Origin of the sequence: Pauljensenia sp. UMB0895 (assembly GCF_030218905.1) — a bacterium.
Lineage (GTDB): Bacteria > Actinomycetota > Actinomycetes > Actinomycetales > Actinomycetaceae > Pauljensenia > Pauljensenia turicensis_A.
Genome location: NZ_JASOQR010000014.1, coordinates 1 through 57,671 on the forward strand (window position 1 = coordinate 1; position 57,671 = coordinate 57,671).

Below are 57,671 nucleotides of genomic sequence, written 5' to 3' on the forward strand. Positions count from 1 at the left end.
CGCGTCATTAGCTCAATTGGCAGAGCAGCTGACTCTTAATCAGCGGGTTGAGGGTTCAAGTCCCCCATGACGCACAACTCTAAAACAGAATACTCTGTGGCAGAGTCCCGCGTCATTAGCTCAATTGGCAGAGCAGCTGACTCTTAATCAGCGGGTTGAGGGTTCAAGTCCCCCATGACGCACAAACGAAAACGGAGCAACCAATCGGTTGCTCCGTTTTGTCGTTGCCTGCCCTGTATGAGTGTTTCTGTCCCTGCGTCGAGAAGCGATGATGAGACACGGCGATCAAGGAAAGACGTATAGGGCGACAATTCCAGCACTAAAAACCGATTCATCGCCTCAGACGACAAGGCTAGCCACACGCACGTATCAGTCGTCCAGACCGAGGTCGCGACGCAGGCGCGCCACATGACCCGTTGCCTTCACGTTGTACTGAGCAAGCGCAACCGTTCCATCCTTGCCAACAACAACGGTCGAACGAATGATGCCCGTGAAGATACGGCCGTAGTTCTTCTTTTCACCCCACGCGCCCCACGGTTCAAGGATTGCATGCTCAGGATCGGAGATCAGCGGGAAGTTAAGTCCCTGCTTCTGAGTGAACTTCTCCAAGGCGGGCATTGTGTCAGCGCTTACGCCCACAACCGTGTACCCAGCTGCCTTCATTGTGTTCAGGTTGTCACGGAAATCGCAGGCCTGCGTCGTGCACCCAGGGGTCGAGGCCTTCGGATAAAAGTAGACGATAACGCCCTTTTCACTGCCCGCAAGCAACTCGGTCAGTGAGATCAGTCCCTGCGTAGATTCAGCGGTAAATTCTGGAGCCTTCGCTCCAATTTCAAGTTGAGTCATGTTGAAAGCATATCGACGCCGATAGCGCTGTGCTCGCCGAATCCTGCACTACCCGCGCAATTAAAATGTCCAGAGTAAGAACACCGAGGGCGCGGCCTCGTGCGCCTTGCCTAGCCTGAATTCATCCCAACTGTATTGAGGAGACCCCCGTGACCGAGGCATACCCCGTTCTCACACTCATCCCACCGATTCTTGCGATTGCTCTTGTCATCACGACCAAGAAGGTCATCATGTCGCTCGCAGCCGGCGCTATCTCCGCTGCATTCCTTATCGAAAACGGCGGGATCGTCGCAACAGTCGTCAAAATCTGGGGTGCTTTCTCTCAGATTTTCTGGACCGAAGGCGCAATCAACGCCTATTATGTGCTGATTCTCTTGTTCCTTATCACGTTGGGCATCATCACCTCGCTTGTCCTGATGGCTGGTGGCACCGCAGCGTTTGCAGAATGGACGATGACGAAGATCAAAGGTCGGCGAGGCGCGCAGATTCTCGCCGCCGCACTCGGTACCGCGATTTTCATTGATGACTATTTCAACGCGCTTGCCGTCGGCCAGGTGGCGCGCCCCGTTAGCGACCGCCACAAGGTGTCTCGCGCGAAGCTCGCCTACCTCATCGACTCATCGTCGGCACCGGTTGCTGTTCTTGCACCGTTTTCTTCGTGGGGCGCCTCGATCATCGGCATCATGGCACCGATCGTTGCAGCAACCTCAATTCAGGTGACCGACGCGGGCGCATTCCTGCGTAGCGCGGGCATGAACTATTACGCCATCGGCGCAGTCGTCCTGTTGTGGCTGACCGTCATCTTCGAAGTCGACTTCGGCTCGATGCGACGTGAAGAACGTCGCGCGGTCGAGCGCGGTCACGTCTACGATCCGGGAGAGCAGATTCCCGGCCAGTTGACCGACAACCTACCACGTCACGAACCTGGCGCCATGCGCGCACTGATTGTCCCCTTCGTCATCCTGATCCTGGGTGTTCTTGCTGGCATTGCGTGGACCGGCCACTCTGCTTCTGAGTCGTGGAATGCCCTGGATATCTTGGCAAACACCGACGTCGCCGTATCGTTGAATGTCGGTGGTGTTCTTGGCCTGATCTCCGCGGCGTACTACTACTTCCACTACACGCACAAGGATCCTGCTTTCGAGCTGAAGACTGCCGGCAAGGGTGTCGTCGAGGGCGCTCGTTCAATGCTTCCGGCTATCGAGATCCTGCTGTTCGCATGGATGCTGGGCTCGCTCATTTCTGAGCTCGGTACCGGCGCCTACCTTGGCGCGCTGGTTGAATCCTCAAGCCTGCCTGCCCAGTGGCTGGTGCCACTGATGTTTGTCATCGCAGGCGCTATGGCGTTCGCGACGGGCACATCGTGGGGTTCCTTCGGAATCCTGCTCCCGATTGCCGGCGAAGTCATGGCAGCTGTTCCCAACGGTTCCGACCTGCTGATTCCCGCGTTCGGCGCTGTTCTTGCTGGAGCCGTCTGGGGCGACCACTGCTCCCCGATCTCCGATACGACGATTCTGTCGTCGACCGGCGCTGGCTGTAACCACATCACGCATGTCAACACTCAGCTTCCCTATGCGCTTGCCGGTGCGGGAGCTGCGTTGCTTGGCTACATCACGTTCTCCATCACCGGTTCAGGCCTCATCGGCCTGGGGATTGTGCTCGCAGTGCTCATTGGGCTGACCGTGTTCGTGCGTACTCGCCTGCCACTCATCGCCTGATCCCTACGATTCATGGTTTTGCCTCCGAGACTTTCCTCTTGGAGGCAAAACTGTATTCGGCCTATTCGACGAAAGAAAGGACACCAGCATTCAACTGGTGTCCTTCCGTTGTGCGCGAGATGGGACTCGAACCCACACGTCAAAGACACTGGAACCTAAATCCAGCGCGTCTGCCAATTCCGCCACTCGCGCGCGAACCTGTTTCCGAAGGCGACGAGGTTCCGCATGGAACCTATGCCCACACACAGTGCTCGTTTAGTGTACAAGGTCAGTGACAATCCCGGCGAACTGAGCTTATCCGTGGACCTCGTAAGAAAACATCAGGCTACGAACGACGAGGCTCGGCTTGCCCGCATGATCGTTGCTTCCCCCAAGACACGGGTGTCACGGTACATGACCAGCGACTGGCCGGCAGCAACGCCACGGATCGATTCGGAAAGGGACACGACCAACCGGCGTTCTGCTCCTTCACGCGCCTCGTCTTCGGAGTCGTGCTCGACTAGGGAAACGGGGACGGGCGTACCGTGGGCGCGAACCTGAACGAACAGGTCATCCGTTGAGGCCCCCAGATCATCGGGAGCTAACCAGACGACGTCCTCGCATTCAATTCGATCCACACTGAGCAGAGTCGATGCTCCAACGACGACCTGGTTCGATTCCGGACGAGTTTCCAGAACATAGCGAGGCTTGCCATCTTCGGCGGGACGATCAATATGCAGACCTCGTCGCTGACCAACCGTGAAGTTCCAGTAGCCCTGGTGGGTGCCGAGGACCTCGCCGTCGGGGCTCACGATCTCACCTTCATCGCTACCCAATCGAGTGCGCAAGAAGCCCTGCGTATCTCCGTCGGGAATGAAGCAAATGTCGTAGGAATCCGGCTTGTTGGACACACCCAGGCCAAGACGCTGCGCTTCGGAACGCACCCACGCCTTGGTGGGGGCATCACCAAGGGGCAGTAGAACGCGTGACAGTTCATCACGCCCCATGATTGCCAGAACATACGACTGGTCTTTCAGAGAATCTGCGCCACGGTGCAATTCCGGGCCGGATGGACCATCAACGATTGCAGCGTAGTGGCCGGTGCAGACAGCATCGAAACCCAGTGCCTTCGCGCGCGTTGCAAGTTCACGGAATTTCACGAACTCGTTGCAACGCACACACGGGTTCGGCGTATGCCCCAGCTTGTACTGTTCAACGAAGTCTTCGATGACGGTTTCTTCAAATTCTTGGGCGAGGTCCCACACGTAGAACGGGATCCCCATGATTTCGGCTGCTCGCGCAGCATCGCCAGCGTCTTCAACGGAGCAACACCCTCGCGAGCCGATACGGCATTCCTGCGGTTGACTTGACAAAGCCATGTGGACGCCGACAACATCATGGCCGGCCTCGACCGCTTTCGCTGCAGCGACAGCCGAATCCACGCCTCCGGAAAGTGCGGCAAGAACACGCATTCAATTGTCCTTTCAGTGGGTTCGACCGTGCATGCGGTCTCGATCGTGAGAGTCTAACGCCTGCCCTGCAAGGACGGCGCGTTCAAGAGCATCCACGAACGCATCAATATCCGCTTCGGTCGTGTCATGTCCGGTGGAAATGCGCAGGACTCCCAGCGCTTCAGCTTCGGTGGCTCCCAGGGCCAGGACGACGTCGGACGGGCGCGTCACCCCCGCGTGGCACGCAGAACCAGCAGAGACGTGGACATCTGCCATGTCCATCGCCATCAGTACCGCTTCAGGGTGCGACGTCGGAATCGACAGATGAATGATCGAGGCCAACGCGTCATCCGGAGAGACAGTGAGTCGCGCATAGTCCGGCAGAGCGCGGGCCAAACGATCACGCAGAAGCGCCGCGCGGACCTGCCACTCTTGGCGCTGAGCAACCGTTTCTTCAAGCGCTAGCGCGAACGCACACGCGCCGGCAACGTCGGGGGTTCCTGAACGAATGCCACGCTCGTGTCCTCCACCGGGACGATCGGTGGGGATCTTCAGTCCACGGCGAGCAACCAGCACGCCAGTCCCTGCCGGTGCACCAATCTTGTGGCCACCCACGGTCATCAAGTCAACGCCGAGTTCCGCATAGGACACGTCCATCAGAGACATTGCCTGCGCGGCATCGGTGTGGGTCAGTGGACGCTGAGCGATCGGCATGGAGCGACCATCAAGTGCCTCGACCATCTGCGATACCGGCTGAATTGTCCCGATTTCTGAGCTGACCAGGGTGAGCGAAGCAAGAGAACACTGGTCTTTCACCTGCGCCAACGCGTCAGTATTGATGACGCACACGCCGTTGGACGCCACAGGGAAAAGCTCAACAGCAAACCCGCGCGATTCTAAATACTCGCGCTGATTTCCTACAGCATCGTGCTCCACCGGGGACAGAAGAACCGTGTTCCGATCAGCGTTCAATGCCCGCCCAGCGAGCGCTCCCCCGTGTACGCCGATGGCATCTGATTCGGTGGCACCCGACGTAAAGATCACTTCGGGCTTCTCGCAGCCCAAGGCAATAGCGACACGTTCGCGGGCGTCCTCCAACATCCTCTTTGCGCGTCTACCGCCACCGTGCAACGAGGCCGGGTTCCCGGGATGGGCGCTGAGCTCACGCTGAGCCTCGACCCATGCCTCCAACGCTGAAGGACGGATCGGGGTTGTTGCAGCGTGATCCAGGTAGTGCGTCACTCGGCGTCGCGCGCCTTCTTGATTTCTTCCAGTGCAGCAGGAATAACCTCGAACATGTCGCCAACAACGCCGAAATCTGCGATCTCAAAGATCGGAGCATCAGGGTCATCGCAGACAGCGACGATGTGGGCGCTGGACTGCATACCAACCGTGTGATGGATAGCTCCGGAAACACCTAGACCAATGTAGAGATTCGGTGACACTGACAGACCGGTCTGGCCGATCTGCATGGTACGCGGTGCCCAGCCTTCATCGCAGACAACGCGAGTAGCGCCGACTGCCGCGCCGAGTTCATCTGCCAATTCATTGACAATGTTCATATCGCCGTTTGTTCCGCGACCGGCGACAACAACGGTGGAAGCATCGGTCAGCGAAACGCCCGTTGACTCCAGTGCAGACGAGCAGACGACCGTCACCGCACGGGCCTCATCGCTGAGCTCAACGTCGATGGATTCGGCGACCGGAGTGACCGGCGCGAACTCGAGGACATCAAAGGATCCGGGTCGAAGCGCCACAACCGGAAGCGAACCCGAGACCTTCAGGCGATTCGACCACGAGCCCGCGAGCGCGGTGGTCGTGACAACCAGGGAGTCGTCGTCGACCTCAACGCCGATGGCGTCGCAGACAACTCCGGAGTTGGTCAGGGTGGCGATACGGGAGGCGACTTCACGGCCTCGGTAGGTCGAGACAACGAAGAGGGCTCCGAAATCCTGTGTCGTGACTGCGGATGCGACGGCGTCTGCGACGACTGCGCTGACGCGTGCGCCGGAGTGGTCAATACCGGGGACGAGGACTTTTTCCACGCCGAGGGTGCCCAGCGTGGTCATATCCGGGTTCGTGGTCAGGGAAAGTGCGACAACTCCAGCGTCACTCAACGTGGACGCGAGAGAAATGATCTGCGCCGATGCTGGGGTGAGGTGCCAGCCGTCGGTGTCACTGCCCTGGTGGTCAGCAAGGACGAGTATTGGTTGAGAAAGAGTTGCCATGTCACTTCACCACTTCGAGGAGGTACTGGGCCAGTCGGAGGCCTGCATCACCGGAGTCAGGGATGATCGTTCCGGCGTTGTCGCGGGTGATCTCGTTGGATTCGAGGACCTCGGTAACCTGGCCACGCTGGGCGATAGCTGAGCCTGCAACGCTTTCTTCGATGTCGGCCAGTTCCCAGGTGTCCATTGGCTTCTTGCGCGCGGCCTTCATGGCCGCGAATGCCGGATAGCGGGGTTCGTTGATCTGGTCGGTGACCGAGACAACTGCCGGCATGGGTGCGGAAAGGACGTCCTCGTACCCGTCGGCGTTGCGCTTGATTTCAATGCTCGAGGCGCCGGTATCGACGGAGATTTCGTGGGCCAGACCGAGCAACGGGAAGTGTAAGCGGGTCGCAAGCGCCGCGGGAAGCATTGAGGTCATCGAGTCGAGCGATGCCATACCCGTAATAACAAGGTCAATGGGTTTTTCGTCGGCGAGCGTCTGAATGGCTCCAGCCAATGCGAGCGCGGTCAGACCGGCATCAGCTCCAGCCAGTGCCTCGTCGCTGATAAGAACACCGCGGTCGGCCCCCATCTGGAGGGCGCGCATCAGGGCGTCTTCAGCGTCCTCGGGCCCCATGGTCAGGGCGATGACTTCACCGCCGTTATCTTCGACCAGTTGAACGGCTGCTTCAATGGCGTTTTCATCCAGTTCGTTGAGGATGTCATCTTCGCCACGAACAATGCGACCATCTTCGAATCGGCGTTCCGACTGCATGTCTGGAACGTGTTTCACGCATACGACAATTCTCATAGCTTCTAGCGTGCCACAAAGGGCGAGTAAGCCCGAAGAGCAAGGGGTGTGAGATGGGTTTTCCCACACGCTTTGACTACGTTGCGTCAGAAACCTTGCCGGCTTGCAATAATAGTGCGGGTGGTCGCGCACACTTTTTGAGTATGTGCGCGATACGTTGACAAGAAGACGCAGTTCCCATCAACAGTTTCTTGAACCGTTAGCGTTCAAGCACGTTCTGGCTAGAGAGAGGACATCATGGGCCACGACCATTCGCACGATCACTCGGTGGCGCTCGTGAATGTTACTCAGCCGAACCCTGTTCCTCCTCGCTTCGGTGTCCACGTTGCAAACGGTGGTCTTGACGTTTCCGTCGTGGCACGCCTGGCGACGCACGTTGATTTCTGTGTTCTGGACTTAGACGACTCTGAAACGCGGTATGCGCTGATTCCTAGCAACGAGGGCATTTGGCACGGTCATATCAATGGCTTGGGTGTGGGCACGCGTTATGGTTTCCGCGCTGATGGCCCGTGGGATCCCGATCGTGGCTTCTTCTATAATCCGGCGAAGTTCCTGTTGGATCCCTACGGACGAGGTCTCGAGGGAAGCGTTGACATGAGTGCCGCAGTCTACGGGCATATCGTTGACGAGAACCTATATCCGACTTCTTATCCGTTTGCGCGTTCGCCTCTTGATTCGCGTGGGCATGTCCCCTGCTCCGTTGTCGTTGATTCCCGCTTCCCCGTGGCACCAAAGCCACGCGTCCCGTGGGAAAAGACGATTGTGTACGAGGTCCATGTCAAGGGCTTTACGAAGAACATGCCGGGTATTCCTGGCGAATTACAGGGAACATACGCGGGCTTGGCACATCCTGTGTCAGTGGATTACCTGAAGAACCTGGGAATTACTTCCATTGAACTTCTCCCCGTTCACGCGAAGTGTGAGGAACCGTTCCTATCGGAACGTGGTCTGACTAATTACTGGGGTTATTCGACCCTGAACTTCTTCACTCCCGAGCCTTCTTACGCAACTCATTCAGCGCAAGACCGTGGCGCCCAAGCGGTCGTCGACGAGTTCCGCGGAATGGTGTCGATCCTGCACGAGGCAGGGATCGAAGTCATCCTTGACGTCGTCTACAACCACACGTGTGAAGGTGGCGACTCCGGCCCGTCACTCTCGTGGCGTGGACTCGATTCTGACCTGTATTACCGCCACACGAACACGCTTCCCGTCGCCTGTACTGACGACACGGGCACCGGAAATACCATGAACGTCGACAATCCCAAGACAATGTCGATGATCCTCGATTCCCTGCGCTACTGGGCAGACACAATGGGCGTCGACGGTTTCCGCTTCGACTTGGCCGCAACCCTTGGACGCTTCGCCACGGGATTCGACCCGAAGCACCCGTTGCTGATGGCAATGGCAACCGACCGAACACTGTCAACGGCAAAGCTCATTGCTGAACCCTGGGATATCGGCCCCGGAGGCTGGCAGACCGGCAATTTCCCACTCCCCTTCTCAGAGTGGAATGACCACTACCGCGGGGCACTGCGCGCCTTCTGGCTCTCCGACGTTCGTTCCCTAGTCGAAGGTCACGGCGCGTCTGGCCCGAATAACCTAGCGACCCGGTTGGCCGGTTCCCGCCCCGTTTTCGATCATGGCACCGGAATCGGACGCGGGCCTCGTGCTTCAATTAACTTCATCACCGCGCACGACGGCTTCACCCTCGCTGACCTAACGGCGTTCGATACCAAACATAATTGGGCGAACTTGGAAGGCAACCGCGACGGATCGAACGACAATCGTTCATGGAACCACGGAATTGAAGGCTGGGTCGCATCAATCGCGAACATGACCGACGATGAAGGTGACCCGGTTGAGGCAAAAGAAGCAATCGAAACGACCTCTCGTCGTCGCTACCAGACCCAGCGCAACATGCTGACCTCCCTGCTCATTTCTGCGGGCACCCCAATGATTCTCGGCGGCGATGAATTTAGTCGCACTCAGCAGGGCAATAACAATGCGTACTGTCAGGATTCCCCGATCTCGTGGTTCGACTGGAATCTGACACCCGAGCAACTGGCACACAAGGACTTCGTTCGTTGGTTGATCGGCCTGCGTCACGCTCACCCCGTATTGCGCCCCGATATCTACGAATCAGGTGCACCCGTACCCGGCGATTCAATCCCGGATGTGGCGTGGCTGGATAAGACCGGTGCTCCCATGCCGACAGAAGGCTGGGCTCTTTCCGACAATCGCGTGTTCCAAATGTTGCGTTCGGGCGTACGTTGGAACGACCGCGACGCTCTGGTCATTGTGAACGGCACTTTGGACGAGCAGGATGTGAGCCTTCCGACCGGCCACGGCGTCGATTGGCTCGTATGTGTGAATACGGCGTGGATTCGCCTTGACGAGGGTGTTCAACCGGGGACCGATCCTCTCGCATTGAGCCTGAGCCTGGGACAGGTCGCCAATGAATCCATCGTGACTCTTCGACCGAACTCGATGCAGGTCTTGCTTTCCGATATTGCGGTACCGCCCAAACGCTAACTGCGGGCGGACGCGAAATAGCGTTAGGCGCGTCTTTCGATAGAATCACACCCATGACTTCCAGTGAAGACGCACTTGCACACTCGACATCCGACGCATCGCTTGCTCGTTCGAAGGCTCGTTCAGCCGAAATCGACCGGGCCATCGATGAAGATCCCACTCGCTTCCGTATCCTGACCGGTGACCGACCGACCGGGCATCTGCACCTCGGTCATTACTTCGGTACGCTCCGTAACCGTGTTCTGTTGCAGAACCGTGGCGTTGAAACGTGGGTTCTGGTTGCCGACTATCAGGTGATCACGGACCGTGACGGCGTTGGCCCAATTCGTGAACGCGTCCTTGGTCTGATTGCCGACTACATTGCTGCCGGTATTGATCCGGAGCGTTCGACGATCTTCAACCATTCTGCCGTTCCGGCGCTCAACCAGCTGATGCTCCCCTTCCTGTCTCTGGTCACCGAGTCTGAGTTGCACCGAAACCCTACAGTGAAGGCAGAACTCGAAGCCACCGACGGTCGCGCTATGACTGGCCTGATGCTGACTTACCCAGTTCACCAGGCTGCTGACATTCTGTTCTGCAAGGCGAATCTTGTTCCCGTTGGTCAGGATCAGTTGCCACACTTGGAGCAGGCTCGCCTGATCGCCCAGCGTTTCGATAAGCGCTATGGTCGCGCCAATCCTGAGGTTCCCGTCTTCCGTCGTCCCGAGGCCCTTTTGTCCGAGGTCCCGCTGTTGCTCGGCACCGACGGCGCGAAGATGTCCAAGTCGCGTGGCAACACGATCGAACTTGGCATGACCGCTGACGAAACGGCGAAGATCCTGAAGAAGGCGAAGACTGACGCTGAGCGCACGATCACCTACGATCCCGCGAATCGTCCTGAGGTCGCGAACCTTTTGATGCTGGGCTGCCTAGCGTCCGGTCAGGCTCCCGAGGCAATTGCCGAGCAGATCGGCGATAAGGGTGCCGGCACGCTCAAGATGTTCGTCACCGAGGCCCTCAATGAGATGCTTGCTCCACTGCGCGAAAAACGTAGCGAACTGATCAACAACGAGGACTACTTGCTCCAAGTGTTACAACTTGGTAACGAAAAGGCGAATGAGCAGGCGAACGAGACCCTCCACGAGGTACGTACCGCCATGAAGATGAACTACTGAGCCACCATTTTCGCTGGTCAGACCGGCTAGCTATGGGTGCCCTCAGAGCATTGAGGGCACCCACTTTTAGGTAGTACAAAGGTCCTAGAGGCGCGCTTTTCCTTGCTAGCGGAGCAGTCTTTTTCTCCCTAGCTTGAGAGAATGACAACTCTTATTCCGTTCACTTTTTCCGACTCTGTCAAGTGCTCACCCGTCGTTTCAGTTGCGCCTGTAGCCCAGAAGAAAGAGTCTCTTGCTGCTCGCCTCAACTGGTTGCGTGCAGGCGTTCTTGGCGCCAATGACGGAATCGTGTCGATTTCGGGTCTTCTTGTTGGCGTCGCAGCTGTGAACCCGGCAAACACGAAGGCCATCGCTATTGCGGGTGTAGCCGGGATCGTTTCTGCAGCCCTATCAATGTCCGTCGGCGAATACGTCTCCGTTTCCACCCAACGTGACACGGAACGAAAGATTGTCGCCGACCAGAAGGCTGTCCTGGTGGCTGATCCAGCTGGTCAAGAAAAGCGCCTTGCGTCCTTGTGGGAAGAACGAGGCCTGCCGAAAGACACCGCGACGTTGGTAGCACGGACGTTAAGCGAAAGTGACGCACTGGATGCTCACCTGTCGCTTGAGCACAACATTGACCATGACGATCTGACGAACCCGTGGGTGGCAGCGGGATCTTCCTTCCTTGCCTTCCTCTTTGGATCGCTCCTCCCTCTGCTCACGATGCTGTTGTTCCCACCCAGCATGCGTATCCCCGCAACATTCGTCGCCGTCCTTGTTGCGCTCGGTTTGACTGGGTGGATCTCAGCGATTCTTGGTCGTGCACCTCGCCTTCCCGCAATTGCACGTCTGCTCGTTGGTGGCAGCGTCGCAATGACACTGACCTTCGCCGTCGGCCACATATTCGGCGTCGCAGTCTGAAAAACGCGGCCGGCCTCGTCAATTCGGCGACGAGGCCGGTTTGGTTTATCTGAAACTGACCGCATACGCAAACACGAACCAGCAGCCCCGCGCTGACCACGCGAGCGCCCCAACTGACGTAGGCTGGTGACGTGAGCGACATTCTTCTTCCTCGAATCCCAGTCACTGAAGTTTTCCCTGTCGTTGAAGACGGCACGTTGGCCGCAAAGGCAACAGAAAACGAGCCTCTTCCCATTCGCGCGACGGTTTTCCGTGAAGGACACGACGCATTTGCGGCCGAAGCGGTCTTGATCGACCCCGATGGTGTCGAGCACATGCGCGCTCCAATGGCGGACATCGCACCCGGCCTTGACCGATACGAAGCGTGGGTCAAACCCGATCGCCCCGGCACGTGGTCTTTCCGCGTCGATTCATGGTCGGACCCCTATGCCACGTGGCGTCACGACGCAACCATCAAAGTTGACGCAGGTGTCGACGTCGAATTGATGCTGGAAGAAGGCGCACTCCTGATGGAACGCGCCATCGACGGAAAAGCCCTGAACAACCCCCTGCAACAGCCCCTCGATGCCAAGGATGCCGAGGTTCTGCGTGACGCCGCAGCCCACCTGCGCGATACGTCACGTTCGGTTCAGCAACGCCTGTCCGCGGGCGTGTCGTCACATGTGCGCGCCGTGTTCCGCGCCCACCCCGTACGTGACCTTCTTGGGTCTTCACGCGAATACCCTCTGGCCGTTGCCCGTGAGCGCGCCCTGACCGGTGCTTGGTATGAGATCTTCCCGCGTTCAGCCGGTGCGTTCCAGCGTGAAGATGGATCGTGGGTGTCGGGAACTCTAAAGCAGGCTTCCTACGAGCTCGACCGCATTGCTGAAATGGGCTTCGATGTCGTCTATCTGACACCTATTCACCCGATCGGCACGACAAATCGTAAGGGTAAGAACAATACACTGGTCGCCTACGAGGGCGATCCGGGTTCTCCCTACGGCATTGGGTCTCCCGATGGTGGACACGATGCGATTCACCCCGAGCTGGGCGATTTCAATGATTTCGACGATTTCGTTGAGCGCGCGTTAGAGCTTGGACTTGAAGTCGCCCTCGACTTCGCGTTGCAGTGCTCCCCCGATCACCCGTGGGTCACCGAACACCCCGAATGGTTCACAACCCGCGCCGACGGTTCGATTGCATTCGCGGAGAATCCGCCGAAGAAGTACCAGGACATCTATCCGCTGAACTTCGACAACGACTATGACGGCATCTACGAGGCCATTCGTGATGTCCTCGAAGTGTGGATTGAGCACGGCGTGACGATCTTCCGCGTTGATAACCCGCACACGAAGCCGGTGCGTTTCTGGCAGGAAATCATCGCTGACGTTCATGATACGCACCCGGAGATTGTTTTCCTCGCTGAGGCATTTACTCGCCCCGCGATGATGCGCACTTTGGGCGCAGTCGGATTCGATCAGTCCTACACGTACTTTGCCTGGCGTACTGAAAAGCAGGAGATCGAAGAGTATCTGACCGAGGTTTCGACGCAAACCGCTCACCTGATGCGTCCGAGCTTTTGGCCGACCACTCACGATATTTTGACCCCGCAGATGACGACGGGCGGTACCGCGATCTTTGCGATTCGTGCAATGCTCGCCGCTCTTGGCGCTCCGAACTGGGGGATTTACTCGGGCTACGAGTTCGTTGAGAATGTTCAGCGTCCCGGCTTTGAAGAGCAGAACGATAACGAGAAGTATGAGTTCCGCCCGCGTAACTGGGAAGATGCTGAGCCTCTTGGCATTACGCGCTTGTTCACCCTGTTGAATGCTGCTCGCGCGAAGCACCCTGCCCTGCGTCAGCTTCACCAGCTTCGGATTCACCCGACCTCTCACCCAGAGATCATTTGTTTCTCCAAGCAGGTTTCCGGAGTATTCACCGAGTCCGGGAACACGGACACGGTGATCTGCATCGTGTCGCTCAATCCTCATGAAGGTGTGTCAGGCACCGTGCACATTGATCTGAACGACCTGGGAATTCAAACCGCCGGTGGTCATTTCCGCGTTGTCGACGAGCTTGATGGCACCACCTACACCTGGGGATCCGAAGGCTGGGTTGACCTTTCCCCCGTTACTCGACTTGGTCATGTGTTCTCTGTTGAGCCCACAACTGACCTCGAACCTTGGACCAACCGACACTGACATCGAGAAAGGACAGCTCTCACGGTGTCTTATGGCGAATTTTAGTGTCGCCTATCTCACAAAGATGCCGATGACGTGCGAGAATGTGGACATGACTAATGACTTGACCCCCATCCCCGTGGATCTAGCGACGCTCGATGCCGTTGGCAACGGCGCTCACTACAATCCTCACTCTGTCCTCGGCGCGCATATTGGTGATTCATCAGTCACCATCCGCTCCGTTCATCACCTTGCTGATGCAGTCGACATTGTCACCGCAACCGCAGCGTACCCCGCGACCCACGAACACGCCGGCGTGTGGGTTGGCGTCCTTCCCGGTGAAGAAGTCCCCGACTATCGCGTTCGCGTCACTTACGGTGATCAGATCACGACTCTCGACGACCCCTACCACTACCTGCCAACGCTCGGCGAGATGGACACCTACCTCATCTCCGAAGGCCGTCATGAGCAGCTCTGGAAGGTTCTTGGCGCGCACGTTAAGCACTACAGCGGCGACATGGGCGACGTCGACGGTGTTGCCTTCGCCGTGTGGGCACCGAACGCACGCGCTGTCCGCGTTGTCGGCGACTTCAACTTCTGGGACGGCACCGCAACCGCGATGCGTTCCCTTGGCTCGTCCGGCGTCTGGGAAATCTTCGTCCCCGGCGTCAAGGTAGGCGCACGCTACAAGTTCGAAATCCAAGGTCCCGGTGGCAACTGGTTCCAGAAGGCTGACCCCCTGGCACGCGCCACCGAAATACCGCCGGCAACCGCCTCCGTCGTCACCGACTACTACCACGAGTGGACCGACGAAAAGTGGATGACTGACCGCGCCGAGCGCAACGTCCATGAAGGCCCGATGTCGATTTACGAGGTCCATGCTGGATCGTGGAAGCAGGGTCTGGGCTACCGCGGGCTGGCTGACGAGCTTGTCCCCTACGTCAAGGAAATGGGCTTCACGCACGTTGAGTTCATGCCTCTGGCGGAGCACCCCTTCGGCGGGTCGTGGGGCTACCAGGTGACCTCGTACTACGCACCCACCTCGCGTTTCGGCACACCCGACGATTTCCGCTACCTTGTCGACGAATTCCACAAGGCCGGAATTGGCGTCATTCTCGACTGGGTTCCCGCCCACTTCCCAAAGGACGACTGGGCGCTTGCTCGTTTCGACGGCACTCCCCTGTATGAGGATCCGGATCCGTTGCGTGGCGAGCATCCTGACTGGGGAACCTACGTCTTCAACTTCGGTCGTCGCGAGGTCCGCAACTTCCTGGTTGCGAACGCCCTATACTGGCTCGAAGACTTCCACATTGACGGTCTGCGCGTCGACGCTGTCGCCTCGATGCTCTACCTCGACTACTCGCGTAAGGACGGCCAGTGGCGTCCAAACCAGTACGGTGGCCGCGAGAACCTTGAAGCGATTGAATTCCTGCAGGAAGCCAACGCGACTGCCTACCGCACACATCCCGGCATTGTCATGGTCGCAGAAGAATCAACCGCATGGCCGGGCGTGACCGCACCGACCAGTGGTGGTGGCCTGGGCTTTGGCATGAAGTGGAACATGGGCTGGATGAACGACACCCTCCACTACATGGCAGAAGACCCGGTGAACAGGCGTTGGCACCACGGCGAACTCACATTCTCGCTGGTCTACGCATTCTCTGAGAACTACGTGCTACCGATCTCCCACGATGAAGTTGTTCACGGCAAGGGCACCGTCGTCGAGAAGATGCCCGGTGACGACTGGCAGCGTTTCGCTGGCACCAAGGCACTATACGCCTACCAGTGGTCACACCCCGGCAAGCAACTCCTGTTCATGGGTCAAGAGATCGCCCAGCGCCAGGAATGGAACGAGTCCTACTCGCTCGACTGGTGGATCACCGACTTCGAAGGCCACGCCGGCGTTCAAGCGCTGGTCTCCCGACTCAACCACCTGTACGCCCAAAATCCTGCTTTCTGGGATGACGACTACACGGGCTTCGAGTGGATCGATGCATCCGACGGGGATCACAACCTCATCACCTACCTGCGTAAGGGCAAGCGCGAAGGCACCGAACAGCCGGTCGTCGTCTGCGCAGCAAACTTCGCTGGTAACCCGCATGAGGGCTACCGAGTGGGACTGCCCTTCGGCGGCGAATGGACTGAAATCCTCAACACCGACTCCGAAGAATTCGCAGGCTCCGGCGTGACCAACCCAGGTGTGATCATCGCAGAACCGATCCCGTGGAACGGCCGCCCATTCTCAGTCGAGCTGCGTATTCCGCCGCTCGGTGGACTCTGGCTAGCACCGATCAAGCCTGACACAAAGCACTGACACCTTCAGGGCGGACTCATTCATCGAACGAATGTCGATAGAATGAGTCCGCGTTTTGTGTTGCCCCCGCAAGGGCAGACACACATGCACCGCGCGCCATCAACCGATGCTCCCCATCCGTCAAAGGAGACTACACAGTGAACACCTCGACCTCGCACCTGTCGTGGCCCGCAGATGAGGACCTCCTTGCCGGGCTCCACGCATGGATGCAGGACCGCCGTTGGTTTCCACTGAAAGGTGACGCAGCACCGACACTTGATGAACTCAGCATCCACGCCGATGTTGCATTGAGCGACACGATTCGTGATCTGTTGATCAGCGCGAAACGCCCCGACGCTCTCGACGAGGCCCCCGTTCTGATCCACGTCCCCTTGGCCCTAGCACCCGCTTCAGACCTTGATTCCTTTGCTGTCGCCGGCGAAATCCCCGGATCGCATGGTTTCGTCATGGAAAGTACCCCCGAGGTCGCATTCATTGACGGTCCGCACCATCCAGATTTCTGGCGGGCGTGGGCGAGGCTTGCCCACACCCAGGGATCGTTCCTTGACGATGAGGGCATCGCTGCGATCGAAAGACGCGCCAATAGCGGACGAGTCATGACCGGTGAGCAGTCGAATACGAACGTCGTCATGCGTAGCGGTGAAGGTGATCCTTATGCTGATGACATCGTCATCAAGCTTTTCCGCGTCCTCGCCGCAGGTCGCAACCCCGATGTCGAGGTGTCTGTTGCATTGGCAAAGGACGGGTGGGATCGCGTCCGCACACCCGTCGCATGGTCCACACTCACTTGGAACGACGCTCTAACGGGCGAAACCATCCTGACCGACTCCGCGGTAGCCTGCACCTTCATTCCAGCCGCTGACGACGGTTTTGAACTCTTCTGCGACTATGCCACCCGTGACAACCCAGCGAATGGAACAGTTCGTAGCTCCGCAAGAGCACTAGCATTCACTCTCGGTCAAACGACCGCCCAGATGCACTCCCATATGGCCGCCTCCCTGGGTACATCCGCCCCTGTTCCCCCATCAGAGCTTGCCCACTCCCTGCGATCGCGCGCCTCGTGGGCGCTGGCAGAAGTCGCCTTCCTTGCAGAACGCATCCAGAATTTCGAAGAGAAAGTCGACCGCGTCTACGCGCGCCTCGAGGCTCTCGATCGCCTCGATGAAGCAACACGCATCCACGGCGACTACCACCTGGGGCAGGTCCTCCACGAAAAGGATCTTCCCACAGGCGTAGAACCACGCTGGTTTGTTCTCGACTTCGAAGGCGAGCCTCTGCGTCCGCTTGCCGAACGCTCAATGCCTGACCAACCCATGCGCGATGTTGCCGGAATGCTCCGTTCCTTCGACTACGCGGCAGCCGTCGGAAAAGCCACCGACGAAACATGGCGAACCGACATGCGCACCGCTTTCATCGATGGATACCGCGATTCATTCGGTGACATGAACGAGGCAGACAAAGAACGTAAGCGAGCACTGATCGTGGCCCTCGAACTCGACAAGGCTCTCTACGAAGCCGTGTACGAAGCACGAAACCGCCCCGACTGGATTGACATTCCAGTACGAGCCATCGAAGCTCTCATCACTGAAGACTAAAAGCGCCATCCCTGCGTCAACCTCTGCGGGGCGGGCATCACCACGATGCCCGCCCCGCAGAGTCTAAGAAAATCTTACTTTCTACGTCGCTCACACAAGCACGAGCGTCGACAAAATCATGCGCGCTTTCATGACATCGGGAGAGTTACCGGCGACGCGGAACAGATCCAGCAAGCGCAACCGCGCTGCATCCTTTGCTTCCGTGTCATCGGCCGTCGCAATGATCTTCAGCAACAGGTCAAACGCACCTTCGTGATCACCGGACGCAAAGAGAGCATCAGCATGGGCCGCCGGATCAGACGCATCAGCTGACGCACTCCGCGCAGCAACACGCACACGCGCCAAGTGAGCCTTCGCGGCCTCGTCCTTCGGATTCAGATCCAGGACCTTCTCCCACAAAGCGATCGCTTCATCCAGCTGTCCTGCTTCTTCGGCGCTAAGAGGAGCCTCGTGTGCAGGCGGAATCGGAGCAGCCGTATCCTCTTCGGACACCGCAATACGACCGTTAATCCCCATCTGAGCGCCAGCATCCAACACCTGATCAATGATCGGGCGCACCTGATCCTTCGGCGCAATTCCCTGGAACAACGGAAGCGGACGCTGATTCATCAACGCCACAACGGCGGGTACACCCTGAATCTGGAACGCCTGCGCAATGTGAGGCGACGCATCAACATCGCCAGTCGCCAACTGGAAACGACCCGCATAGTCGCGAGCAAGATCCTCCATCGAAGCAACAAACGGCTTCGACTCCAATTGTGACGACGAATACATGACAATGATCACCGGAACGGTCGCTGAATTCGCCATCAGATCTTGGAAGTTCTCTTCACTGACCTGCACAACCAGTGGCACATTCAACCCCACCTGAGCCTCAGGTGAGCCCGTTTCCTGGCCAGAAACCTGAGCGGAAGCTAAAGCCCCCAGCTCCACTGCCCCATGGGAGTCAGCAGGCATCATGCTCGATTCATTCGGCATTGTTCCTCCAATGCATTTCAGACATACGTCGGCGGTAGTACCAATCAAGCGCCCCTCGAAGCGTGAGAACTCTAGTTACCGGGGTTCGTTGATTCGTCCATCGTCACGGATTCAAGAACACGTTCAGCGCCGATAATACGCGCGACACCGCCTTGTTCGCTCGACGGAATGTTCATCATCACGGTCGCCACGTAGGTTGCAACCGCAGTGCCCTTGACCGAATCATCATCTCCTGCGTTCATGGTTGCCGTCTGGCCCCCCAGTCGCATCGTCGAGCCAGCAACCGTACGAGAGTACGTCAACGTGTACGAGAATGTCGTAGCGACAAGAGCCGAACCATCTTCCAGTACAACGCCCGTCACCGGGTTCTCCGTCAGTCTTGCCGACGCAGTCACATTACCGGCAGCTGCCAGCGAGGAATTCAACGACGATGCCGCATCAAGGTACTTGGACGTGAACTCGTCCGAAGCGAAGTGTTCATTCGAAGACAAAGATGCGTTCAGCATGTCCACATACGCTTGCGCAGCGTCACCGGGTGTCATGACAAACCCCTCGGTGTCATTCGTTACGTATGCCGACCCCTTCGTCACCGCAGGGGTGGTCAGCGAAGTTCCCCCGAGCATACGCGCCCACGCAACCAGCGAGTATTTGCTACGAGCATCGTTCTGCACGAGCATCTCGATGACGGGCAACTGCGACGTGTCGGCTTGGCGGATATTCACGATGGCACGAGGCCACTGCAACGAGTTTGTCACTGCTGTCGTCTGAGGAGTCAGGTCAAGCTGGGTAACAGCCTCACCGGACGCAACAGAGTAAGCGTATTGGGCTTTACGCATACGAGCTGCGCCACCGGAAATACGGCCGTCAAAGACGTCACCATTGAGCGCTTCATCAGCACTGTTCAACGTTTCTTGAACCTCTGCCAGCGCTGACGAAATCCGCTCTTGATCAAGGTTCGGCGAAACGGAGGCCGACTGGTTGGTGTCAGAAACAGTCAGTTCTCCCCCGCCACATCCAGCCAGGCCAAGCGTCGCTACAAGAGCAGTCGAAAAGACGAGAGTGCGTCGTTTCATTGCAATCTCCTTCGTCAATTCTTCTTCAACCAGCGAGACATGAGCTTCGTCCACGAGTCACTTCCGCTACGGGAAGCAGACGAGGATTCTTCAGACTCTGATCCCGCAGACTCATCAGAATCCGTCTGGTGCACAATCGGAATCAGGCCGGTGTGGAACTCGCGTCCATCAATCACGATCTTCTCTTCGCCCTTCTCACGGGCTTCGCGCAGTGCGCGACGGCTTGGAAGTGTGACGCCGGGGCGGATGCTCGACAAATCGATGATGCCGGTATCGGTTGAGACCTTCTCGGGCGGATCCTGGTCTTCGGCGCCCGCCCATTCACCGTGACGACCAGCCACCGGCTTCACAGTCTCTTCTGCTTCGGGGAGTTCTTCTGAGGTGTTGTCTTCGTCCCCAGTTGAATCTTCAGATTCTGCTTGAGCAACCTGCTCACTGTCGTCGAAAACAGGGTCACCATCGATGGTCACATCATCGAAAGTGGTTGCGTCACTGGTTTCTTCAGTGGTTTCGCCGCCGTTTAGTCGGTCATCCGTCGCCCATTCGTCGATTGCCTGAGCTACTGTCTCTTCAGAATCGCTGACCTTGTCTGTAGCTTCAGTATCTGTGACTTGGAGGGCTTCATCAGAAGTGTCCTGTTGCGCAGACTCTTCGTTTTCCTCGGTGGAAGCGCCCTGAATAGAAGCTTCTTCGGCCTTCTTTGCATCGGCTAGGGCGCTCACCGCATTAACGTCAATTGCTTGAGTATCGGTCGAGTCAGCGCTACGACGCTCTTCCAGCGCCTTCGCGCGCTCGGCACGATGACGAAGAAGCTGGTAACGGCTCAGGAATGCCACACCTGCGATCAACGCAAACAAGATCGCAAGAATAAAGGAAACAATCGCAAGAGTATTCACACTACGGGTTGCCCACGTCAGTGTCAGGGTTGTATCAGAAGCACCCGACGTAGAGACTGCCAGCACCGAAAGACCAGCGGAAACATCATCTAAAGACACGGATACCGTGCCCTCACCCGTCACGGAGTGCAACCACATATCAGACTTGGATGCGTCGGCAACCAACTGACCAGGCTCAGTCCCCACCTGAGATTGAGTAGCACCAGACTGTGCACCTGACTGAGCACCGGAGTGCGCCGTATCCGAGCCAGACTGAGCACCAGACTGTGCACTCGACTGACCGGTATCACCAGCAACGCCTTCGTGCTGATTCACTTTCAGGACACTACGATCCGAGGTCAGACCAACAACTTCGGTGTAGGGATCGTTCCCGATCCAACCGAGGACGTCACCGGGAGTGCCGACACCCAGTGTCAGCTCAGCGCCCGATTTTGACGTCGCCGTCACGACAACGTTCTTGTCAAGCAACGGCAGAACGCGGTCACGCGTCATGATGATCGCCGTTGGCGACTCAATAGACGACGACAGTTCCTTTGGTGGCTGAAAAATGGTCAGAGCAAGGACACCAATGATCACAAAAACCAGTGCGATCGCGCCAGCGGTGGTAGCAGCGGCGTACGCCTTGATTCGGTTCACGCGTTGCCTCCTCGGTTATGAAGTAAAGACTCTAACCGTTCAACGATACGAGGAAACGCACGAACAGGCACATGAAATTCACTATCTCGTGACAAATAACATGAGATTAAAGGGCACTTCCCTACTCCTATGCCACTTCCTAGTTCGGACGCAGTCCCCTGTTCCAACAATCCGTGTGCCAATGACGCCTACCATCGAGTCCCTGTGGCAGACCATAGGGAGCTTCTTCTGGCCATGCAACAACGTGTGCTGCCCCAACACGCACCGGGCGCAAACACCCCGGGCATGTATATTCCTTCGAAGATGACGAGACGCGACGAACCTGATAATCACTACCATCAGGCCCAGTTTCCGTATGAGGCATCGACGAAAGCCGTGTCATATCAAGCTCACGGTGAGGCTCACTCCATCGCCGTTTCATTGAACGCCGTGCCATGGCCCTACTTCTCCATTCGCTTCGTCATCATGGCGATAGATGTCAGCGCGCGTTCGACGACATCAGAACAGACGTGACTCAGGATCATCGAAGCCACGCATAGCGTCATAATCGAGCACAACACAGCGGATGCCACGATCCTCGGCCAGAGTACGAGCCTGCTTCGAAATCTCCTGGGCGGCAAAAATGCCCGACACATTCTTCAGCAACGGATCGCGCGACAAAAGCGAAAGGTAGCGAGTCAACTGCTCAACACCATCGATACCGCCACGACGTTTCACTTCAATAGCAACATGCTCACCCTGCGGATTCTTCACCATCAAATCAACGGGGCCGATCGGAGTTTCAAACTCACGGCGAACGAAAGTCCAGCCTTCACCCAAGACTTCAGGAACCTGTTCTGCCAGCAACTCCTGAAGATGTGTCTCAACACCGTCCTTCACAAGACCGGGGTCTTCGCCCAAATCAACATTCACATCCGAGACGATGTCGTGAATCGAGATGACAAGACGGTCATCTTTCTTATCTGCTTGGACAGTCCACACTTCAGTAACGCCGTCGACTTCCTCATCACTTTCAGGCACTTCCACAGTGACCGTGCACGGGGCATTCATCCAATTCAGAGGCTTATATGATCCACCATCCGAGTGGATCAAAATTGAACCATCCGCCTTGAGCATGATGACGCGCGTGGCGGGGTCAAGGTGGGCTGACAGACGACCGGAATAATCAACGGTGCACGTTGCAATGAGGACTCGCACGCCCCAGAGCCTAACAGGTGAAGGCACTCGATCTTTACTATCAACGCCTCAGACGTGGCAAGATGCTCAAATTTCAAAGCTGAGAAGCAGGAAGCAGACAACCGAGTAGCAGTGTATGAAAGGAACTCAGACCTGAGGCGGACCGGATTCAACCCACGAGACAAGCGCATTGTATGTTTCCTTTGACAATGCGATCTCATAGCGCTTCTCGTTGGAGAGCAGGCGAATCTCAACAAGTTCGCCATCTTTAGAATGCGGGTTCGCCGCAGAGATCTGAAGTCCTCGACGCTTCACGGAATACACGGGCTTATTCGTCAAGCCAACCAAGCGATACCACGACAGCGATTCAACGTCGTAGAGTCCCAGTCCCGCGGTCCATCCCGAGTGCTGATCGGGACGTGAGAATGACCGGAATGCGCCAAGCTTGTTTTCCAAGTGACGCGCACGCACGTTAATGATCAGCAAGACAGGCAGACCAATAACCACAACACATACCACGAGCCACAGCACAATGGCGAAAAGCGAAGTCATAAAGCACCTCCGATCAAAAGTATGAAAGTGCCCCCGCTCGGATTCGCCCGAACGGGGGCTCCTTATCAGGAAATCGTACCGTGATCAGCGACCACGGTCACAAAATCAGAGTCAATGGACGCAAATCCGCTGTCAACGGTGAACGTCTGGACACCTTCCTTGGTCGTCACCAGCACAGTGCCTGCATTCAGCATGGCAAGCATGGGCTGACGACCCGGAAGAATACCCAGCTGTCCATCAACCACGGGGATCTGGACGGACGTACCAACGCCGTGCCAGAGACGTCCCTCGTGGGAGACAATTTCGACTTGGAGTACCTTGTCGGCCATCAGGCGTCCTCGCCGAGCTCGCGCCAGCGGCGCTCGAGGTCCTCGATGCCGCCGATGTTGAAGAACGCCTGCTCCGGAACCTTGTCGTAGTAGCCCTCGGCGATGCGCTTGAAGGCCTCGATGGTCTCCGACAGCGGGACCGTCGAACCGGGGACGCCCGTGAACTTCTCCGCCATATAGGTGTTCTGGGAGAGGAACTGCTCGATGCGCCGGGCGCGCGAGACCGTGACCTTGTCCTCCTCGGAGAGCTCGTCGACGCCGAGGATCGCGATGATGTCCTGGAGCTCCTTGTTCTTCTGGAGGATCGCCTTGACGTGCGTCGCCGTGTCGTAGTGCTCACGACCCACGAGGGCCGGATCGAGGATTCGCGAGGTCGAGGCGAGCGGATCCACGGCCGGGTAGATGCCCTTCGAGGCGATCTCTCGGGAGAGCTCCGTCGTCGCGTCGAGGTGCGCGAAGGTCGTGGCCGGGGCCGGGTCGGTGTAGTCGTCGGCAGGCACGTAAATGGCCTGCAACGACGTAATCGAGTGACCGCCCGCCGAGGTGATGCGCTCCTGCAACTGGCCCATCTCATCCGCGAGGTTCGGCTGGTAGCCGACCGCCGAGGGCATGCGCCCGAGGAGGGTGGAGACCTCGGAGCCCGCCTGGGTGAAGCGGAAGATGTTGTCGATGAACAGAAGCACGTCCTGGTGCTGCACGTCGCGGAAGTACTCAGCCATCGTCAGACCGGTGAGTGCGATACGCAGACGCGTCCCCGGCGGCTCGTCCATCTGGCCGAACACGAGGGCGGTCTTGTCGAAGACGCCGGCCTCGCCCATCTCGCGGATGAGGTCGTTGCCCTCTCGGGTGCGCTCGCCGACGCCCGCGAAGACGGACACGCCGCCGTGGTCCTGCGCGACTCGCTGGATCATCTCCTGGATGAGGACGGTCTTGCCGACGCCCGCGCCGCCGAACAGGCCGATCTTGCCACCCTGGACGTAGGGGGTCAGAAGGTCGATAACCTTGATGCCCGTTTCGAACATCTTGGTTCGGGCTTCAAGCTGATCGAATGCCGGAGGCTGGCGGTGAATTGGCCAACGCTCAGTGATTTCGAGTTGCTCGCCTTCCTTCAGATTCAGCGGTTCGCCGGTCACGTTGAACACGTGGCCCTTGGTGATATCGCCGACGGGAACCGAGATCGGTGCACCCGTGTCAGTGACAACAGCACCACGAACTAGGCCATCGGTCGGCTTCAGCGCGATGGTACGAACAAGGTTGTCACCGAGGTGCTGCGCGACCTCGAGGGTCATGGTGAAGGATCCTTCACCCTCGCCCTGTCCGGCAAGGTCAACATCAACCTTCAGTGCGTTGTACAGCGGAGGAATGCTGTCTGGCGGGAACTCGACGTCAACGACGGGGCCGACGACGCGAGCGACGCGACCTTCCGCTTTGTGTTCTTCCTGGCTCATAGTTCTTCTCCGTGTTCTGGGGCTCAGCCCGCGACCAATGCGTCGGCCCCGCCCACGATCTCACTGATCTCCTGGGTGATGTCCGCCTGACGGGCCGAGTTGGCCAGGCGCGTGTACTTGGTGATGAGCTCTTCAGCGTTATCGGTTGCGGTGTGCATTGCGCGCTGACGCGACGCAAGCTCAGAGGCAGCCGACTGCAGGAGCACATTATGAATACGACCTTCCACATACAGCGGAAGGATCGCATCGAGTACGGCTTCCGGAGATGGGATAAATTCGTATTCGGGGAACGTCGATGATGGATCGTCGTAGTAACCGCGTTCTTCCCCGCGTTCTTGGTCCGATTCGGGAGCATCAACAACAGAAAGCGGAAGCATCTGTCGGACCTCGGGAACCTGACTCATCACGGACACGAAACGCGTGTATACCAGGTGAACTTCTGAAACACCCGTCATCAGAGTACCGTCCAAGAAACGGGAGAGAAGTTCGGTTGCGATCTCACGAGTTGTTTCAAGAGTCGGCGAATCAGATTCGCCTTCCCATGAACGTTCGATGGCGACTCCACGGAATCGGAAATACGAGCGTGCACGACGACCGAAGGTATAGATGATGGGTTCTTTGCCCTCGTCCTTCAGGCGAGTAATCAGACGTTCCGATTCACGAAGAATCGTCGCCGCATAGGCACCCGCCATGCCACGGTCGGAAGCAATGACAAGAACAGCCACGCGAGGAGTATTGTGACGTTCACGCGTCAGTGCGTGATCCAAATCCGTGTGGATCGCGACTGCTGCAACTGCCTGCGTCAATGCCTTTTCGTACGGGCCAAGGCCCGAAGCCGCGCGACGCGCAGCACCGATCCTTGACGCTGCGATCATTTCCATCGCGCGGAAGACCTTCGCCAGCGTTTGCGTTGAGGCAATCCGCTGCTTGTAGATCCTCTGCTGACCACCCATGGATCAGGCCTTCTCGTTCGAGGGACGCTGACGGGTGATTTCTTCGCGAGTCTGAGCTGCTTCCACCTCGGAGTCATCCAGATTGGCAACGCCTCGACCGGCGCTGACCCACTGATCATGGAATGCCTTCACCTGGGATTCCAGTTCAGCTTCTGTTTCGCTTTCCAACAGACCGGTTGATTCGATCGTGCCCAGAACTGAAGAGTTCACGCGCAGGTGATCCAGCAGGGAGCGCTCGAAGGAAAGAACCGCGTCGACCTCAAGATCATCCAAGTAGCCATGCGTACCAGTCCAGATCGAAGCGACCTGCTCTGCAGTCGAATACGGCGATGCTTGCGGTTGCTTCAGAAGCTCCATCAGACGCTCACCGCGAGTCAGCTGCTGGCGGGTTGCTGGATCAAGGTCGGAAGCGAACATGGCGAATGCAGCCATCGAACGATACTGAGCGAGTGTCAGCTTCAGCGTGCCAGCAACCTTCTTCATTGCCTTCACCTGCGCGTCGCCACCAACTCGAGAAACCGAGATACCGACGTCAACGGCCGGGCGCTGATTCGAGTTGAACAGATCGGACTGCAGGAAGATCTGACCATCGGTAATCGAAATGACGTTGGTCGGAATGTAGGCAGACACGTCGTTTGCCTTGGTTTCAATGATCGGAAGCCCCGTCATTGAACCCGCACCGAGCTCATCGGAGAGCTTCGCACAACGTTCAAGGAGACGAGAGTGCAAGTAGAAAACGTCACCGGGGTATGCCTCACGCCCTGGCGGACGACGCAGAAGAAGGGAAACCGCTCGGTAGGCTTCAGCCTGCTTGGAGAGGTCATCGAAGATGATCAGAACGTGCTTGCCCTGATACATCCAGTGCTGGCCAAGTGCAGAACCCGTGTAGGGGGCCATGTACTTGTAGCCTGCGGGGTCGGAAGCCGGGGAGGCAACGATGGTCGTGTATTCGAGTGCACCGGCATCTTCCAGAGTTGAACGCACAGAAGCGATCGTCGAGCCCTTCTGACCGATAGCAACGTAGATGCATCGCACCTGCTTGTTCGGATCGCCGGATTTCCAGTTTTCGCGCTGGTTCAGGATCGTGTCCAGAGCAATCGCGGTCTTACCGGTCTTGCGGTCACCGATGATCAGCTGTCGCTGTCCGCGACCAATCGGGATCATTGAGTCGATTGCCTTCAGGCCGGTCTGCAACGGTTCGTGAACCGACTTACGCATCATGACACCGGGGGCCTGCAGTTCGAGTGCGCGTCGGCCATCAACATCGGTGATCTCGCCCAAGCCATCGATCGGGCGACCCAGCGGGTCAACCGTACGCCCAAGGTAGCCATCACCAACCGGGACAGAAAGAACTTCACCCGTTCGGTGAACAACTTGGCCTTCTTCGATGCCACCGAAGTCACCGAGGATAACGGCACCGATTTCGCGTTGTTCAAGGTTCATTGCCAGGCCAAGTGTGCCATCGGAGAAGCGGAGAAGCTCATTGGCCATTGTGCCCGGCAAGCCTTCGATGTGAGCGATACCGTCGGCGGTCTCGGTGACGTGGCCAACCTCTTCGGTGGCTACTTCACTGGGACGGTAGGACTGCATGAAGGAGTCCAATGCGCCACGGATCTCCTCGGGACTGATAGACAGGTCAGTCATGAGTAATTCCTTCTGTAAACGTTTCTAATCGGTAGTGGTGGCTGTTAGGAAGCCAGAGCCTGTTTCATATCTGAGATACGAGTCGAGAGGCTGGCATCGATCGATGTTGTCTGTGCACGTATTTTGAAGCCACCGACAAGACCGGGAACGACCGAGATAGCAAGCGAAATCTCTGAGTTGAAGCGCTTTTCCAAGAGCGAACGCAAGCGAGAAACCTGCTCTGGCGACATTTCGACCGCGCTTTGAACTGTGACAAGCCGCCTGTTTTGGATGACAGCTGACCATTCGGCGAAGCGCCGAAGGTTCACCAGAAGGCGCCCACGACGAGAACGACCGACGGCACGACGTAGCAAACGCATCGTCCACACTGAAAGCTTCGATTCAAAAATCGCGGTGGCTAGATCACCACGTTCATGGGATGTGCCTAGCGAAGCATCGGAAAGCTTCAAGCGGAGTTCACGGTTGCCTTCAAGGAAATGGCGTACTTCAAAGAGCTCGGATTCGACTCTATCGAGGCTCGAAGCACGATTCGCATCTGAAAGAACTGCGAGGATACCAAGGACCTCCGTGGCATCGGCAAAACTATCGAGATTCGACCAGTGTTCACGCACCATCATTTGAAGAACGCTGAGTGAAGCGTCCGTTGTAAGGTGCGAGCTCAGCAAAGTGCGAACCAGCTGGGCTTTGTCGTCACCACTACGTGATGGATCAGTGAATGCACGAATAACCCGCGGTTCTTTCTTCACGAGGTCAGTGATGGAGAAGAAGTCCTCTCCCACTGCACGCGCGTCGACACCGCTCTGGGCTAGTGCGTCTTCGAGTTGCGTTGCATATGCAACGCGAGAGAGTCGACCGAGTTCACTCATCGATTCGTACGCTCGCTTTCACGGAGAGTATCCGCCTCAAGATCGTCAAGGAAACGATCGACGACACGGCTGGTCAGTGCGGTGTCGCTCAGATGTTCACCAACGATCTTTTCTGCCAACTCGGTTGCCAGAAGACCAACGTCAGAGCGCAGGGAGATCTCAGCTGCCTGCTTTTCAGCAAGAATCTGACGTTGCGCGTTCTCGAGGATACGGGTTGCTTCGTTCTGTGCTTCCACCCGCGCGTCAGCAATGATGCCCTGTGCTTCTTGGGAAGCCTTTTCACGAATCTCGTGAGCCTCGATATTCGCCTGCTTCAGCACGTCTTCACGATCGCGTGTTACACGCGCCTGGTCTTCCTTTGCCTTTTCGGCAAAAGCAAGGCCCTCTTCGATCTTCGCTTGGCGTTCGTCCATTGCAGCGTAAAGACGCGGAAGAGCAAACTTACCAACGAGGAGGAGGACGATGAGTAGAACAAACGCCGACCAGAAGATCTCGTAGAGTGGAGGAAGAATGACGGCGAGGCCACCTACTTCCTCACTCGCGGCGATTACCTGGTGCATAGCGATGGTCACTTAACGATGAGCGGAAGAACGAAGCCGATGAGACCGAGTGCCTCGACCATGCCGGCGCCGATAATCATATTGGTGAACAGACGGCCACCAACCTCAGGCTGACGAGCGGTGGATTCCTGGGTCTTTCCGACCAGGAGACCAATGCCGATGCCAGGGCCAAGGGTTGCAAGACCGTAGCCGATGTAGGCAAATGCTGCGGTTGTCATAGTGTTCTTCCTTTTGTATTGGACGCCAAGAGGCGCGGTTGGGCTCAGTGAGCTTCGATGGACAGTTTGATGTAAACGGCGGAAAGGATCGTGAAGATGTACGCCTGAAGGAACGCAACGAAAACCTCGAAGGCCGTCATGACAAACATTGCTGCGCCGGTCAGCACGCCGAGGGAGCTCATTGCGTTGAGCTCGTGCAGAAGGATTGCGGTACCGAAGTAGGTCATACCCAAGAGCAGGTGACCAGCAATCATGTTCGCCAAAAGTCGCAACATCAGTGTGGATGGGCGAACAATGAACGTCGAGAGGAACTCAATCGGCGTGATCAGCAGGTACATTGCCTTCGGCAATCCCGGCGGGAAAAGCTGGGACTTAAAGTAGTGGCCAATGCCTTGGGCCTTGATACCGCTTCCGACGAAGGTCACGTAAGAGATGATGGCGAACACCATCGGAACAGCAACGACCGAGGATGCTGCAATGTTGATGCCGGGAATAACGCCGGCAAGGTTCATGGCCAAGACGCCAAAAAATGCAAACCCGATGAATCCTGCGAAGCGACGACCGTTCTTGTTCCCAAGCATTTCAAGCGCAACATTTGCGCGAATAAAATCGGCGAGGAATTCAACGGCCATCTGACCGCGACCTGGAACGAGCTTCGGCTTACGGGCAACACCGACCAGTGCAAGGCAGAGAACAAGCGCCATGATCACGCGGGCAAGAGTCAAGCGTGAGAACTCAAAAAGAGTTCCTTCCCCGAAAATTGCGCTCGGGAAAAAATCCTCAAGTCCGGGTTGATGGGGGTGCTGTGTAAAAGCGGGAATTGCCGTAACAACGATAACGATGACGAGAATGACAAGAAGCGTCCAATACCAGACCGGTTTTGCGGTGCTTGCTCGACGGCTCGTCGAGGGCGATGACGTGGACAGGGTGTCCTCCCGGGTAGGTTACTCGACTTTGACAGGCATTTTCACCGTTGATGAAGCGGTCTGACCATCGTATCAGCAGCGTGAGCTTTGATTCATCTTTAAACATGAACTCACCAGATTGGTATGGCTCACGTTTTCCAAATGGGAACGAACGAGCGTTCAGAGGAGCAGTTCACACACGCAGTCGAAAGCCAGTCACGAGGTTCTTTCTGAGCCTCGTGAACCTTCGCACAACTAGTCGACGTTGAACTGGCGCATTCGCACCAGCGCCACCAACTCGAACAATTGGGAGCCGACGATCGCGATCAAAGCGCAGGTAGCGGGAAAACGCACCGGCTGGGCAAAAGCGGTCGGTAGATAGACGAACAGAGCGATTGCGCCGATGCGACCGATGTACGAAAAGGCAATCCACGCCAGAGGATTGCGGGCGGGCTGGGCGAGCTCCAGAAGCGACCTCACATGAATGCCAATAACTGACGCGATCACGCCGATAGCAAGGAGGATTGAGAGGATTTGCGCTCCCCCCGCGTACCCCAGCGCCCCTACAAGGAGGATCGCCACCACTGCGGTCACGATTTCAAGACGCGCAAGCTTTGCCACGGTCGAAGCAAAGAAAGCGGGACGAGAATCGTCTACTCCTTCGTTTTCCTTCGGTTCGTGATTGTGGGAGGAAGTCGTCATTACAGGGTAGTTCTCTCAAAAGTGGGCGACGGGTATTCAGCGTGCGCTGTAGCGGGCACTAGGGAATTCGCGCAGTGTCAGCCCGACAGCAACAGCCAAGAATGGGCTGGTAATCAGCAGAATGATCTTCCAGTCGACCACAAGCAGACAGACTGCGGGAATACACACTAGGGCTGTCCACATCCACATGATCGCGACGACCGTACGGTGCGAGTGTCCTCGCATGATCAGACGATCATGGAAGTGGGATCGGTCGGCGTGGAATGGGCTCTTGCCTCGAAGCATTCGCCTGATCGACGTGACAATCAAGTCAAGAATCGGGATGAAAATGACCGACAAGGGCAGAACAATCGGGAGCACCCCGACGAAAACCTGTTGCGTTCCCAGCAGTGATGGGTTAATTTGCCCAGTCATGATGATGCCGGCTGCAGCCAAAACAAGACCGAGTGTCTCCGCTCCCCCGCCCATCATGATTGACGATGGGTGGAAGTTGAACCAGAGGAAGCCGACACATACGCCTACCAGCGTGATCGTAATCAACGAGGCCGTCGTCGCATACGATGTTGCGCCGACGATGCGGGTCACCGAATAGGAATAGACGAAGAATGCCGCCGCCCCGATAGCGATAATCCCCGCTGCTAGCCCATCAAGACCATCAATGAAATTGACGGCGTTAATGATGCCGACGACAAGGAACACTGTCACGATCAAAGACAGGCGCGATGACCCGATGGTGATGCCGAAGATCGGGAAAGATACCAGCTGAACACCGTTAAACGCCATGATTCCGGTGATCAGAATCTGCCCGGACAGTTTCGCCATCCAGTCCAGTTCGATGACATCGTCGATAACTCCAAGGATGCACATTCCGAGAGTGGCAAAAAGGACTGCCCAGGGAATACTGGTTGCATACAGGGGACTCATGTAGGGAATCCTCGACGCCAATAAAAGCGTCACGACAAGACCGACCGTCATCGCGATTCCACCAAGGCGAGGAATCGGGTCCTTCTGGATATCGCGGGAACGCAGCTTGGGAACAATCCCCCACGCAATGCACGCACACCTGACAATGGGAGTCATCAAAACGGTGACTCCCATGGCGACGAGCATGAGCAGAAGATAGACCTTCATCGGTCGGGGGTTCCAGGCCTTTCAGTGTGAACCGGTTGCGATCACTTTGATGTGTTCGCGGGTTCGATGGTGGTTCCAGCGGTAAGCGATAACTGTTCTAAGGATAGTGTGCCCAGACGGATTGCCCGTACCCCACCCTTCGTGAAGTCGAGGATTGTTGAGGGTGTCGAGCCGGGAGTCGGGCCACCGTCAACGTAGAGCGGAACCTGCGTCCCAAAGTAGTCCACTGCTTCGCCAACGCTTGTTGCCGGTGGATTTCCTGTGGTGTTTGCGCTGGTCAAAGCCAGTGGGCCGACCGTATCCAACAGCGTGCGGATGCGGGGCTCGTTCGGCATACGCACGCCGATTGTTCCCCCGGTTTCACCCAGATCCCAGCCAAGATCGGGGCGTGCCCGCAGGATCAGAGTCAATCCGCCCGGCCAGTATTCATCTGTCAACCGGTATGCAGCCTCGGGGATATCGACGCAAAGAGTTTCGATTGATTCGCGACCCGGAACGACAACGGGCGGCGGCATTTGGCGACCTCGTCCCTTGGCTGCAAGAACGCGAGCCACTGCGTCAGGATTACTCGCATCGCACCCGATTCCGTACACGGTGTCTGTCGGGATGATGATCAGCTGACCGCTTTTGACAGCGGTTGTCGCTTCCTTCAGGTCTGAGCTATCCCATGTGGGGGTGCAAGAAATGATTCGCGTAGTCACATCGGCATTGTGCCACGTCTGGTAACAAGATAGCGATCACGACCCGTCAGATCGGGCATGGTCTGAGGGTGCGTGAAGCCTGCCCGTTGTGCAGCGGTACGCATCAGTTCTGATTGACTCGGCGAGTGTTCAACAATCACCCAACCGCCGGGCTTCAGCAAGGTGGCGCTGCGCGCGAGGATCGCAGATGGAATCTGCATGCCACTCTCTCCCAGCCCGTAGAGTGCCATATCCGGGTCTCGCTGGGCTTCTGCCTGCGTCGGAGCCTCGTTAAAAGGAACGTAAGGCGGGTTCGAGACAACAATGTCGACACTGCCGTCAAGGTCAGCCAAAGTGGCCGGGTCAGTTGCGTCACCGTTCACGAGGCCAATGCGCCCGCCACCGTATTTTTCACAATTTTCCCTGGCGCATTGGAATGCCACCGGCGACAGTTCGACGGCGAAAACATCGCTTTTGGGGATTTCGTGTGCGAGCGAGCAGGCGATTGCACCAGATCCGGTACACAGATCGACGAGGCGCACGCTGTCACGAGTTTTCAGGATCTCGCGCGCCTGATCGATCGCCTGGCCCGCAACGACTTCGGTTTCTGGACGGCACACGAAGACACCTGGCATTGCACGCAACGTCAGACCACGGAAGAACATGCGCTCAGTGATGTGTTGCAGTGGAACACGTTTCATTCGTCGTTCAACCCCATCAATAAAGCGATGAACGATCGCTGGGGCGATGGGCTCACGGATTAACCACAGTGATTCCACATCCGCCGCCCATTCCAGAAGTTCGCGCGCCTCGGAAGCTGGAGCGGCCTCGTCGATCTGTGAAAGCTGGGCGCGTGCGAAGGCAAGAGCGTCGCGGACGGTGGAAATCTCGGCAGTCATTGGACGATCGGTGAAATGGTCGCGAGAGACTCTCAGGCGCTGGCAGAGGCGAGTCGCTCGGCTTCATCGGCTTCGATCAGCGAAGCGATGACGGGCTCAAGTTCGCCGGCAAGCACGCGATCAAGATTGTGCGCTTTGTAGCCGGTGCGGTGTTCAGCGATGCGGTTTTCTGGGAAGTTGTAGGTGCGTACGCGCTCGGAACGATCAACGGTGCGAACCTGGCTGAGGCGCTGGGCCGATGCTTCAGCTTCGCGCTTCGCACGAGCTTCGGCTGCCAAACGGGACGCCAAGACGCGCAGGGCTGCTTCCTTGTTCTGTAGCTGCGATTTTTCGTTCTGCATCGAGACCACGATGCCCGACGGAATGTGGGTGATGCGGACAGCGGAATCCGTGGTGTTCACCGACTGGCCACCGGGACCCGAGGAACGGTAGACGTCAATGCGCAGGTCGTTCGGGTCGATGACAATCTCAGTGTCATCTTCAATTTCGGGCATGACGAAGACGCCGACTGCGGAGGTGTGAATACGACCCTGCGACTCGGTGACGGGCACGCGTTGCACGCGGTGAACTCCGCCCTCGAACTTTAAGTGAGCCCACACGCCTTCTTCTGGGGTCACGGTTCCCTTGGCGCGAATTGCCAGCGTGATATCTTTGTAGCCACCGAGTTCAGTGTCCGTTGAAGAGAGTTCTTGGACGCTCCAGCCCTTCGATTCGGCGTAGCGCGCGTACATGCGAGCGAGGTCGGATGCGAAAAGAGCGGATTCTTCACCGCCCTCCCCTGCTTTAATTTCGAGGATGACGTCGAGGGCATCCTCACTGTCGCGCGGTGCGAGGATTTTCAGTAGCGCGTCGTAGGCGTCTTGCGCCTCATTTTCGAGGCCTGGAATCTCGTCAGCGAACGATGGATCTTCCGTGGCCAGTTCACGGGCAGCCTCAAGGTCATCTCGGGTGCTCGAGAGTCGATCAGCAGCAGCCTTGATGCGAGACAGCTCAGCGAAACGCCTTCCCACGCGACGCATCTTCGCAGGGTTGGACAGAGTATCCGGCGCCGACATCTCCTGTTCGACGCTTTCGTACTCGCTCAAGAGTGCTTCAAGGGCACTCAGACCTTCACTGGTCTCGTTATCGACTGTCATGGACTTCCTTTAAAGCTGAGTGGCCAGATACGCCTCGGCGCCGGGCGCTTAACGCTCCCGGCGCCGATCAAAACGCAACGTACGCTTGCCTCATTTGGAGGGGCGAACACGCTTTCCGTAACGTGCCTCGAACTTAGCGACGCGACCGCCGGTGTCGAGGATCTTCTGCTTGCCGGTGTAGAACGGGTGGCAAGCGGAGCAGACGTCCACGCGCATCTCACCGGTGGTGAGGGTGGAACGGGTGTGGAAGCTGTTACCGCACGTGCAAGTCACGAGGGTATCCACGTATTCGGGGTGGATGTCCTTCTTCATGGAGTATCTCCTGGGTTCGTTGGTGCCCCGGGTCCGGATCCGCAGATCTTCCCACATCTGGTGGCAAGTATCCTTCCGCCTTGGAGTATCCAATTGGAGTATCCAATTGGAGTATCCAAACGGTGGCGAACCGGTGAACCGATGGCCGACGGCGTCAATTGTGCCACTTTCGGCGCTCTTACGTCTATGTGGCAGGGCCCTCATATGCGTGAAACGCGCGACCTTTTGACGCGCGTTTCACGTCAGGGGGTTCTCAGTCAGCACTGGGAGTGGTCTTTTGGACCATCATCAGGAACTCAGCGTTCGACTGGGTTTCCTTGAGCTTTTCAAGGATCAGTTCCAGACCGGACTGCTGATCCAGCGTGCCAATCACGCGACGAAGCTTCCACATGATGCGAAGTTCTTCAGGCTGGAACAGCATTTCTTCACGGCGGGTACCGGACGCATTGACGTCGATCGCTGGGAAGATACGACGGTCTGCCAGCTGACGCGACAGACGCAGTTCCATATTGCCGGTGCCCTTAAACTCTTCGAAAATGACCTCGTCCATCTTCGAACCGGTCTCAACCAGAGCCGACGCGATGATGGTAAGCGAGCCGCCTTCCTTGAGATTACGGGCGCCACCGAAGAACTTCTTCGGCGGGTACAGGGCGGATGCGTCAACGCCACCCGACAGGATACGGCCGGAAGCCGGTGCGGCTAGGTTGTAGGCGCGCGACAGTCGCGTGATCGAGTCAAGAAGAACGACAACATCCTGGCCGAGTTCAACCAGACGCTTTGCGCGCTCTATGGCAAGTTCGGCGACGATCGTGTGATCCGATGCGGGGCGGTCGAAGGTCGAGGCAATGACCTCCCCCTTGACGATCGAACGCATATCCGTCACTTCTTCCGGACGTTCGTCAACCAGGACGACCATCAGGTGAACCTCGGGATTGTTGATCTCGATAGCCTTCGCGATCTGCTGGATGACCATCGTCTTACCGGCCTTCGGTGGCGAAACGATCAGGCCACGCTGGCCTTTACCGATCGGAGCGACCAAGTCGATAACGCGTGGCGTGTATGCCTTTGCGGACGTTTCGAGGCGTAGTTGCTCATTCGGGTAAACCGGGGTGAGCTTGGAGAACTCGCGACGAGCCTGCGCTTCCTCGATCGACATGCCGTTCACGGAGTCAACGCGAACCAGAGCGTTGTACTTCTGACGCTGCCGTTCACCTTCACGGGGCTGCCGAACGGCACCTGCAACGGCATCGCCCGCACGCAGACCCCAACGGCGAACGTTGCCAAGGGTGACATACACATCGTTCGGACCGGGAAGATAACCAGAAGTGCGAACAAATGCGTGATTGTCCTGAATATCCAAGATGCCAGCGATCGGAGCAAACTGTTCGTCTTCGCGCACCTGTTCTTCGCGGTCGCCACGATCATTGCGGTCACGGTTACGACGATTATAGCGATCGTTGCGGTTGTTGCGATCACGGCGACGGTTGTTGCGATCACGGCGGTTACGACCGCGCTCTTCGCCTTCTTCCCCTTCGGGAAGCTCAATGGCGTCCAGGGACGGAGCCTTGACGGAAGCGTTTTCTTCCGCTTCGGGCTTCTCACCGCCCTTCTTGGGAGCCGGCAGTTCAATAGTCGCCGGTTCGGTTGGTCCGGCGGTCGCGACGCGACGACGACGTGACTTGCGCTGGGGCTGTTCAGCGTCGTCATTCTTCGTTCCCTGATCCGGGGTTCCCTGGTCCTGGGCAGGTGCCTGGGTAGCAGGCGCAACCTGCTCATGTGAAACTTCAGCGGTAGCCGCACGACGCGTACCACGGGCACGGCGCGTGGGGGCCTCGTCAGATGAAGCGGAAGCCTTCTTAGCTGGCGCAGACGAGGAAGAAAGAGCTTCGATCAGGTCGGCCTTACGCATCTTTGACGTACCCTTGAGACCTTGGCTGGAAGCTAGCGCCTGGAGTTCAGCCAGCTTCATGCCCCGCAATGCAGACTGTGTCTTGGGGGCGGCTTGTTCGTTTGTCACGAATGAATCCTCACTGGATATGGAATGCTCTTTTCGAGCAAATGGGGATCTCCCTTTAAAACGGGAGGAATACGTTGCGATAACGCTGATCGCGTGACGTAAGGGATGAGCCACCAAAACGTGGCGGGCCGTAAGACCCGCTTCAAGTGTACCAACCGTTTGTCTCTATAGGCACCACAACGTTAAAGTCGCGCGTTTGTGCGCATAAAGTCACACGAGACTGAAAGAAAACAAAGAAAACAGAACTGAAGGATAATCAGTAGAGCTTCGCCAGTCGCCCGCGAGTAATCGCCGCACCTTTGCTTGGCACGTCAAGAGCCATGACCTTCCAGCCCGCTGATCTGGCGTCCGCGCAGATTTCGTCCGGCACCGTCTCCACGGCCAGAACCGTCGGTCCAGCACCAGAAACTGTGGCCGCGATGCCGGCATTGCGCAACCAATCCACCAGCGCAAGCGAAGGCTCCATGGCTTCGCGTCGGTATTCCTGGTGCAAAACATCCGCCGTGGCATCCATCAGCAGATCATGGAACGAGGCCTGCCCCACCGAACGAGCCTGTCCTGAAAGGAGCGCAGAAAGAAGAGCGGCTCGGGCAACATTGAAGCGCGCATCTGTATGGGCGACCACTTGCGGAAGAGCGGAACGGGCCTTTTCGGTTGCCAATTTAAAGTCAGGTATAAAGACGACGGGGGCAATGGTGTGAGGAACCGAGAGTGAAACTGCACCCGGCCGGCCGTTATCGACCCACGCGATGGTTGCTCCACCAGCGATTGCTGGCGCAACGTTGTCGGGGTGTCCTTCCAATTCGGTACCGATCATGAGGACTTCTTCGTCCGTCAGGACATCCTCGCGCCCGATAAGCGCGCGAGCAAGAAGAATTCCCGCAACGATCGCACTGGCCGATGAACCCATTCCGCGCGAATGAGGGATGCGGTTTGTGCAACGCATTTTCACGCCAACCTGCGGTGCGCCCGCACGATCGAGCGCTAAGCGCATCGCTTGGACGACAAGATTGTCTTCACCGGTTGCAACATTCCCTGCGCCCTCACCTTCAACGGTGACGCTTGTGTGGACTCCGGAGGTTGCGTGAACTGCAACTTCGTCCCAAAGGTTCAGCGCCAGCCCCAGCGAATCGAATCCTGGGCCAAGGTTCGCGCTGGTTGCGGGGACGCAGACGGCAACGAATTCTTCGGTGATTCTCATGTCACTCCCCTTCGACGCGAATCGCGCTGGTGACTTCACGAACCGCGGGCGAGTGCGACAGGGCGTGTGCGACTGCCGCCAGATCCGCTTCGCGGGCAAGGTGGGTTGTCGCCACGATCACGCAGGCACCCGGCTCCTTGTCGTCGCGCTGATGCACAGACTGGATGGAGACGCCGTGGCGAGCGAATATTCCGGCAACATCGGAAAGTACACCAAGGCGATCCTCTACCTGCATACGAATCTGGTAGCGAGTGAAGGCCATGCCCGGGTCAAGAATCGGCAGGTGAGCGTAGACGGACTCACGGGGTGCGTGTCCGCCGAATGCGCGGTGGTGGGCAGCAGCGACGAGGTCCGAAAGAACAGCGGACGCGGTGGGAGCACCACCTGCACCCTGACCGTAGAACATCAGACGGCCTGCTGCTTCACCTTCGATGAGGATGGCGTTGAATGCTCCATCGACACTGGCCAGAGGCGAATCGAGCGGGACGAGCGCGGGGTGGACGCGCATGGCAACGCCGTCTTTACCGTCTTCTCCAACACAACGCTCAGCGATGGCAAGAAGCTTGATCGTACGACCGAAGAAGGCAGCTTCTTCCATATCTTCTGCCGTGATCTTGGTGATGCCCTCAACGGCAACGTCATCGATTCCGACGCGCGTATGGAAAGCCAACGAGGCCAGAATTGAACACTTTGCCGCCGCATCGAAACCGTCAACATCTGAGCTGGGATCGGCTTCGGCAAAACCGAGCTCCTGGGCTTGATTCAACGCTTCCTCATAGGACAGGCCGCGCGACGCCATCGCATCGAGGATGAAATTGGTCGTGCCATTGACGATGCCCATCACCTTGGTGATGCGGTCACCCGCAAGCGATTCGCGCAGGCCGTAAACGACGGGAACTGCGCCCGCAACCGAGGCCTCGTAGTAGAGGTCTGCGCCGGTTTCAGCCGCAGCGGCATACAGCTCTGGACCGTGAGTAGCAAGAAGGGCCTTGTTGCCGGTCACCACGGAAATGCCCTGTTTGAGTGCTCGGATGACATAGGTTCGGGCTGGCTCAATACCGCCGATCAATTCAACGACAATGTCGTGGCCATCGATGGCTTCTTCGGGATGGGTCGTCAGAAGTGCAGGATCCACATCGTAGTCACGAGGCGCATCAAGCCTGCGGACCGCTACCTTGTTCACGCGTATACGCGCACCTGAACGAGCTTCAAAATCGTCGGCCTGCTCTGTGAGCATTCGGATAACCTGTGATCCGACGGTACCTGCACCGAGAACACCGACTTTCAGTTCGGGGCTACGCTCTTCCACCGAGAAACTCCTTGACCACTCACGCACGTGTTTGCGCTGTTGGTAATGAGCATAGGCATAGATAGGACTCAATACATACGCGCGTCCATTTCTTTGAGAGAGAACAATAGTCGAGCGCAACCTCGTGCTTAAAGAACATCACACCCACACTTAGGACTAACGTCCCCCTCGAAAATGTTTATTGTTAACAATTGTGCACGTTGTGATAACCCGCACCTGTGACAAATGACCTCTGTATGGAAACCCTAACTATGTAGGTACACAATTGTTACAAGGTACCTACCGGTACACATTCGAGAATCATCTAATGCAGTGCGGTACAACGATCGGCCGCAAGCATTTATTGAGAAGAGGAACGATGACAGAGCAGACCGCTCCCAGCATCCCCACACAAGAGGCTTGGACCGATTTCAAAACTGGAAATTGGGACAAAGAAATCGACGTCCGCGACTTCATCCAGCGTAACTACACGCCGTACGAGGGCGATGCCTCCTTCCTCGCAGGTCCCACCGAAAAGACCCTCCGCGTCTGGGACACCCTCGAAAAGGAGTACCTTTCCGAGGAACGCAAGGTCCGCATCCTCGACGTCGACACCCACACCCCCGCCGACATCGACGCCTTCAAGCCCGGTTTCATCTCCTCCGACGACGACGTTATCGTCGGCCTGCAGACGGACGCCCCCCTCAAGCGCGCGATGATGCCCAACGGTGGCTGGCGCATGGTCGAGACCGCCATCAAGGAGGCCGGTAAGGAGGTCGACCCCGAGGTCAAGAAGATCTTCACCCAGTACCGCAAGACCCACAATGACGCGGTCTTCGACATCTACACGCCGCGGATCCGAGCCGCCCGCTCCTCGCACATCATCACTGGCCTGCCGGACGCCTACGGTCGCGGTCGCATCATCGGCGACTACCGCCGCGTCGCCCTCTACGGCGTCGATCAGCTCATCGAGTGGAAGCAACAGGACAAGGACCGCTACGCAGACCAGCCTTTCTCCGAGCACTGGGCACGCTACCGCGAGGAGCACTCCGAGCAGATCAAGGCGCTCAAGAAGCTGAAGAAGATGGCGGCCGACTACGGCTTCGACATCTCCGGGCCCGCGAAAACCGCGAAGGAAGCGGTCCAGTGGACCTACTTCGGCTACCTCGCCTCTGTGAAGTCGCAGGACGGCGCCGCGATGTCGATCGGTCGCCTCTCCGCCTTCTTCGACGTCTACTTCGAGCGCGACCTCGCCGCCGGTCTCATCACCGAATCCGACGCACAGGAGATCATCGACGCCCTCGTCATCAAGCTCCGCATCACGCGCTTCCTTCGCACGATTGATTACGACCAGATCTTCTCGGGAGACCCCTACTGGGCAACCTGGTCAGACGCAGGCTTCGGCGACGACGGTCGCACGCTGGTCACCAAGACCTCATTCCGCCTGTTGCAGACCCTGCGTAACCTAGGCCCCGCCCCCGAACCGAATATCACGATCTTCTGGGACGAAAACCTGCCCAAGGGCTACAAGGAATTCTGCGCAGCGATCTCGATCGAAACCTCGTCCATCCAATATGAGTCCGACCCGCAGATCCGCCAACACTGGGGCGACGACGCCGCCATCGCATGTTGCGTCTCCCCGATGAAGGTCGGCAAGCAGATGCAGTTCTTCGGCGCACGCGTCAACGCTGCAAAGGCCCTGCTCTACGCCATCAACGGTGGTCGCGACGAAATGAGTGGCAAGCAGGTCGTTGAAGGCTACGAGCCCATCACCGGCGACGAACCACTGAAGTTCGACGAGGTCTGGGCCAAGTACGAAGAGATGCTCGACTGGGTTGTCGGCACCTACGTTGAAGCCCTCAACATTATCCACTACTGCCACGACCGCTACGCATACGAAGCAGTCGAGATGGCACTGCACGATTCCGAAATCATCCGCACCATGGGGTGCGGTATCGCAGGCCTGTCGATCGTTGCTGACTCGCTGGCAGCCATCAAGTACGCAAAGGTCACGCCGATCCGCGACGAAACCGGACTGGTTGTCGACTACACAACCGAAGGCGAATTCCCGACCTACGGCAACGATGACGACCGCGCCGATGAGATCGCCGCAACCGTCGTCCACACCGTCATGGACAAGATCCGTCAGATCCCGATGTACCGCGACGCAATCCCGACGCAGTCCGTCCTGACGATCACCTCGAACGTCGTCTACGGCAAGGCAACCGGCGCATTTCCATCCGGTCACCGCGCAGGCACCCCGTTCGCACCGGGCGCAAACCCGGAGAACGGCATCGACACCCACGGCATGGTTGCTTCCATGCTGTCGGTCGGTAAGCTCGACTACAACGATGCGCTCGACGGTATCTCGCTGACGAACACCATCACCCCGTCCGGCCTTGGCCGTACAAAGGCCGAGCAGATCGACAACCTTGTCGGAATCCTCGATGCAGGCTTCGTCCCGGACGATACCTGTGAAATGATTTCCAGTAACTAATCATTCTTACCGGGAGCGGGGCACTACCAAGCCCCGCTCCCGAGACCAGACAACACCCATAAGGAGAAAATCATCATGGCAACCAAGACCTACGAAGAGCGCCTCGCAGACATGAAGGCAGCCCGTGAAGAGCGCGGCGAGTCCGACGGCCTGTACCACGCCAACATCAACGTTCTTGATCGTTCCACCCTGGAAGACGCAATCGAGCACCCCGAGAAGTACCCGAACCTGACCGTTCGCGTTTCCGGCTACGCCGTTAACTTCGTGAAGCTCACCCGCGAGCAGCAGCTTGACGTTCTCTCGCGTACCTTCCACCACTCGGCCTGATATCCGCTTTACGCTGGCGTAAAACAGATTCAGCACCTTCCGGTTCGGGGCGCGGGGTTCTTCCTGCGCCCCGAATTGCGTCGACGCCCTTAACAATTGCGCACTCACAATGAACAGAGCATGAACGTGCGCCTCGTTCCCTTTCATTCACGATCAGGACACCATGACTGAGCTTTCCCACACCGCCCCCGTAGGCGATGGATCTTCAATCGTTCCCACCGGACCCATTGATTCCCACTCGAAGCTCCGCGATCAAGACTTCCAAGCACCGACCGGTCGCGTGGGCGGTCAAGGAGTCGCAGGCCTGGGTGAGCTGAGCGAGATGGAACGCACGGAGCGCCTGCACAAGATGCATGACGGCACGCTGGGATCCGTTCACTCGTGGGAGCTTGTGACCGCTGTCGATGGTCCGGGAACGCGTCTGACGATTTTCCTTAACGGATGCGGGCTCCGCTGCCTGTACTGCCACAATCCCGACACGTTCTTCATGAAGAATGGAACGCCCGTTGAGATCGACGAGATCCTCGGCCGTATCCATCGCTACCGTAAGATTTTCCGCACGACGGGTGGCGGTATCACCCTGTCCGGTGGCGAAGCCATGATGCAGCCGGAGTTTGTTCGTCGTATCTTGGCCGGAGCGAAAGCAATGGGGGTTCACACCTGTTTGGATACGTCGGGGTTCCTTGGCGCGAACTGCGATGACGCGATGCTCGACGATCTGGATTTGGTTCTGCTGGACGTGAAGTCCGGTATCCCTGAGCTCTATAAGAAGGTCACGACCGGCGACCTTCAGCCGACCGTTGACTTCGGTGATCGCCTGGCGGCGCGTGGCACGACACGCGTGTGGATTCGTTTTGTCTTGGTGCCGGGATTAACTGATGACAAGGACAATATCGAAGCGATAGGAAACATCATCACGAGGTGGCGCAATGTCATCGACCGCGTTGAGGTCCTCCCCTTCCATCAGATGGGTCAGGATAAGTGGGATTCACTGGGCTTGGATTATCAGTTGCGTGACACAAAGCCACCCTCGCCTGAGGCGACCGAGGAAGTTCGTGATTACTTCCGCTTACTGGGCTTCGAGGTTCACTGACGCTCAGTCGCTGTTCGTCCTATCGACGAGGCCCCACTTGAGTCTCTTTACTCTATGCGCCACGCACTTTGCGGGTATTTTTTCGTGAAAGGGGCGGGTGCTATCAATGAGTAGCACCCGCCCCCCACGTTTATTCAGGTCGGAAGTCTCACCGGTCTTGGCACATTCGCCACGAGACGTCACGGGGTCTGACGCGATCGGCTAAGCGCCCCCAGTGAAACCAGAAGACCGAGTCAGTTGGTTGCAACAAAAGCGTCGAGCTCACCCAGCAGGCGTGCACGCTCTGCGTCGGAAACCCAAGCGATTTCAAGAGAATTACGTGCCAGCTGAACAAGCATGTCCTTGGTGAAGCCTGCCTGGTCGGCAAGAGCGTAGAAATTGTCGGCAACGTAGCCACCGAAGTAGGCCGGGTCATCAGAGTTGATGGTGACCTTCACGCCACGTTCAAGGAGAGTCTTCACTTCCTTGTCCTTCATATCGTGGTTGTTCGCGGTGACGAACGAGTTCGATAGCGGGCAGGAGGTCAAGCCAATGCCCCTATCTGCGACCAGCTGAACCAGGGCATCGTCTTCCACGATGTTCGTGCCATGGTCAAGGCGCTCGGCACCGAGCTCAGTCAGCGCACGACGGATATTGTCGATAGAGCCAACCTGATCAATGTCGCAGTGCATCGTGACATGCAGACCGTTGTCCTTCGCCATCGCGAAGACCTCGGCGAACTTCTCCGGTGGATTATCGCGCTCGTCAGAATCTAGGCCAACGGCGAAGAACTTGTCCTTGTGTGGCAGTGCTGCTTCAAGGGTTTCTCGCGCGGATTCTGCGCTCATATCACGCAGGAAGCAGAGAATCAGGTCAGCGGAGAGTCCGTCTTCGCGTGCCTTCTCAACAGCCTTGTAGTAGCCGTTGATGACAGTTTCAATCGCAATACCACGCGTGGTGTGAGCCTGGGGATCGAAGAAGCACTCAGCGCGACGAACACCGTTCGCCTTGGCTCGCGCAAAGTAAGCGGAGGCCAGAGCCTCGAAGTCCTCTTCATCCTGCAGGACATTCATCGCCGGGTAATAGACGGCGAGGAACGAGGTCAGGTCGGTGAAGTTGTAGCTGGCCTGAACTTCCTCGATGGTCGACTGACCGATATCGACGCCGTGCTTGGTAGCAAGAGCAAGCTTAAGATCGGGTTCAAGCGTGCCCTCAAGGTGGAGATGCAGTTCTGCCTTGGGCAGGCCAGCAACGAATTCACGCGTGACGGTGGTGGTCACGATTCCTCCTTGGTAAAAGTTGTGCGACGAAAGTGTCACCCGCCCATTGTGTCACGACCGAATGACGAACATCTAGCCACTGAACAAATCGGTAGAGTGCCAGTTCGTGCCTCGTCAATTTCCTTCCCCACTTTGTCACTTTTCGCAACTAAGCTTGATTGCATAAGCGTGCTAGTCCACGCATTCACCAACCGTCAGGAGCACCCATGCCTACCCGTCACGCGTCCGGTTACGAAATCTTTCTTTCTTCTGGAGAATATGAGGCTCGGATTGTTACCGTCGGCGCCGGACTCGCCTCACTCACGTACGCAGGGCGCGACTTAGTCGTCGCCCATGACGCGGATGAAATTCCCGAAGGCTACTTGGGGAAAACGCTGATGCCCTGGCCGAACCGTATTGCTGGAGGAACATACACATGGGAAGACATCACCTACACGGTTGACGTGAATGAACCTGCAACCGGCTCAGCATTGCACGGTCTGATGACCTGGGTTGACTGGACGATTATTCACGCTGATTCTGACTCAGCAACACTGGGAGCATTCATCGCTCCCCGCTATGGCTACCCGTGGCCGATTGAAGCGTGGGTAACCTACGCGCTCAGCGCCTGCCGTGGTCTGACCGTCACTCTAGTGGCAAAAAACGTCGGCTCCACACCCGCCCCATATGGTGTTTCGTCCCACCCCTACCTGTCACTCGATGGCAAGAAGAATGATGGATACGAGGTTACGATTCCAGCCTCTGAAATCATCCGGGTCGATCAGAACATGGTTCCTGTTGAAATGGTCCCGGTAGATGATCTTGAGCGTGATTTCCGCACTCCGCGCCTACTTGGCTCACAATCTGTTGACCATGCTTTCACCGGTTTGCCCGAAGGTGAATGGACCGTTCAACTGCGTGATCCAGAAACCGGATTGACGGTTCAATTGAAGGCTGACACCCCGTGGGTTCAGGCGTTCACTGCTGATTCCATGGGACGAACCGGCATCGCTGTTGAGCCAATGACCTGCCCCCCGAATGCCTTTAATTCAGGCAAGGATCTCATTGTGCTTGCCCCTGGCCAATCCCACACGATGACCTTCACGATCATCGGTTCGATCGAAAGCTGAGGCTTTAACCCATACACGTACTGCTGGCCGACGGTATTCACTGTCGGTCAGCAGTACATACGCTCGAGTTACAGGCGTCCAAGCGTCGCGCTTAAGAGTGTCGCTCCCACGGCTCCAGCCGTCGACGAGCGAAGAACATTCGCGCCAAGACCAACCAAAGACGCCCCAGCGTCTTGAAGCCAGTTCACTTCTTCGCTCTTCATTCCGCCTTCTGGGCCAACCACCAGCGTCAAACTTGACGCTGTGGTGAATGACGTGGGATCACTGGCAATGATTGAGCTCAGCGATTCGGTTGCTTCCTCGTGGCAAATTAAAACTTTGCCCCCGGCTTCTGTATTTGCCTCAACCCATGTGGCGAGCGCTTTTGAGTTGACAACGTCGCCGACGCTGGGGATCCACGCTCGCCGCGCCTGCTTAGCGGCCGCACGAACGACGGATTCCCACTTCGCTTTACCTTTTGAGGCTTTTGAACCGTTCCACCGGACAACCGAATACTCAGATTGCCAGGGAATCACTTGATCAATCCCGATTTCGGTGCAGGCTTCAATTGCCTGTTCATCTCGTCCAGCCTTTGCAAGCCCCTGAACAAGAATCAGTTGGGGCGTCGCCTGAGGTTCGATCACACGCTGATCGACACGAAGATCAAGACCTTTCTTCGAGGTGGAGAGAACCTCGCACGTGAGCCTCGTTCCGTGGCCATCTATCAGGTCGATCCACTCACCTACTCCGATGCGCCGAACGATGGCCGCGTGATGGCCTTCAGTTCCTTCAAGCGAGACTGTATCGCCTGCATCCAACTCGCAGGGGACGAGGTCGCCCTCGTAAATGAAAACGGGACGTGTCATTGGCCGGTGAACGCTTCGCGGATCTTGTCGAACATTGACGAGGGACGACGGTCAGGTTCGATACGCGTCTCTTTGCGAAGATTCGCAAGCTGCTCAAGAAGGTCACGCGAACGATCATCAAGCTTCTTCGGGATCTCAACATTCACGTGGACGTGCAAGTCACCGCGACCAGAACGCTGCAAACGACTGACGCCCAAGTTCTTCAGTTCAATATCAGCATTCGGCTGAGTACCAGCCGGGATCTCGACGTGTTGCGCACCGTCGAACGTATCGAGGTCAAACTTCGTGCCCAAGGCCGCCGTTGTCATCGGGATCGTGATCCACGTGTGCAAGTCATCGCCTTGGCGGACGAAAACATCATCCGCTTTCTCGTTGATCTCAAGATAGAGATCACCATTCGGACCGCCACCGGGGCCAACTTCAGCCTCGGAACCAACCCTGATACGAGTTCCTTCGTCTACACCGGCGGGAATATCAACCGTAATCGTACGACGCGAACGAACACGCCCCTGACCGGCACATTCATGGCAGGGCGATGCAATAATCGTGCCATACCCCTGACAGGTCGGACAGGCTCCACGCGACTGCATACGACCAAACATCGTGTTCTGGACGCGCGTCACCGAGCCCGTTCCATTACACGTCCCGCACCGTGTGGGCTCAGTATCCGGAGCACACATCGAACCATGGCACGAATCGCACAGAATATATGTTCCGTATGAAACTTCCTTCTTCGCGCCGAAAACAGCGTCCTTCAAGGAAATCTCCACGCCGATCAGCTGGTCGGAACCACGACGAACGCGAGGCGCAGGCCCGGAAGCTTGACCGGAGAAACCAGAGAACATCACATCAAAGATGTCAGATAACCCGCCACCAGCACCACCAAATGGTGAACCGCCACCACGCAAGGCATCCGGCCCTCCAAGGTCATACATTTGACGCTTCTGGGGATCTAAGAGCGTTTCGTAGGCGACAGAAAGCTCTTTGAAAGCCTCTTCTGACTCGGGTCCAGCGTAGTCAGGGTGTAGCAGACGTGCTTTCTTACGATACGCCTTCTTAATCTCGTCGACAGTCGCATCCTTTGATACGCCAAGGACCTCGTAGTAGTCGTTCACTCGTCTTCGTTCCTTATGTTCTTTCGTGTGATCACCGCATCGGCGGTGAAAGCTCATGGGAGGTGATCTAGCGATTCAAGTACCGCGAAAGATAGGCAGCAACAGCCCTGACCGAAGCCATCGTTCGCGCATAATCCATGCGAGTCGGGCCAACAATACCAAGGTGAGCACGCGTATCACCACTACGTGGAGGCGCATGGTACGTGGAAGCCACAACCGATGCTTCAGCAAGCGCGTCATGTTCATTTTCCGCACCGATCGAAACATGAACATCATCATCAAGCTGCAGTTCAGAGAACAGGCGCATCAATACCACCTGCTCTTCCAAAGCGTCTAAGACCGGCGCAATATCATGGAAGTCAACCGCTCCCCTAGCAAGATTCGACATACCAGCCATGACGATCTTCGATTCACCACTGGGGCGAAGGAGACGCGCGATGCTCTGGGCAAGAGCATCTGCCACATCATGCAAACGCATTTCAAGAAGCGCCTTCAGGGCCTCGACGCTACCGAGAATCTGATCGGGGCCCAGAGCTGAAAAAACAGCGTTGAGCTTCTCGCGAAGAACCGCAATATCTCCGCTAGTCAACTGCGTACGAAGCTCAATAGTGTCCTGAGAAACGCGTCCGGAATCGGTCACGACAATGACCAGCACGTTGGTCGCAGCAAGATCAACGATCTCTACCCGCTTCAACGTCTGCAACGCCAACGTCGGATACTCAACAACAGCCACCTGATGCGTTACTTGCGCCAGCAGACGCACGGTCCGGACAACCACATCGTCCAGGTTCGAAGAGTCCTCAAGGAAATGCTCAACAGCACTGCGCTCCGGGTCACTCATCGGTTTCAACGCGGACAGGGAATCAACAAAAAGTCGGTAGCCCTTATCCGTGGGAACACGACCAGCACTGGTATGAGGCTGATAGATCAAACCGGCTTCTTCCAACAGAGCCATGTCATTACGAATCGTCGCAGAAGAAACACCTAAATCGTGCGACTGAGCAATCACCTTCGAACCCACGGGTTCACGGGTGTGCACGTATTCAGTGACGATCGCTCGAAGAACGCCGAGCCGACGATCGTCGTTCATGTGTCCTCCGTTCCAAGCGAAAACTGACGCGGAGTACCACACGCCATCGAAGCCGTGATGTGAAGGATCGGTTTCGACACGAATCTGGCACTCGCTCTATCTGAGTGCCAATTCTACTCCCTGCCCATCAAAGCACCCAGCCGAAGTAACGAGCACAACGTTGGCACTACCTCTTCACAACGGGCACTACTCACGCAAAGTCTTTGCTGACGGTCCCGGCCTCGTCACTACGAAACAATGAACGGCGGTGGAAATATCCCCCAACTGCGCAGACGCTAACGAGTACCGGGTTCAGTGACAAAATCAATCAGCTCTTCAACGCGCCCCAACAGAGCCGGCTCAACGTCCTTATAATTGCGGACCTGGGCGAGAATTCGCTTCCACCCCATCGCAATATCCGCTTGATTTGCATGCGACCAGCCCAGCGCATCGAGAGTGCCATGCTTAATATCCGTACCTCTCGGAATATCCGGCCAGCGAGTCAGCCCCAGGCGAGCAGGTTTCACAGCCTGCCAAATATCCACAAACGGGTGACCAACAACCAGCACACCGCTAGACCAACGCGACTGAACACGCTGGGCAATCCGCGACTCTTTCGACCCCTCCACAAGGTGATCGACCAGAATACCGGCGCGAACTTCATCAGACGGTCCGAAGACTTCCAGGATCTCTTCAAGATGATCCACGCCCTCAAGCAACTGGACGACTACTCCCGCTTCTGCCAGATCATCGCCCCACACGTGTTGGACGAGCTCCGCATCGTGGCGACCCTCAACCCAGATCCGCGACTGCTTCGCTATCTTCGGGCCCCCCTTCGGCCCAGCAATCGAACCCGAGTTCGTCACCGCACGCCCACCATGGGTAGTCAGCTGAGGCTTGAGTGTGGGCACATCAGATTCTTGTCGACGAGGTGGCGCAAGCATAACGGGACGGCCCTCCAGCCAGAAACCGCCACCGAGCGGGAAGGAACGGACAGAGCCTCGCCGATCTTCTAATTCAACGACGTGCATGCCACCCGATTTTTCAACGCGAATAACAGCACCCACCCAGCCTGTTGCCACGTCCTCTAACACCATGCCCAGTTCAACCGGGATTTCCTGCGAACGCGGGCGAAGCGCATGTGGCCCCTCACGGTGCGGGTCGGAGCTCAAAATATCCGTGCCATACGGGTCGAACGAAGTCGAATATGGGTCGAAGCGGTTTTCTTGGGACATCACTCGACCACACTAAGCAAGATTGCGAGGCAGTGCCTGCCCGAAACGCCGCCGTTGATGACCAGACGGACACGTACGCGACTGTCCCCCCTCCGCTGATCGCCCCTACCAGTTCGGTTATACGAGGCGACAGAATCGGGCTCCCCGCCAAGAAAACGGCGCCTTACACGACACACCCCACCACAGCGCCCCGCCCGAAACGCAGGTGCCCGGCACCCCTAATGGGGCACCGGGCACCTCAGTGCACAATCGCACCAGAACGCGTGAGTTCGCGTTGATCAGTTCAGCGTGTCCTTGCGGGTCTTGGAGTACAAGAAGCCGATCACACCAGCGAAAACGACCAAGCCGAGCCACTGAGCAACTCCCGCGAACGAGTCAGGCATGAACGCAAGTGGTGCGTCCTTACCGGAGAAGCCGACGATACCGGCGTAAACGACGCCCCAGAGGGACTCACCGACGATCAAACCGGTGGCAACCAGGGTACCCATGCGCCTTGCCTTCTCGGGATCCTTCTGCTTAACGGCCCACTTGTCGTGGATCATGCCGAGTAGCGCACCGATCGGGATAGTCAGGGTGATCGAGACCGGCAGGTACATGCCCATGCCGACAGCCAGACCGGGGAGCGACATCTTCTTAGTGGTCTTCTTCAGGACCTCGTCAATGATGATGATGACGATGCCGATCAGTGCGCCGATGCCCAACAGATTCCAGTTCAAGTCTCCGCCGAAGACGCCCTTGATCAAATCAGAGATCAGAGAGGCCTGCGGAGCTGCAAGAGCGTTTTCGCCAGCGCCCGGAGCTCCCTGGAAACCGAAAGCGTTTCCCATCAGGTTCAGAACCGGCGGAATGATGATCGCGCCGAAGAGAACGCCGATGACCAGAGCAACCTGCTGTTTCCACGGGGTTGCACCCACCAGCTGACCGGTCTTCAGATCCTGCAAGTTGTCGTTCGAAATCGTGGAGATACCGAAAACAACGGCTGCAGTGAACAACGTGTAGGCAACCAGGGCGGACAGTTCATCACCGGATGCGGTGCCGTGAATAGCCTTCACAACCAGGGCAGCTGCGATAGCGACGATGATGCCGACACCGGAAATCGGCGAGTTGGAGGCACCAATCAGACCCGCCATGTAACCGCAGACGGATGCAACAGCAAGCCCCGTGATCAGGATAAACAGGATCGAAATGATGATCAGGCCCAACGAGTTGTGTGCAATGGCGGTGTCTTTTAAGAACAGCCAGAGCAAAACACCGATCGGGAGCATCACCGCAAGGGTCACGCCGATAACGATCTTGCCGGACAGGTCCTGCTCGGTCAGCGGGACAGTTTCACCCGACTCGCGCTTCGCGGTCGATGCAAGCGAATCCTTAATACCGATGACGATGGGGCCGATCAGCTTGATCAGCGTCCACACTGCTGCAACAGCAATCGCGCCGGCGCCGATCAACCGAACTTCAGAACGGAAGACGGTACCAACCGTGTCAGCCAGAGCCGAGGGATCAACAATTCCCCAGGTCCGCCACGGTAGCAAGACGATGTACGAAATCGCCAGGCCGACGATCATTGCGATACCCACACCAATGCCAACCAGGTGGCCAACACCGATCAGGGCCAGCGAGAACGAAGCCGAAGCCATGGTGCCACCCGCTCCGAACTTGAAAGCGGTGCCGATTTCGGTCCCGAGAACCTTCATCGAACCGAGGATGGCAAAACCAGCTGATGACAGACCGCCCCAGATAATGGCGAGCAAACCACGCTTGGATTCTTCGGCACCTTCGTTGGTGTCGCCAACCTTCAGGACCTCGGCAGCTGCGACGCCTTCGGGGTACGGGAGATCAGAGTGCGTGACCAGTGCGCGACGTAGCGGGATCGAATACATAACGCCGAGAATGCCACCGAGAGCGATGACGAAGACCGACTGCCAGTATGGGAAACCCTGCCACCAACCGACCATGACTAGGCCAGGGAGAACGAAGATGATCGCGGACAGTGTGCCTGCCGCGGACGCGATCGTTTGAACGATGTTGTTTTCTTGGACCGTATGGTCTTTGAAGTAACGCAGAATTGCCATCGAAATGACGGCCGCGGGGATGGAGGTTGCGAAGGTCAGGCCCGCCTTCAGGCCGAGGTACACGTTCGCTGCGGTGAAGATGATGGTGATGATGCCACCGATAATGACGCCTCGCAGGGTCAGTTCCTTCACCGACGTCCCCGTCGATTGTGTTGTCTGGGACATATAACCGGACTCTCTACTTAATAGACTGTGCCGATGGGAGTTTACCACCGCACTATTTCTCAGCAAATTCGGCAAAAGTTTGTCATTGTTGCAGTTCACGTACATGCTCAGCCTCTCGTTTCGCCGACGAGGCACCGCGATGGGACTACAGGCTGGATTTGAATGGAAACAAAAAGCGGGTGATACCGGATCGCTCCGGTATCACCCGCCCCTTGAAAGACTCAGTGCCTTCTATGAAACTCAGTGTTCGCCATGCTCCAAGGCTTCGGCTTCCATGGCTTCTTCGTAGGTCACGTGGATGGTGCCATGTGCGTGCTCCGGCGGAGCGTAGATCGAGTAGACGCGAAGGGGCTCATCACCGATTGCGGTGACGTTGTGCCAAGAGCCAGCCGGAACGAAAATGGCATCATCGTCTGAGGCTTCGGCCTCGAAGGACAGATTATCCTTGGTCGGCCCCATCTGCACCAGGCCTCGCCCACCTTCGATGCGGAGGAACTGGTCGTGGTCTTCGTGAATTTCCAGGCCGATGTCGTGTCCGGGCTGGATGCACATGACGGTGAGCTGCAGGTTCTTACCAGTCCACAGGGTGGTGCGGTAGTTGGTGTTTTCCATCGTCGCATCTTCGATGTTGACGACGTACGGGTTGGGTCCCATGTCTTGGCTCATTGTGCCCTCCTACTTGACGGATCATCTGCGGCCAGTAATGACCGCGCTCCCTTTCAAGAATAGAGGCACCCCCGTAGGGGTGCAGTGGCAACGAGAGATGAAGGTTAGAATCCCATGAGTTCGCGGGTCACATAATCGGCAAGAAGTCGCCCTTTCAGGGTCAGAACGACCCGCCCTTTCAGCGCATGTACTCCGTCGATCAGCTGGTCTGCGATCAAGCCTGGCAACGCGTGGATATTGATGACATCCGAGACGCGTATGCCTTCGGAGGTGCGCACGGCGAGCATGATTTTCTCCAGTGCTCGAGCATCGGATTCAAGTATTTCGCCCGCGAGCGCCGGAGAAACTCCCGCTTGCACGCGCCCCGCGTAGGCGGTCGGGTGTTTGACGTTCCACCAGCGGTAACGTCCCACGTGCGAGTGCGCGCCGGGCCCTAGCCCCCACCAGTCCCAGTCACGCCAATAGGCCAGGTTATGTCGACTTGCGTGGCGCAGTTCGGTCGGTTCCACGCCAGCTTCGTTTACGTCCGGGCGCGCAAAATTCGAGATTTCGTACCATTTGAAGCCCGCGTCAGTAAGGACCTGGTCAGCGAGTTCGTACTTGGTTGCTTCGTCGTCCGGGTCCGGCATGGGCAACTCACCGCGAGCGACCTGCGCACCCATTTTTGTGCCCTCTTCGATCACCAGCGCATACGCACTAATGTGATCCGTTTCCAGGGCGACCGCAGCATCCAACGACCGATGCCAATCATCGATGCTCTCCCCCGGCGCCCCATAGATCAGGTCGACGGACACGTCCAAGCCAGCATCGCGCGCGGCTTGGACGACAGAGGGGACTTTCTGGGGATTGTGCGTGCGGTCCAACGTTGCAAGCACCTGAGGTACTGCTGACTGCATTCCGAAAGAAACCCGAGTGACACCCGCCTCTTTTAGCTTGAGCAGCCCCTTGGCGTCGATTGAATCGGGATTCGCTTCAATCGTGAGCTCGGCTTGGTGTGCGATCCCAAAATGATTTCGCAGGCTATCGAGGATGCGTGCCAGTTCGTCGGTGTCAAGAAGAGTGGGCGTTCCACCACCGATGAAGACAGTTTCGGCTGGTCGCGGTTCAAATCCGGCATTCACGAGGCCGCGCCTACCGAATTGTGCTTCGGCTTCAATTGAGCGCGCGTATGAGCCCGGCTCTGCCCCCACGCCGAACCCTGTTGTGTACGTGTTGAAGTCGCAGTATCCGCATCGAACCGTGCAGAATGGCACATGCACGTAGAGCGAAAGCGGACGCCCTTGGTCGACTTCAGCTAATGCTGGCTCAAGATGGCCATCTTTTGGCCATTCAATTCCATCGGGTTGGACCGGAGGCAACAGCCAGCTCCTTATTCCGCCTGATCGGAAGTATTTTCACCCTGGGTCGTACGCGCATTCGTGGTTTCACGAGGCAAACGAACTCCGACAACGTCGTGGGCAACGCGACCTTCGTTAAGGCCTCGGGTTTCGAAGTGCGTGACAATGCGACCTGCAAAGCGAGGGGCAAAACCACCGCGAGTCGGTTGTTCATCGGCTTCGTCGGGGCGCTCGCCTTCGTAGGGATTAGCCAGCAACGGGCATCCCTCTACTACGTCGCGCATCTGCCAGGCGTAGTCGTCCCAATCGGTTGCAAGTCGCCAGATACCGCCGTCAGCGAGGATTCGGGCAACCTCGAGCGCAAACTTGGGGGACACAAGACGACGCTTATGGTGACGCGACTTCCTCCACGGATCGGGGAAGAATGTCCACACCTCGTCTGCGACTGAGTCAGCGAAAACAATCGGGAACGCCTGCTGAGCATCGGCTTCGATCACACGAATATTCGTTGCTCCAGCTTCAACGGCTTTGGAGATCAGCTTCGCAATACCGGGCACCCACACTTCAAACGCCAAGTAATCACGTTCGGGGTGTGTGCGAGCCGCTTCAACGATCTGTTCACCCGTGCCCGATCCGATTTCAACGGTCAGAGGGGCCTTGCGAGCGAAAAGTTGAACCGGATCCAAGCGAAAAGTATCGGCGACAGTCGTATGGCCGATCCCCCGCTCAGGTTCGATCACATACTTCGACGCGTGAGCATCCCAGGTTCGCTGGAGATTCAGCGGGAGCTCACGACTACGACGTGTAAACGACTTGGTCCGCGCGAAGAAGACTTCCCCTTCGGGAGCCTCTCCTGGGCGATAGCTGGGGCGATCCGCCACAATCACTTCTTTCCGGTCGGAACATCCGATGTCAGAGCTGCGATGAAGGCTTCCTGTGGCACGTCCACGCGACCGATGGACTTCATGCGCTTCTTGCCTTCCTTCTGCTTTTCGAGCAGCTTGCGCTTACGCGTAATGTCACCGCCGTAGCATTTAGCCAGCATGTCCTTACGCAGTGCCTTGATCGTTTCGCGAGCGATAACGCGTGCACCTACTGCCGCTTGAACAGGGATTTCGAACTGCTGGCGGGGGATCAGCTCCTTCAGACGCTTCGTCATCCGCTGACCGTACGCATATGCGGCATCGCGGTGAACAATCGCGCTGAACGCGTCAACGCGGTCACCGTTGAGCAAAATATCGACCTTCACCAGATCGGCACTCTGCTCGCCCTTCTCCTGGTAATCGAGCGAGGCGTATCCGCGAGTGCGCGACTTCAACTGATCGAAGAAGTCGAACACGATTTCTGCCAGAGGCAAGGTGTAGTGGAGCTCGACGCGGTCTTCGGACAGGTACTCCATGCCCTTCATGGTTCCGCGACGATCCTGGCAGAGTTCCATGATCGTGCCGGTGAAATCAGTCGGCGTCAGGATTGTTGCTTCAACAAGAGGCTCGCGAACCTCAGAGATCTTCCCTTCGGGGAACATCGCCGGGTTTTCAACGATGATCTCGCTCCCGTCTTCTGCAACGACCGTGTAGACAACGTTCGGCGCTGTTGCGATCAAGTCGAGTCCGAATTCGCGTTCCAATCGCTCCCGGATGATTTCGAGGTGCAACAGTCCCAAGAAGCCACAACGGAACCCAAAGCCGAGGGCTGCCGACGATTCAGGTTCGAAGGTGAGCGCTGCGTCATTGAGTTGAAGACGTTCAAGGGCATCTCGCAGATCAGGGAAGTCCGAACCGTCAACCGGGTAGATACCGGAGAAGACCATCGGACGTGGATCCTTGTATCCGGACAGCGGTTCCTCAGCGCCTCGAACGTTCAATGTCACCGTGTCACCGACGCGCGACTGACGCACGTCTTTCACGCCCGTGATGAGGTAGCCTACTTCGCCGGCGGCAATACCTTCGCTGGGCATCGGTTCTGGCGAAATCACACCGATTTCAAGCAGTTCGTGGGTCGCGCCGGTCGACATCATCTTGACGCGCTGGCGCGTGGACAGGGCACCATCAACGACACGAACATAGGTCACCACACCGCGGTAGGTGTCGTAGACGGAGTCGAAAATCATGGCTCGGGTTGCACCGTCTGGATCGCCATTCGGAGCGGGAACGACTTCGACGATACGATCCAGCAACTCGGCAACGCCTTCACCGGTCTTACCCGACACTTTCAGGACCTCGGATTCATCGCAACCAATCAGCTGAGCAACCTCGGCAGCATACTTTTCAGGCTGAGCACCGGGCAGATCGATCTTGTTCAAAACGGGAATGATCGCAAGATCGTTTTCCAGAGCGAGGTAAAGATTCGCCAGAGTCTGTGCTTCAATACCCTGCGCAGCATCAATCAGAAGAACCGCGCCTTCACACGCTGCAAGCGATCGAGAGACCTCGTAGGTGAAGTCAACATGACCGGGCGTATCGATCATATTGAGCGCGTACGCCTGGCCATCTCGTGTCCACGGCATACGAACAGCCTGAGACTTAATGGTGATGCCACGCTCACGCTCAATATCCATACGATCGAGGTACTGAGCGCGCATATCACGCTGCTCAACAATGCCGGTCAACTGCAACATGCGGTCAGCAAGCGTGGATTTACCGTGGTCAATGTGCGCGATGATGCAGAAGTTTCGCAGGCGTGACTGCTCGGTGTGAGCAGGACGAATCGTTTCCACTTGTGCGGGCGTAGGGATTGGCACGGTACCTCCAATAGATATTCCCCTTTATCGTCCCATTAACGCGCCCCCAAGTGCCAACTATGAGCGCGCGACCTCGCGCACATCACGTTCTTCCGTGTAAAAGAACTGTGTCGCATCCCTACTCTTCACCTTCCATGACAACGATCTGACGATAGCTTTCACTAATCTGGCGGAAGGTTTCGATCTCTTCTCCTTCCAATTCTTCTGGCGGATCATTGACGAGCTTCTCTGTAAGTTCGATAACCGCCTGCGAATCATCCATATCGATCGACGCAGCAAGAAGAACACAATGAATCTCAAGTGTCAGCGGATTATGTGCTCCAAGAACCTCTACGCAGTCGGCGAACGTCTGTTTCCACTCTTTCATCGCCTGTTTTCTGCGTCCAAGCAAGAATTTTGTTCGAGCAATTTCCCCGCGCAGGCGAAGAGTTCTTCCGTCTTGAAGTCCCCACTTCTTCTTTGAGATCCCATGCAGGCTTCGATAAATTTTTAGTGCAGAGTCGTACTTATCAGCCAGCACCAAGGCTTCAGCCAAGTTGTCTTGCGCACTCATCGCCAGCGAGTCGTCTTCGGATAACCTCGTGCCCATATCGCGCACAACGCGCCGATAAATTGAAACGGCCTTTGTAAAGTCACCCCTAGCTTTAGCGGGCATCGCGGAATTTGTTCGCGCCGCCCACGCGAGCTCGCTGTGGTTCCCCATGACATGCTCAACATCGCGAATCAGAATCCGGTAGTTCTTATCGATATTGTGGTATTTTCCCAGCGTCGCCTGCCAGTAAAGCTCAGAATTACGGGCAACCAACACATCCTCATCCAACGGTCCCAGGTTGTCCATTCCGATCTCGGTGGCGATACGTGCCACGCGAA

At 57.3% G+C, this 57,671-nt stretch carries 50 protein-coding genes and 3 tRNA genes (1 of these 53 running past the window's edge); 13 read left to right on the forward strand and 40 right to left on the reverse strand.

The window, feature by feature from the left end:
* Position 1: 1 nt before the first annotated feature.
* A tRNA-Lys gene (locus tag QP503_RS07325) sits at positions 2-74 on the forward strand.
* Positions 75-109: 35 nt separating this feature from the next.
* Positions 110-182, forward strand: a tRNA-Lys gene (locus tag QP503_RS07330).
* Between the two features lie 187 nt (positions 183-369).
* Here QP503_RS07330 and QP503_RS07335 read toward each other — a convergent pair.
* On the reverse strand, positions 370-846 hold the full coding sequence (locus QP503_RS07335) for a peroxiredoxin (protein WP_006681240.1): 477 nt from the start codon (positions 844-846) through the stop codon (positions 370-372).
* A gap of 149 nt (positions 847-995) precedes the next feature.
* On the opposite strand from QP503_RS07335, the gene QP503_RS07340 reads away from it, so the two are divergent.
* Positions 996-2,564, forward strand: a complete 1,569-nt coding sequence (locus tag QP503_RS07340; protein WP_179369742.1) for a Na+/H+ antiporter NhaC family protein — start codon at positions 996-998, stop codon at positions 2,562-2,564.
* A gap of 111 nt (positions 2,565-2,675) precedes the next feature.
* Here the strand turns inward: QP503_RS07340 and QP503_RS07345 are convergent.
* From QP503_RS07345 to QP503_RS07365, 5 genes are all read right to left on the reverse strand, one after another.
* Positions 2,676-2,756, reverse strand: a tRNA-Leu gene (locus tag QP503_RS07345).
* A gap of 128 nt (positions 2,757-2,884) precedes the next feature.
* Entirely contained in the window at positions 2,885-4,015 is a 1,131-nt protein-coding gene (mnmA, locus tag QP503_RS07350) for a tRNA 2-thiouridine(34) synthase MnmA (protein ID WP_103631911.1), read from the reverse strand.
* Between the two features lie 12 nt (positions 4,016-4,027).
* The gene (locus QP503_RS07355) at positions 4,028-5,236 is read right to left on the reverse strand and encodes a cysteine desulfurase family protein (RefSeq protein ID WP_006681243.1); all 1,209 of its coding nucleotides are present in this window, start codon (positions 5,234-5,236) and stop codon (positions 4,028-4,030) included.
* A complete protein-coding gene (locus tag QP503_RS07360) occupies positions 5,233-6,222 on the reverse strand; it encodes an electron transfer flavoprotein subunit alpha/FixB family protein (RefSeq protein WP_006681244.1) in 990 nt (329 codons plus the stop codon). Before QP503_RS07360 ends, QP503_RS07355 begins: the two co-directional genes overlap by 4 nt.
* Before the next feature lies 1 nt (position 6,223).
* The gene (locus QP503_RS07365; RefSeq protein WP_103632058.1) at positions 6,224-7,015 is read right to left on the reverse strand and encodes an electron transfer flavoprotein subunit beta/FixA family protein; all 792 of its coding nucleotides are present in this window, start codon (positions 7,013-7,015) and stop codon (positions 6,224-6,226) included.
* A 237-nt stretch (positions 7,016-7,252) separates the two neighbouring features.
* On the opposite strand from QP503_RS07365, the gene glgX reads away from it, so the two are divergent.
* From glgX to QP503_RS07395, 6 genes are all read left to right on the forward strand, one after another.
* A complete protein-coding gene (glgX, locus tag QP503_RS07370) occupies positions 7,253-9,547 on the forward strand; it encodes a glycogen debranching protein GlgX (protein WP_285101471.1) in 2,295 nt (764 codons plus the stop codon).
* A gap of 53 nt (positions 9,548-9,600) precedes the next feature.
* Positions 9,601-10,701, forward strand: a complete 1,101-nt coding sequence (gene trpS, locus QP503_RS07375) for a tryptophan--tRNA ligase (protein WP_285084537.1) — start codon at positions 9,601-9,603, stop codon at positions 10,699-10,701.
* Between the two features lie 141 nt (positions 10,702-10,842).
* On the forward strand, positions 10,843-11,604 hold the full coding sequence (locus tag QP503_RS07380; protein WP_285101473.1) for a VIT1/CCC1 transporter family protein: 762 nt from the start codon (positions 10,843-10,845) through the stop codon (positions 11,602-11,604).
* Positions 11,605-11,735: 131 nt separating this feature from the next.
* Positions 11,736-13,784 carry an alpha-1,4-glucan--maltose-1-phosphate maltosyltransferase gene (locus tag QP503_RS07385; protein WP_103631917.1) on the forward strand — a complete coding sequence of 683 codons (2,049 nt, stop codon included), beginning with the start codon at positions 11,736-11,738 and terminating at the stop codon, positions 13,782-13,784.
* A gap of 91 nt (positions 13,785-13,875) precedes the next feature.
* On the forward strand, positions 13,876-16,077 hold the full coding sequence (gene glgB / locus QP503_RS07390) for a 1,4-alpha-glucan branching protein GlgB (RefSeq protein WP_285101475.1): 2,202 nt from the start codon (positions 13,876-13,878) through the stop codon (positions 16,075-16,077).
* Between the two features lie 137 nt (positions 16,078-16,214).
* Complete coding sequence (locus QP503_RS07395) at positions 16,215-17,672, forward strand: phosphotransferase (protein WP_285101477.1); 1,458 nt, start codon at positions 16,215-16,217, stop codon at positions 17,670-17,672.
* Between the two features lie 90 nt (positions 17,673-17,762).
* On the opposite strand, the gene QP503_RS07400 is transcribed toward QP503_RS07395, so the two are convergent.
* The 23 genes from QP503_RS07400 to QP503_RS07510 all read right to left on the reverse strand — a co-directional run bounded on the left by QP503_RS07400 (position 17,763) and on the right by QP503_RS07510 (position 39,293).
* Positions 17,763-18,650 carry a tetratricopeptide repeat protein gene (locus QP503_RS07400; protein WP_006681252.1) on the reverse strand — a complete coding sequence of 296 codons (888 nt, stop codon included), beginning with the start codon at positions 18,648-18,650 and terminating at the stop codon, positions 17,763-17,765.
* A 71-nt stretch (positions 18,651-18,721) separates the two neighbouring features.
* Positions 18,722-19,777 carry a hypothetical protein gene (locus tag QP503_RS07405; RefSeq protein ID WP_285068067.1) on the reverse strand — a complete coding sequence of 352 codons (1,056 nt, stop codon included), beginning with the start codon at positions 19,775-19,777 and terminating at the stop codon, positions 18,722-18,724.
* Positions 19,738-21,255 (reverse strand): hypothetical protein, encoded by a 1,518-nt coding sequence (locus tag QP503_RS07410; protein ID WP_285101478.1) that lies wholly within the window; start codon positions 21,253-21,255, stop codon positions 19,738-19,740. The genes QP503_RS07405 and QP503_RS07410 overlap by 40 nt, the downstream gene beginning before the upstream one ends.
* A gap of 139 nt (positions 21,256-21,394) precedes the next feature.
* A complete protein-coding gene (locus tag QP503_RS07415; protein ID WP_502929451.1) occupies positions 21,395-21,691 on the reverse strand; it encodes an Rv1322 family protein in 297 nt (98 codons plus the stop codon).
* 62 nt (positions 21,692-21,753) lie between these two features.
* Positions 21,754-22,452, reverse strand: a complete 699-nt coding sequence (gene nucS, locus QP503_RS07420) for an endonuclease NucS (protein WP_103631921.1) — start codon at positions 22,450-22,452, stop codon at positions 21,754-21,756.
* A 126-nt stretch (positions 22,453-22,578) separates the two neighbouring features.
* Complete coding sequence (locus QP503_RS07425; RefSeq protein ID WP_103631922.1) at positions 22,579-22,983, reverse strand: DUF2550 family protein; 405 nt, start codon at positions 22,981-22,983, stop codon at positions 22,579-22,581.
* Positions 22,984-23,048: 65 nt separating this feature from the next.
* Complete coding sequence (locus QP503_RS07430; protein ID WP_103631923.1) at positions 23,049-23,312, reverse strand: F0F1 ATP synthase subunit delta/epsilon; 264 nt, start codon at positions 23,310-23,312, stop codon at positions 23,049-23,051.
* Positions 23,312-24,760 (reverse strand): F0F1 ATP synthase subunit beta, encoded by a 1,449-nt coding sequence (gene atpD, locus QP503_RS07435; protein ID WP_103631924.1) that lies wholly within the window; start codon positions 24,758-24,760, stop codon positions 23,312-23,314. The genes QP503_RS07430 and atpD overlap by 1 nt, the downstream gene beginning before the upstream one ends.
* 23 nt (positions 24,761-24,783) lie before the next feature.
* On the reverse strand, positions 24,784-25,713 hold the full coding sequence (locus QP503_RS07440) for a F0F1 ATP synthase subunit gamma (RefSeq protein ID WP_103631925.1): 930 nt from the start codon (positions 25,711-25,713) through the stop codon (positions 24,784-24,786).
* Between the two features lie 3 nt (positions 25,714-25,716).
* Positions 25,717-27,357, reverse strand: coding sequence for a F0F1 ATP synthase subunit alpha (atpA, locus tag QP503_RS07445; protein WP_103631926.1), 1,641 nt, complete (start codon positions 27,355-27,357; stop codon positions 25,717-25,719).
* 44 nt (positions 27,358-27,401) lie between these two features.
* The gene (gene atpH / locus QP503_RS07450; protein ID WP_179369756.1) at positions 27,402-28,223 is read right to left on the reverse strand and encodes an ATP synthase F1 subunit delta; all 822 of its coding nucleotides are present in this window, start codon (positions 28,221-28,223) and stop codon (positions 27,402-27,404) included.
* Positions 28,220-28,783 carry a F0F1 ATP synthase subunit B gene (locus QP503_RS07455; RefSeq protein WP_103631928.1) on the reverse strand — a complete coding sequence of 188 codons (564 nt, stop codon included), beginning with the start codon at positions 28,781-28,783 and terminating at the stop codon, positions 28,220-28,222. The genes atpH and QP503_RS07455 overlap by 4 nt, the downstream gene beginning before the upstream one ends.
* 8 nt (positions 28,784-28,791) lie before the next feature.
* Positions 28,792-29,001 carry an ATP synthase F0 subunit C gene (gene atpE / locus QP503_RS07460; RefSeq protein WP_006681264.1) on the reverse strand — a complete coding sequence of 70 codons (210 nt, stop codon included), beginning with the start codon at positions 28,999-29,001 and terminating at the stop codon, positions 28,792-28,794.
* Between the two features lie 44 nt (positions 29,002-29,045).
* Positions 29,046-29,927, reverse strand: coding sequence for a F0F1 ATP synthase subunit A (atpB, locus tag QP503_RS07465; RefSeq protein ID WP_219585870.1), 882 nt, complete (start codon positions 29,925-29,927; stop codon positions 29,046-29,048).
* Between the two features lie 234 nt (positions 29,928-30,161).
* On the reverse strand, positions 30,162-30,608 hold the full coding sequence (locus tag QP503_RS07470; RefSeq protein ID WP_103631930.1) for a hypothetical protein: 447 nt from the start codon (positions 30,606-30,608) through the stop codon (positions 30,162-30,164).
* Positions 30,609-30,644: 36 nt separating this feature from the next.
* Positions 30,645-31,739, reverse strand: a complete 1,095-nt coding sequence (locus QP503_RS07475; RefSeq protein WP_103631931.1) for a glycosyltransferase family 4 protein — start codon at positions 31,737-31,739, stop codon at positions 30,645-30,647.
* Between the two features lie 41 nt (positions 31,740-31,780).
* Entirely contained in the window at positions 31,781-32,440 is a 660-nt protein-coding gene (locus QP503_RS07480) for an L-threonylcarbamoyladenylate synthase (protein ID WP_285068065.1), read from the reverse strand.
* Positions 32,437-33,318, reverse strand: a complete 882-nt coding sequence (gene prmC / locus QP503_RS07485; protein ID WP_219585211.1) for a peptide chain release factor N(5)-glutamine methyltransferase — start codon at positions 33,316-33,318, stop codon at positions 32,437-32,439. The genes QP503_RS07480 and prmC overlap by 4 nt, the downstream gene beginning before the upstream one ends.
* Positions 33,319-33,350: 32 nt before the next feature.
* The gene (prfA, locus tag QP503_RS07490; protein ID WP_219585212.1) at positions 33,351-34,454 is read right to left on the reverse strand and encodes a peptide chain release factor 1; all 1,104 of its coding nucleotides are present in this window, start codon (positions 34,452-34,454) and stop codon (positions 33,351-33,353) included.
* Between the two features lie 90 nt (positions 34,455-34,544).
* Positions 34,545-34,766, reverse strand: a complete 222-nt coding sequence (rpmE, locus tag QP503_RS07495; RefSeq protein ID WP_006681271.1) for a 50S ribosomal protein L31 — start codon at positions 34,764-34,766, stop codon at positions 34,545-34,547.
* Between the two features lie 253 nt (positions 34,767-35,019).
* Positions 35,020-36,783, reverse strand: coding sequence for a transcription termination factor Rho (rho, locus tag QP503_RS07500; RefSeq protein ID WP_285068064.1), 1,764 nt, complete (start codon positions 36,781-36,783; stop codon positions 35,020-35,022).
* A gap of 256 nt (positions 36,784-37,039) precedes the next feature.
* A complete protein-coding gene (thrB, locus tag QP503_RS07505; protein WP_179369763.1) occupies positions 37,040-37,984 on the reverse strand; it encodes a homoserine kinase in 945 nt (314 codons plus the stop codon).
* Position 37,985: 1 nt separating this feature from the next.
* Complete coding sequence (locus QP503_RS07510; RefSeq protein ID WP_219585214.1) at positions 37,986-39,293, reverse strand: homoserine dehydrogenase; 1,308 nt, start codon at positions 39,291-39,293, stop codon at positions 37,986-37,988.
* A 358-nt stretch (positions 39,294-39,651) separates the two neighbouring features.
* Here QP503_RS07510 and pflB point away from each other — a divergent pair, with 358 nt between their 5' ends.
* The 3 genes from pflB to pflA all read left to right on the forward strand — a co-directional run bounded on the left by pflB (position 39,652) and on the right by pflA (position 43,189).
* Positions 39,652-41,769, forward strand: coding sequence for a formate C-acetyltransferase (gene pflB / locus QP503_RS07515; protein WP_219585215.1), 2,118 nt, complete (start codon positions 39,652-39,654; stop codon positions 41,767-41,769).
* Between the two features lie 75 nt (positions 41,770-41,844).
* Complete coding sequence (gene grcA2 / locus QP503_RS07520; protein WP_179369766.1) at positions 41,845-42,096, forward strand: autonomous glycyl radical cofactor GrcA2; 252 nt, start codon at positions 41,845-41,847, stop codon at positions 42,094-42,096.
* A gap of 163 nt (positions 42,097-42,259) precedes the next feature.
* Positions 42,260-43,189: a pyruvate formate-lyase-activating protein gene (pflA, locus tag QP503_RS07525; RefSeq protein WP_285068062.1), complete on the forward strand. Its 930-nt coding sequence runs from the start codon at positions 42,260-42,262 to the stop codon at positions 43,187-43,189.
* Between the two features lie 233 nt (positions 43,190-43,422).
* On the opposite strand, the gene add is transcribed toward pflA, so the two are convergent.
* Entirely contained in the window at positions 43,423-44,448 is a 1,026-nt protein-coding gene (gene add, locus QP503_RS07530; protein ID WP_285068061.1) for an adenosine deaminase, read from the reverse strand.
* A gap of 206 nt (positions 44,449-44,654) precedes the next feature.
* Between add and QP503_RS07535 the strand changes: the two genes are divergently transcribed.
* A complete protein-coding gene (locus QP503_RS07535; protein WP_285068060.1) occupies positions 44,655-45,557 on the forward strand; it encodes an aldose-1-epimerase in 903 nt (300 codons plus the stop codon).
* A 68-nt stretch (positions 45,558-45,625) separates the two neighbouring features.
* Here the strand turns inward: QP503_RS07535 and QP503_RS07540 are convergent, their stop codons facing one another.
* From QP503_RS07540 to QP503_RS07585, 10 genes are all read right to left on the reverse strand, one after another.
* A complete protein-coding gene (locus QP503_RS07540) occupies positions 45,626-46,402 on the reverse strand; it encodes a 16S rRNA (uracil(1498)-N(3))-methyltransferase (protein WP_285101480.1) in 777 nt (258 codons plus the stop codon).
* A complete protein-coding gene (gene dnaJ, locus QP503_RS07545) occupies positions 46,399-47,517 on the reverse strand; it encodes a molecular chaperone DnaJ (protein WP_103631943.1) in 1,119 nt (372 codons plus the stop codon). The genes QP503_RS07540 and dnaJ overlap by 4 nt, the downstream gene beginning before the upstream one ends.
* A 67-nt stretch (positions 47,518-47,584) precedes the next feature.
* Positions 47,585-48,607 carry a heat-inducible transcriptional repressor HrcA gene (gene hrcA, locus QP503_RS07550; RefSeq protein WP_103631944.1) on the reverse strand — a complete coding sequence of 341 codons (1,023 nt, stop codon included), beginning with the start codon at positions 48,605-48,607 and terminating at the stop codon, positions 47,585-47,587.
* A gap of 275 nt (positions 48,608-48,882) precedes the next feature.
* A complete protein-coding gene (locus QP503_RS07555; RefSeq protein WP_103631945.1) occupies positions 48,883-49,821 on the reverse strand; it encodes a DUF3097 family protein in 939 nt (312 codons plus the stop codon).
* A 278-nt stretch (positions 49,822-50,099) separates the two neighbouring features.
* Complete coding sequence (locus QP503_RS07560) at positions 50,100-52,058, reverse strand: OPT family oligopeptide transporter (protein ID WP_181002089.1); 1,959 nt, start codon at positions 52,056-52,058, stop codon at positions 50,100-50,102.
* Between the two features lie 240 nt (positions 52,059-52,298).
* Positions 52,299-52,724 (reverse strand): cupin domain-containing protein, encoded by a 426-nt coding sequence (locus QP503_RS07565; RefSeq protein ID WP_006681285.1) that lies wholly within the window; start codon positions 52,722-52,724, stop codon positions 52,299-52,301.
* A gap of 104 nt (positions 52,725-52,828) precedes the next feature.
* Positions 52,829-54,082: a radical SAM family heme chaperone HemW gene (gene hemW / locus QP503_RS07570; RefSeq protein ID WP_285101483.1), complete on the reverse strand. Its 1,254-nt coding sequence runs from the start codon at positions 54,080-54,082 to the stop codon at positions 52,829-52,831.
* An 11-nt stretch (positions 54,083-54,093) separates the two neighbouring features.
* Entirely contained in the window at positions 54,094-54,948 is an 855-nt protein-coding gene (gene trmB, locus QP503_RS07575; RefSeq protein ID WP_006681287.1) for a tRNA (guanosine(46)-N7)-methyltransferase TrmB, read from the reverse strand.
* Entirely contained in the window at positions 54,945-56,801 is a 1,857-nt protein-coding gene (gene lepA / locus QP503_RS07580; protein WP_285101485.1) for a translation elongation factor 4, read from the reverse strand. Before lepA ends, trmB begins: the two co-directional genes overlap by 4 nt.
* 118 nt (positions 56,802-56,919) lie before the next feature.
* Positions 56,920-57,671, reverse strand: the 3' portion of a protein-coding gene (locus QP503_RS07585) for a tetratricopeptide repeat-containing protein (RefSeq protein WP_285101487.1). 271 nt of this gene lie beyond the right edge of the window; the window shows 752 of its 1,023 coding nt (coding positions 272-1,023); its start codon lies beyond the right edge, outside the window — the gene reads right to left on this strand; the stop codon is at positions 56,920-56,922.

Excerpts from the sequence above, each read along its gene's own strand:
- QP503_RS07335 (WP_006681240.1), bottom strand. The coding sequence starts at position 846 with ATGACTCAACTTGAAATTGGAGCGAAGGCTCCAGAATTTACCGCTGAA.
- mnmA (WP_103631911.1), bottom strand. The coding sequence starts at position 4,015 with ATGCGTGTTCTTGCCGCACTTTCCGGAGGCGTGGATTCGGCTGTCGCT.
- QP503_RS07360 (WP_006681244.1), bottom strand. The coding sequence starts at position 6,222 with ATGGCAACTCTTTCTCAACCAATACTCGTCCTTGCTGACCACCAGGGC.
- QP503_RS07365 (WP_103632058.1), bottom strand. The coding sequence starts at position 7,015 with ATGAGAATTGTCGTATGCGTGAAACACGTTCCAGACATGCAGTCGGAA.
- glgX (WP_285101471.1), top strand. The coding sequence starts at position 7,253 with ATGGGCCACGACCATTCGCACGATCACTCGGTGGCGCTCGTGAATGTT.
- trpS (WP_285084537.1), top strand. The coding sequence starts at position 9,601 with ATGACTTCCAGTGAAGACGCACTTGCACACTCGACATCCGACGCATCG.
- QP503_RS07380 (WP_285101473.1), top strand. The coding sequence starts at position 10,843 with ATGACAACTCTTATTCCGTTCACTTTTTCCGACTCTGTCAAGTGCTCA.
- glgB (WP_285101475.1), top strand. The coding sequence starts at position 13,876 with ATGACTAATGACTTGACCCCCATCCCCGTGGATCTAGCGACGCTCGAT.
- QP503_RS07400 (WP_006681252.1), bottom strand. The coding sequence starts at position 18,650 with ATGCCGAATGAATCGAGCATGATGCCTGCTGACTCCCATGGGGCAGTG.
- QP503_RS07415 (WP_502929451.1), bottom strand. The coding sequence starts at position 21,691 with ATGGCACGGCGTTCAATGAAACGGCGATGGAGTGAGCCTCACCGTGAG.
- QP503_RS07425 (WP_103631922.1), bottom strand. The coding sequence starts at position 22,983 with ATGACTTCGCTTTTCGCCATTGTGCTGTGGCTCGTGGTATGTGTTGTG.
- QP503_RS07430 (WP_103631923.1), bottom strand. The coding sequence starts at position 23,312 with ATGGCCGACAAGGTACTCCAAGTCGAAATTGTCTCCCACGAGGGACGT.
- atpD (WP_103631924.1), bottom strand. The coding sequence starts at position 24,760 with ATGAGCCAGGAAGAACACAAAGCGGAAGGTCGCGTCGCTCGCGTCGTC.
- QP503_RS07440 (WP_103631925.1), bottom strand. The coding sequence starts at position 25,713 with ATGGGTGGTCAGCAGAGGATCTACAAGCAGCGGATTGCCTCAACGCAA.
- atpA (WP_103631926.1), bottom strand. The coding sequence starts at position 27,357 with ATGACTGACCTGTCTATCAGTCCCGAGGAGATCCGTGGCGCATTGGAC.
- atpH (WP_179369756.1), bottom strand. The coding sequence starts at position 28,223 with ATGAGTGAACTCGGTCGACTCTCTCGCGTTGCATATGCAACGCAACTC.
- QP503_RS07455 (WP_103631928.1), bottom strand. The coding sequence starts at position 28,783 with ATGCACCAGGTAATCGCCGCGAGTGAGGAAGTAGGTGGCCTCGCCGTC.
- atpE (WP_006681264.1), bottom strand. The coding sequence starts at position 29,001 with ATGACAACCGCAGCATTTGCCTACATCGGCTACGGTCTTGCAACCCTT.
- QP503_RS07470 (WP_103631930.1), bottom strand. The coding sequence starts at position 30,608 with ATGACGACTTCCTCCCACAATCACGAACCGAAGGAAAACGAAGGAGTA.
- QP503_RS07475 (WP_103631931.1), bottom strand. The coding sequence starts at position 31,739 with ATGAAGGTCTATCTTCTGCTCATGCTCGTCGCCATGGGAGTCACCGTT.
- prmC (WP_219585211.1), bottom strand. The coding sequence starts at position 33,318 with ATGACTGCCGAGATTTCCACCGTCCGCGACGCTCTTGCCTTCGCACGC.
- prfA (WP_219585212.1), bottom strand. The coding sequence starts at position 34,454 with ATGACAGTCGATAACGAGACCAGTGAAGGTCTGAGTGCCCTTGAAGCA.
- rpmE (WP_006681271.1), bottom strand. The coding sequence starts at position 34,766 with ATGAAGAAGGACATCCACCCCGAATACGTGGATACCCTCGTGACTTGC.
- thrB (WP_179369763.1), bottom strand. The coding sequence starts at position 37,984 with ATGAGAATCACCGAAGAATTCGTTGCCGTCTGCGTCCCCGCAACCAGC.
- pflB (WP_219585215.1), top strand. The coding sequence starts at position 39,652 with ATGACAGAGCAGACCGCTCCCAGCATCCCCACACAAGAGGCTTGGACC.
- grcA2 (WP_179369766.1), top strand. The coding sequence starts at position 41,845 with ATGGCAACCAAGACCTACGAAGAGCGCCTCGCAGACATGAAGGCAGCC.
- pflA (WP_285068062.1), top strand. The coding sequence starts at position 42,260 with ATGACTGAGCTTTCCCACACCGCCCCCGTAGGCGATGGATCTTCAATC.
- QP503_RS07535 (WP_285068060.1), top strand. The coding sequence starts at position 44,655 with ATGCCTACCCGTCACGCGTCCGGTTACGAAATCTTTCTTTCTTCTGGA.
- QP503_RS07540 (WP_285101480.1), bottom strand. The coding sequence starts at position 46,402 with ATGACACGTCCCGTTTTCATTTACGAGGGCGACCTCGTCCCCTGCGAG.
- hrcA (WP_103631944.1), bottom strand. The coding sequence starts at position 48,607 with ATGAACGACGATCGTCGGCTCGGCGTTCTTCGAGCGATCGTCACTGAA.
- QP503_RS07555 (WP_103631945.1), bottom strand. The coding sequence starts at position 49,821 with ATGTCCCAAGAAAACCGCTTCGACCCATATTCGACTTCGTTCGACCCG.
- QP503_RS07560 (WP_181002089.1), bottom strand. The coding sequence starts at position 52,058 with ATGTCCCAGACAACACAATCGACGGGGACGTCGGTGAAGGAACTGACC.
- QP503_RS07565 (WP_006681285.1), bottom strand. The coding sequence starts at position 52,724 with ATGAGCCAAGACATGGGACCCAACCCGTACGTCGTCAACATCGAAGAT.